This window comes from Streptomyces sp. NPDC037410, assembly GCF_055602235.1.
In genome coordinates this window covers 1-54270 of the sequence record NZ_JBVJWR010000009.1, presented here as the reverse complement: position 1 = coordinate 54270, position 54270 = coordinate 1, and the positions used below count along the sequence as shown (strand labels likewise).

Genomic DNA, 54270 nt, shown 5'->3' with positions numbered 1-54270 from the left:
GATCCGGTCGGCGTCCGCGACCGAGGGCACCTCGACGGTGCCGTCCCCGTTCAGGCCGAGGTCCAGGATCGGCCCGGTGTCGACCCCGGCGGCGGGCACCCGGACCCGGACGGGCAGGGAGCGCGCCATCGGCTTCACGGGGGCCGCGCTCGCCGTCGGCGCGGGGGCGGGGGCCGTGGCCCGCGAGATGTGGGCGGGCGGGGTGGCGGGCGCGGACTCGCCGGCGGTGGAGCAGCCGGTGAGCGCGGCGAGCGAGGCGAGGAGGAGGACGGCGGCGGTACGGGACCGGGGGCTGCGGCGGTTCACGGGAAGGCTCCGGACGGGGTGCGGCCGGCCGCCGCACGAAGGGCGACGACCGGCCTGAGATCGGGGTGTGGCCGGCCCGCCGCACAGCGCGCGGCGGGCCGGCCCGGGGTGGGGTGTCGTCTGCTCGGGTCAGGGGCAGGGAGGGTGGTGCGGGGTCAGCCGCGGGCGCCGGACCGGCGGCGCAGGACGACGAAGCCGAGGCCCGCGGCGGCGAGCGAGGCCGCACCGGCGCCGGCGGCGATCAGCGCGGTCGAGTCGCCCTCGGCGGAGAGCTCGGCGCCGGCCGCGACGCCGCCCTTCGGGATGACGGAGGTCTGCCCGTTGTTCGTGGTGGTGCCGGTGTTGCCCGCGGGGGCCGGGGTGGTGACGGACGGCGCCGGGGTGGGCGTGGCCGTGTTCTTCTCGCAGCCCTTGGGGAGCTTCGGGAACGCGGTCCAGGCGTACGGCGTGTCGCCGCCCTGGGTGCGCTGGCCGAGCTTCGGGGTGGTGGTGTCGGCGCCCTTGATGGTGAGGCCCGCGCCCAGGTCGGCCGCGTGGTCGCGGTCGAGGACCTCGATGGGCTTGCCGGCCTCGTCGTTGAGGACGGCCTTCGGGCCCTTCTCGAGGTCGTTGGTGAGCGTCACGGTCAGCTGCGCGAACACGGAGGGGATGACCTGCTGGACGGTGCACTCGCCGAGGGTGACGGCCGGGCCCGGGGTGGGCGCGGAGCCCTTCTGGACGAGCTTCGGGGCGGCCTGCTTCGCCGAGCCGGGGATGTAGGCGGCGAAGCCCCCGTCCTGCTCCAGGACGACGACGGCCTTGCCGTACGTCCAGACCTGGCGGAAGCCGTTCAGGTAGGTGAAGCCTCGGCCCTTGCCGTTCTCGATCAGCTGGAGGCCGTAGCGGCCGTCCTTCCGGGCGAGCTCGAGGCGCGTGCCGTCGGCGAGCTCGTAGATGCCGGGCTTGGCGCCGGGGACGTAGTTGCGGTCCCAGTTGTAGGTGGTGCCGTCCGGGTTGAGGACGAAGAACTCGCCGTTGTCGTTGCCAGCGACGGAGCGGGTGGTCGCCTCCAGGACGCCGACCGGGTTGCCCTGGTAGAAGAGCTCGGCGCGGTAATTCCGCCCCTTGACCTTGTAGATCTTGGCGATCGTGCCGTTGATGAGGGTCTCGGTCCGGACGAAGACGCCGTCCTCCTGAGCACTCGCACCCTTCGCGTCCGCCGGCTTCGCGGTCTCGGTGCCCGCGGCCGGCGTGCCCGCGGCCCGCGTGGCGGCGGCCACCGGCGCGTCGGCGGCGAAGGCGGCGCCGGCGGTGAGGGCCGGGGCGGTGATCGCGACGCCCGCGACGAGGGCGGTGGCGATGGCGGTGCGAAGGGCGGTGCGCATAACGACTCCTGTGAAATCAGGCAGGTGGATGGGAGAGCCGCATGCCGCTTTTTCTCGGTCCGTCTGTGTGTCGGTGAGGTCTGGCTGGCTGCTGAAAGAAAATCTATTGATCTTGTATTCGGGAGCTGTCCGTTCCATGTCACGGGCCTGTGACAGCGGTCACCACGCCGTCGGACCCCCTGTGACCTCGGGCTCGTCGAAGGAGCTCCCCTGTACAGGTCGCTACGCGCGTAGATATGCTCGACTGGTGACCATGCCCACCACTGCACCCGCAGCATTCGCTTTCGCCGACGTGACCACGTCCGACAGTGCGCTGCGCCGCTTCCTCCACGGGCTGCCCGGCGTCGACGCCGTCGGCCTGGAGGCGCGCGCCGCGTCGCTCGGCACCCGCTCGATCAAGACCTCGGCCAAGGCCTACGCCATCGACCTGGCTATTTCCATGATCGACCTGACGACGCTCGAAGGCGCGGACACCCCGGGCAAGGTCCGGGCGCTCGCCGCCAAGGCCGTCAACCCCGATCCGACCGACCGCACGACCCCGAAGACCGCCGCCGTCTGCGTCTACCCCGACATGGTGGCCACCGCCAAGGCCGCCGTCGCGGGCTCGGGCGTCAAGGTCGCCTCGGTCGCCACCGCCTTCCCGGCCGGGCGCGCCGCGCTCCCCGTGAAGCTGGCCGACACCGCCGACGCCATCGCCGCCGGGGCCGACGAGATCGACATGGTCATCGACCGTGGCGCCTTCCTCGCCGGCCGGTACATGGAGGTCTTCGAGCAGATCGCCGCCGTCAAGGCGGAGTGCGGCGACCGCGCCCGCCTCAAGGTGATCTTCGAGACCGGTGAGCTCTCCACGTACGACAACATCCGCCGCGCCTCCTGGCTCGGCATGATGGCCGGCGCGGACTTCATCAAGACCTCGACCGGCAAGGTCGCGGTCAACGCCACCCCGGCGAACACCCTCCTCATGCTGGAGGCCGTGCGCGACTTCCGCGCGCAGACCGGCGTGCAGATCGGCGTGAAGCCGGCCGGCGGCATCCGCAACACCAAGGAAGCGATCAAGTTCCTGGTGCTCGTCAACGAGACCGTGGGCGAGGACTGGCTGGACAACCACTGGTTCCGCTTCGGCGCTTCCAGCCTGCTCAACGACCTGCTGATGCAGCGCCAGAAGCTGGCGACCGGCCGTTACTCCGGCCCCGATTACGTGACGGTGGACTGATCAACATGGCATCTGCATTCGAGTACGCACCGGCACCGGAGTCGCGCTCCGTCGTCGACATCGCACCGAGCTACGGCCTGTTCATCGACGGCGAGTTCGTGGACGCCGCCGACGGCAAGGTCTTCAAGACCGTCTCCCCCGCCACCGAGGAGGTCCTCGCCGAGGTCGCCCAGGCGGGCGCCGAGGACGTCGACCGCGCGGTGAGGGCGGCCCGCAAGGCCTTCGAGAAGTGGTCGGCGCTGCCCGGTTCCGAGCGCGCCAAGTACCTCTTCCGGATCGCCCGGATCATCCAGGAGCGCAGCCGCGAGCTGGCCGTCCTGGAGACTCTGGACAACGGCAAGCCGATCAAGGAGACCCGCGACGCGGACCTCCCCCTGGTCGCCGCGCACTTCTTCTACTACGCGGGCTGGGCCGACAAGCTCGACCACGCGGGCTTCGGCGCGAACCCGAAGCCGCTGGGCGTGGCCGGCCAGGTCATCCCGTGGAACTTCCCGCTGCTCATGCTGGCGTGGAAGATCGCCCCGGCGCTCGCGACCGGCAACACGGTCGTCCTGAAGCCGGCCGAGACGACCCCGCTCTCCGCCCTGTTCTTCGCGGACATCTGCCGCCAGGCCGGGCTGCCGAAGGGCGTCGTCAACATCCTTCCGGGGTACGGCGCCACGGGCGCGGCCCTCGTCGAGCACCCGGACGTGAACAAGGTCGCCTTCACCGGTTCGACCGCCGTCGGCAAGGCCATCGCGCGCTCGATCGCCGGCACGGACAAGAAGGTGACCCTGGAGCTGGGCGGCAAGGGCGCCAACATCGTCTTCGACGACGCCCCCATCGACCAGGCCGTCGAGGGCATCGTCAACGGCATCTTCTTCAACCAGGGCCAGGTCTGCTGCGCGGGCTCCCGCCTCCTGGTCCAGGAGTCGATCCAGGACGAGCTGCTCGACTCGCTCAAGCGCCGCCTGTCGACGCTCCGCCTCGGCGACCCGCTCGACAAGAACACCGACATCGGCGCCATCAACTCCTCCGAGCAGCTGGCCCGCATCACCTCCCTGGTGGACGAGGGCGAGGCGGAGGGCGCCGAGCGCTGGACCGCCGCGTGCGAGATCCCGTCGGCCGGTTACTGGTTCGCCCCGACGCTCTTCACGAACGTCACGCAGGCGCACCGGATCGCCCGCGACGAGATCTTCGGCCCCGTCCTGTCGGTGCTGTCCTTCCGTACGCCCGACGAGGCCGTCGCGAAGGCCAACAACAGTCAGTACGGCCTGTCGGCCGGCATCTGGACGGAGAAGGGCTCCCGCATCCTCGCGGTCGCCGGCAAGCTCCGGGCCGGTGTCGTCTGGGCCAACACGTTCAACAAGTTCGACCCGACCTCGCCCTTCGGCGGCTACAAGGAGTCGGGCTTCGGCCGCGAGGGCGGCCGCCACGGTCTGGAGGCCTACCTCGATGTCTGATGTGACGCGCCTCAGTGTCTTCAAGACCTACAAGCTGTACGTCGGGGGCAAGTTCCCCCGCTCCGAGAGCGGCCGGGTGTACGAGGTGAGCGACTCGAAGGGCAAGTGGCTGGCGAACGCGCCGCTCTCCTCCCGCAAGGACGCCCGTGACGCGGTCGTCGCCGCCCGCAAGGCCTTCGGCGGCTGGGCGGGCGCGACCGCGTACAACCGCGGCCAGATCCTCTACCGCGTCGCCGAGATGCTGGAGGGCCGCCGGGACCAGTTCGTCCGCGAGGTCGCGGACGCGGAGGGCCTGTCGAAGTCGAAGGCGGCCGTGGTCGTCGACGCGGCGATCGACCGCTGGGTCTGGTACGCGGGCTGGACCGACAAGATCGCCCAGGTCGTGGGCGGCGCGAACCCGGTCGCGGGCCCGTACTTCAACCTGTCGACCCCCGAGCCGACCGGCGTCGTGACGGTCGTGGCCCCGCAGGACTCGTCCTTCCTCGGCCTGGTCTCGGTGATCGCCCCGGTGATCGCGACGGGCAACACGGCCGTCGTCATCGCCAGCGAGAAGTCCCCGCTCCCCGCCCTCTCCCTGGGCGAGGTCCTGGCCACCTCCGACCTGCCCGGCGGCGTGGTCAACATCCTCTCCGGCAAGGCCTCCGAGATGGGCCCGCACCTCGCGGCCCACCAGGACGTCAACGCGATCGACCTGACGGGCGCGACCGACGGCGACCTCGCCCGCGACCTGGAGATCGCGGCGGCGGACAACCTGAAGCGCGTCCTGCGCCCCCGTACCGAGGACTTCGCGGAGTCCCCGGGCACGGACCGCATGACCGCGTTCCTGGAGACGAAGACGGTCTGGCACCCGACGGGTTCGCTGGGCGCGAGCGGCTCCTCGTACTAGCCGCCGCACGGAACGGCCCCCGGGCAGCAGCACTGCCCGGGGGCCGTTCCGTCATGCCCTAGGGGAGGAGTCCCTGCGTGACGCCGCCGACCACCGGCAGATCGGACACCGCCCCGCCCCTGGTGACGTGGTCGGTCACCAGGTTCGTGCCGACCGGCTTGAAGTCGGCGACCTGGGTGCCGAGGCCGTTGTCCAGGGGGTCGACGCCGGTGTTGGCCAGCGGGTCGAGCTGGAGCCGGGTCAGCGGGCCCACGCCGTGCGTGACGCCGTCGAGGGCGCCCGCTCCGGCCGCGCCGGCGTCCGTCCTGGTCAGCGAGTCGACGGGCAGCGGCACGGGGGCGGCGGCCTGGGCCGCGGCGCCGGCGCCGAGCACCGCCGCGCCCGCCGCCGTGACGCCGAGACCGGCCCTCAGCAGAGCGCCGCGGCGGGAGGTCCGGGGTTGTGCGTGACGCGCCATGGAGATCCTTCCAGGGGGTGAGCGGGCGGGCACCGACAGTAGTCGAGGTGTGATGCTCGATACCAACGGCCTTCCTCGGTGGTCCCCTGGACGGGGGAATGCCTCACACTGGTGTTCCGTGAGTTCCCTACCGATCCCGACCCGGGTCGTCCTGCTCGCGGGCCCCTCAGGCTCCGGCAAGTCGTCCCTCGCCGCCGTCACCGGCCTTCCGGTCCTGCGCCTCGACGATTTCTACAAGGAGGGCGACGACCCGTCGCTCCCGCTCGTCGACGGCAGCACGGACATCGACTGGGACTCCCCACGGTCCTGGGACGCGGACGCCGCCGTCGCCGCGATCGTCGAGCTGTGCCGTACGGGACGGACCGACGTCCCCGTGTACGACATCTCCACCAGCTCGCGCGTGGACCACGAGCGGCTCGACATCGCGCGGACCCCGCTCTTCGTCGCGGAGGGCATCTTCGCGGCCGAGATCGTGAACCGCTGCCGTGACCTCGACGTCCTCGCCGACGCGCTGTGCCTGCGCGGCCGGCCCGCGACGACCTTCCGCCGCCGGCTCGTCCGCGACCTGCGCGAGGGCCGCAAGTCCGTCCCGTTCCTGCTGCGCCGCGGCTGGCGCCTGATGCGCGCGGAACGCGCGATCGTCGCCCGCCAGGCGGCCCTGGGCGCCCACCCCTGCGCCAAACCGGAGGCCCTTGGTCGCCTGGCCGCCGCGGCGGCGGGCCGGCACCGCACGCCGGTCTAGGCCGCTCTGACGGGCCGGCCTGCACCGCACGCCGGTCCGCGTACGCCCGTACCGCGTACGCCCGTACCGCGCACGCCCGTACCGCGCACGCCCGTACCGCGCACGCCCGTACCGCGTACGCCCGTACCGCGTACGCACGAAGCGGGTCGTACGAGACCCCCCGGACTCGTACGACCCGCTTCGTGTTCCCCGTACCCCCGTACGGTTCCCCCGTGCTTTCCCCCGTTCCCCCGAGCGCCCCGTTTCCCCCGTGAGCGCCCGTGGGGCCGTTCCCCCCGGCCTTCAGGCCACCAGCTCGCCGAAGGACTCCTCCTCGTCACGGCCGAAGCTCAGCACCTCGTCCTCGCGCATGCGCCGCAGCGAACGCCAGATGCTCGACTTCACCGTGCCGACACTGATGTCCAGGATCTCCGCGATCTCCGGATCGGTCCGGCCCTCGTAGTAGCGCAGCACCAGCATCGTCCGCTGGAGCTCGGGCAGGCGGGCCAGGGCCTGCCACAGGACCGCGCGCAGCTCCGTACCCCGCATCGCGTCCGTCTCGCCGACCGTCTCCGGCAGCTCCTCGGTCGGGTACTCGTTGAGCTTGCGCCGGCGCCAGGCGCTGATGTGCAGGTTCGTCATGGTGCGACGCAGGTAACCGCCGACGGCGGCCTTGTCGCTGATCCGGTCCCAGGCGCGGTACGTGGAGAACAGCGCGCTCTGGAGCAGGTCCTCGGCCTCGAAACGGTCACCGGTCAGGTGGTAGGCGGTGGCGTACAGGGAGGCACGACGCTCCTGGACGTAAGCCGTGAACTCGGCTTCCGAACAGCCCGTGCGCTCCCCCGTGACCTCCCCGTACGCCGCTCCCCCGTCAGCAACAGCCGCCATGTGAGGCGCCTTGCGCTGACGCCCGACGGTACGAACGCACCCCCGTCCGTTCGTGTTACCGCCGGACTTCTCGTTGCTCCACACGACGTCGTGGAGACGCGTGACAACTGCGCTTGAGGTGGTGCTGTGCAGTGCGTTCATCTCGCGCCCCCCGTCGGTTGGAGTGTGTTTCGGTCCGTGTGCCAAGAAGCTTGCCCGCCGGACTTCATGGCGTTGTCCGCCGACTGTCACAGCCGTGTCACAGGGGACGGAACAGAAGCGAGTCCACGAGCGGTCGATCTCGGACGGCCCATGCGACAGAATGTCGGCGTGCCTTTTCTGCTGCTGATCGAGGACGACGACGCCATCCGGACGGCCCTCGAACTCTCCCTGTCCCGGCAGGGTCACCGGGTGGCCACCGCCGCGACGGGTGAGGACGGTCTCCAGCTGCTGCGTGAGCAGCGGCCGGATCTGGTCGTGCTCGACGTCATGCTGCCCGGCATCGACGGTTTCGAGGTCTGCCGGCGCATCCGCCGGACCGACCAGTTGCCGATCATCCTGCTGACCGCGCGCAGCGACGACATCGACGTGGTCGTCGGGCTCGAGTCCGGCGCCGACGACTACGTCGTGAAGCCGGTGCAGGGGCGGGTGCTCGACGCCCGCATCCGGGCCGTGCTGCGGCGCGGGGAGCGCGAGTCGACGGACTCGGCGACGTACGGCTCGCTGGTGATCGACCGTTCGGCGATGACGGTCACCAAGAACGGCGAGGACCTCCAGCTCACGCCGACCGAGCTGCGGCTGCTCCTGGAGCTGAGCCGGCGGCCCGGACAGGCGCTGTCCCGGCAGCAGTTGCTGCGGCTCGTGTGGGAGCACGACTACCTGGGCGACTCGCGGCTCGTCGACGCCTGTGTGCAGCGGCTGCGCGCCAAGGTGGAGGACGTGCCGTCCTCGCCGACGCTGATCCGTACGGTGCGTGGCGTCGGTTACCGGCTGGACGTTCCTGCGTGAGCAAGGGGATATACGCGCGGCTGCGCTTCTCCAGCCTGCGGCTGCGGCTCGTCGTCGTCTTCGCCCTCGTCGCGCTCACCGCGGCCGTCGCCGCCTCCGGCATCGCGTACTGGCTCAACCGCGAGGCGGTGCTGACCCGTACCCAGGACGGGGCGCTGAACGACTTCCGGCAGGAGATGCAGAACCGTACGGCGACGCTGCCGCTCCGGCCCACCCAGGACGACCTGCGGCGGACCGCCGAGCAGATGGCGACGAACAGCGCCGCGAACTACCAGGTGCTGCTGCTCGGCGAGCGGGACGCGGGCAAGCCGATCGTGGGCGCCTCGAACCCGGACGACTTCACGCTGGCCGACGTGCCGCGCCCGCTGCGGGAGGCCGTGGACACGAAGCGGCCGGTGACGGAGGCCAATCCGTATCCGTACCACCTGTTCTGGCAGCGTACGGAGCGGAACGGCACGCCGTACCTGGTCGGCGGGACGCGGATCGAGGGCGGCGGGCCCGCCGGGTACATGTTCAAGTCGCTGGCCGCGGAGAAGGCCGACCTGAACTCGCTCGCCTGGTCGTTGGGCATCGCCACCGCGCTCGCCGTCGCCGGCTCGGTGCTGCTCGCGCAGGTCGCCGCGACGACCGTGCTCCGCCCGGTGCACCGGCTCGGCGAGGCGGCCCGGCAGCTCGGCGAGGGCAAGCTGGACACCCGGCTGCGGGTCTCCGGCGCCGACGAACTCTCCGACCTCTCCCGTACGTTCAACAGCGCGGCCGAGTCGCTGCAGAAGCAGGTCGCGGACATGAGCGCGCGGGAGGAGTCCTCGCGGCGCTTCGTGGCCGACATGTCGCACGAGCTGCGGACCCCGCTGACCGCGCTGACGGCCGTGACGGAGGTCCTGGAGGACGAGCAGGACTCCCTGGACCCGATGATCGCCCCCGCGGTGGCCCTCGTGGTCAGCGAGACCCGGCGCCTCAACGACCTGGTGGAGAACCTGATGGAGGTGACCCGCTTCGACGCGGGCACCGCGCGGCTCGTCCTCGACGAGGTGGACATCGCGGACCAGATCACCGCGTGCATCGACGCGCGGGCCTGGCTGGACGCGGTGGAGCTCGACGCGGAGCGCGGGATCGTGGCGCCGCTCGACCCGCGGCGCCTGGACGTGATCCTGGCGAACCTGATCGGGAACGCGCTCAAGCACGGCGGCTCGCCGGTACGGGTCTCGGTCCGCACCGACGACGACGAGCTGGTCATCGCGGTCCGCGACCACGGGCCCGGCATCCCCGAGGAAGTGCTGCCGCACGTCTTCGACCGCTTCTACAAGGCGAGCGCGTCCCGGCCGCGGTCCGACGGCAGCGGGCTCGGCCTGTCGATCGCCATGGAGAACGCGCTGATCCACGGCGGCTCGATCACGGCGTCGAACTCGGTCGGCGAGGACGGTCGGGTCGACGGCGCGGTGTTCGTGCTGCGCCTGCCGCTCGACGCGTCGGGCATCACCCGCGAGGTGCAGACCCGCAGCAGCCAGGGCGAGGTGGAGGAAGCGTGAGGCGCCGCACTCTGATTCTGGTGGCCGGGCTGACCGCGCTGGTCACCGGCTGCGGAATCCGGACGACATCGGTGCCGGTGGACGCGGGCGCGGCCCCGTCCCGGGTCCCGTGCAGCGTGACCGACGACGGTACGACGGAGACGGCGGCCCAGGGCGTGCCGGTCCGGGTGTTGCTGGTCTGCGGCTCCCAGCTGGAGGCGGTGGACCGACGGTCGCCGCAGCCGGAGGAGAAGGCGGGCGGTGATCCGGTGCGGACGGCGAGGAGGCTGCTCGCGCAGCTGCTCGCCGTGCCGTCGGAGAGCGAGCGGCAGGCCGGCTTCACGACCGAGGTACGCGGGCCGCTGACGGTCGGCGGCGGCCACGCGGGCGACCCTTCGGGCACGCTGCGGCTGAGCCGGCAGCCGGAGGACCTGGCCCCGACGGCCCTCTCGCAGCTGGTCTGCACGTTCGCGGAGAGCTCGGCGGGGGCGGGCGGTCACACGGTCCTCCTTGCCGGCCCGGGCGCGTACGCCGCGAAGCGCTACCGCTGCACGACAGAACTCCGCGAACGCCCGTCCTCTGCCCCACCGACGGCCCCGGCCCCGAGCCCGTCGGCGAGCTGAGCCCGGCGGGGCACAGGCCCGCAGCGCCTGGGGAACCGATTCCGCTGCCAGGCGCGTCTTGGGGGGCGTGCAGCGTCAAGGTTCGGGCGGGAGTGCCGCCGTGGTCGTCCGCGTGGCGGGGTTCGTCCTCCTCCTCGCGCATCTGCTGCTCGTCGCCTGGGTCAGCCTGCGCCCACGGGACGTCGCCTGGGTGACCGCGCCGAACACGATCCCGCTGCACGGCCTGCGGGCCGACCTCGCGCTCGGCGGCGTCGCGGCGGCCCGGCTGATCGGCGAGGGCCTGCTGCTCCTGGCCCCGCTCGGGGTGCTGCTCCCGATGGCCGACGGCCGGCTCCATGTCTCCGGGTGGGCCTCCCTGGCCCGTACGACCGCCGCGGGCGCGCTGGTGTCGCTGGCCATCGAACTGCTGCAGACCGCGGTGCCGGGCCAGGTCGTGGACGTGGACTCGGTCCTCCTGAACACGGCGGGCGTCGCGCTCGCGCATCTCCTGGTGGTGCCGGCCGCCCGTTCCCGGCTGCGCCGCACCGGCGCTCCTCAGGGTGCGACCCCGAGGATTTCCAGGGTCCCGATCGCCCCGTAGACGGACGCTTCGTCCCCGTTCGCGGCGGCAGGATGGAGTCATCGGGAGCCCGGAGGAGCGGCTCCCGGAACGACTCCGAAGGAGCCCACCATGGCCGCACTGACCCGCCCCCGTGACGGACGCGTGCTCGGCGGAGTGTGCGCGGCGCTGGCCCGGCGCTTCGGCACCTCCGCGTGGACGATGCGTCTGATCTTCCTGGCCTCGTGCCTGCTGCCGGGGCCGCAGTTCCTGATCTACCTGGGCCTGTGGATATTCCTGCCGTCGGAGAAGGCCGCGACCTCGGCCTGGTAGCCACCGGGCACGTACGCCGAAAGGGGCGCGGACCCGGGATACGGGTGCGCGCCCCTTTCGGCGGTACGGCGGGTGTCAGCCGATCGGCAGGCCGCCGGCGCCCAGCGGGAGCCCGCCGAGCAGGCCGCCGATCGGGGTGGCGCCGAGGCCGCCGGCGGCGGCGTCGAGCGGGAGGTTCTGGGTGGCCTGGCCGGCGGCGGCCGGGAGGGTCTTCACGCCCTGGTCGACGCCCTGACCGAGGGCGCCCTGGCCGGCTCCGAGGGACTCGGCGGCGCCGTCGGGGAGCGTGGTGAGGCCGTCACCGAGCGGGACGGCCTGGGTCACCGTGCCCAGGGCGTCGGCGTCGAGCGGCAGGGACGGCGCTGCGGAGGCCGTGCCGGCGGCGGCGGCGAAAGCGGCACCGAGAGCGGCGACACCGAGCTTCTTGGCGGCAGACTGCTTCATCTGAAAATCTTCCTTGGGGAATCCGGGGGCTTCGGGTGAAAAGCCGGGAGGGGAAATCCTGGGAATCGAGAGCGGCTCTGCAACCTAACCAGCGAACGTCGCCTCCGCAAACACCGGAAAGCGGCCGGGTGTCGCGCCACCCCGGCCGCCTCCGTTGTCTTCGCGTGGGGCTTCTCAGCCCGTCATGGGGGAAGACTCGCTGGTCGTGGCCGTTTGCTTGAACAGCCATTCGGACTTGAGCTCGGCGTATCCGGGCTTGATCACCTCGTTGATCATGGCGAGTCGTTCATCGAAAGGAATGAACGCTGATTTCATCGCATTGACCGTGAACCACTGCATGTCGTCGAGCGTGTAGTCGAATGCCTCGATCAGCAGCTCGAATTCCCGGCTCATGCTCGTCCCGCTCATCAGCCGGTTGTCGGTGTTGACCGTGGCCCGGAAGTGGAGCGTGCGGAGCAGGCCGATGGGGTGCTCGGCGAAGGAGGCGGCGGCGCCGGTCTGGAGGTTGGAGGAGGGGCACATCTCCAGCGGGATGCGCTTGTCGCGGACGTAGGACGCGAGGCGGCCGAGGCGGACGGTGCCGTCGTCGGAGACCTCGATGTCGTCGATGATCCGGACGCCGTGGCCGAGCCGGTCGGCGCCGCACCACTGGAGCGCCTGCCAGATGGAGGGCAGTCCGAAGGCCTCGCCGGCGTGGATGGTGAAGTGGTTGTTCTCCCGCTTGAGGTACTCGAAGGCGTCGAGGTGGCGGGTGGGCGGGTAGCCGGCCTCGGCGCCCGCGATGTCGAAGCCGACGACGCCGGAGTCGCGGTAGCGGTTGGCGAGTTCGGCGATCTCCAGGGCTCGGGCGGCGTGCCGCATGGCGGTGAGCAGGGCGCCGACGCGGATGCGGTGACCGTTGGCCCTGGCCCGCCGCTCGCCCTCGCGGAAGCCCTCGTTGACGGCCTCGACGACCTCTTCGAGGGTGAGTCCGCCCTCCAGGTGCTGCTCGGGGGCGTAGCGCACCTCGGCGTACACGACGCCGTCCTCGGCGAGGTCGACCGCGCATTCGGCGGCGACGCGGAAGAGCGCGTCCCGGCTCTGCATGACGGCACAGGTGTGCGCGAAGGTCTCCAGGTACCGCTCAAGGGAGCCGGAGTCGGCGGCTTCGCGGAACCAGATGCCGAGCTTGTCGGGCTCCGTCTCGGGGAGTTGTTCGTAGCCCTGCTCCCGGGCGAGTTCGATGATCGTGCCGGGGCGCAGTCCGCCGTCGAGGTGGTCGTGGAGCAGCACCTTCGGGGCACGGCGGATCTGGTCCGCGGTGGGGACGTTGGGGGTCTGGCTCGTCATTTCCGCACTCTAGCCCCTACGCGCGTAGAACACCTGTCGTGGCGCCGGATTTTCTCGTGGCGGCCTGGCGCCGGTCCGCCTAGCCTGCGCGTATGACCTCCACCACGCCCGCGTCCGAACTGCCGCGGATCCTCGGCTTCCTGACCGACTTCGACCGCCGCCAGGCGGCCCGTACCGTCGAGTTCCCCGGGGCCGTCGCGGTGCTCGACGACGCCTACCGGCACTCCCGCGGGAACAACCACGTGCTCGTCTACGGGGACGTGGACCCGGAGGCGCTGGCCGGGTACACGGACGCGGCGCAGAGCCATCTCCCGTACCGCTTCTCGTACGTCCTCGACGAGTCGGTCGCCGCCGCCTGCGTGGCGCCCATGGAGCGGGCCGGGTTCCGGCACGGCACGACGCTGATCATGGCGCACGCCGGACCGGTGCCGGAGCACGGCGGGGCGCGGGAGGTCGACTTCGAGGAGCTGCGCGGGCCGGTCGCCGCGTCCTGGCCGCGGTTCGCCCCGCAGGCGACGCCGGAGCAGATCGACCACCTCGTGGAGCGGCGGCTCGCGCGGCGGCGCGGCGCCGACGTCGTGCGCTTCTTCGCGGCGCACACCCCGGAGGGCGAGGTGGCCGCGTGGGTCGACCTGTACATGGACCCGGAGACCGGGATCGCGCAGATCGAGGACCTGGTCACCGCGGAGGCCCACCTGAAGCAGGGCTACGCGGGGAAGGTCCTGGACACGGCGTTGCGCGAGGCCGCCGACGCGGGCTGCGAGACCCGTTTCCTGACCGCGTTCCCGGGCGACTGGCCGCACACCTGGTACGGCCGGAAGGGCTTCGAGGTCATCGGCTCGATGGCCCGCTTCGAACGGACGGTCTGAGCACGGCCGTTCGAGCCGAGGGCCTGCGATATGTAACAGAGACCGCGCGTACGACTGGCGTACACCTCGGCTTCTGAGACTGTTCTGTCATGGCGCACTTCGCACTCGTGGCGCCGCCCGAAGCCCGGAGACCCCGGCTCGGGCGGCCTGTTGGAGGTTCCCGCACGTCGGCGGCGGTGGGTGGCGTGGTGCTGCTCCTGCCGGACGGTGAGCCGGTGTCGGCCCGGCGGGCCTCCGCCCGGGCGCACGCGGCGATGCTTCCGCTGGGCCGGGGTCTGGTCAGGGCGGGCCGGTCCGAGGGGCTCGTCGCGCACGTGGTGCGCTACCGGGCGCGCGGCTGGAACGGCGCGGACGCCGACCTCGTGGCGGACGCGTCCTGGGCGGTCGCGGAGGCGGTACGGCGCTACGGCGACGTCCCGGTCTGCCTCGTCGGCCACGGCATGGGGGCGCGGGCGGCGTTGCGGGCGGCCGGGCATCCGGCGGTCTGCGCGGTGCTCGCGCTCGCGCCGTGGATGCCGGAGGACGACGTGGCGGCGGAGCCGGAGCCGGTGCGGCAGCTGGTGGGGCGCAGGGTGCTGCTCGCGCACGGCACGAACGACGCGCGGACGGACCCGGAGCTGTCGTTCCGGTTCGCCGAGCGGGCCAAGAAGGCGAACCGGGACACCTGCCGCTTCGAGGTCCACTCGGACGGCCACGCGCTGCGCCAGTACGCGGCCGAGGTCCGGGCCCTCGCCGCGGACTTCGCGCTCGGCGCCCTCTTCTCCCGGCCGGTCGCCCGCCCGGTGACCGACGCGATGGCGGCTCCCCCGCCCCTGGGCCTGCGCATGCCGCTGGCAGCGGGCTTCGGAAGCTCACGCGGGGGCTCACGCCGGGGGTGACGGCTCCTTCGGGAGCAGGTGGCCGCGCCTGCCGAGCAGGAACTTCTTGAAGGCGGCCACCGGGGCCGTGTCCGGGTGGCCGTCGAGCCAGGCGACGCCGATCTCGCGGACCGCGCGCGGCGCGGTGACGGTGAGTTCGACGACGCCGGGCCGGGGGACGGCGGGCGGGGGCAGCAGGGCGACCCCGAGACCGGCGGCGACGAGACCGCGCAGGGTCTCGGCCTCCTCGCCCTCGAAGGCGACCCGGGGCTTGAACCCGGCCTCCGCGCACAGGTCGTCGGTGATGCGGCGGAGCCCGTACCCCGGCTCCAGGGTCACGAAGGTCTCGTCCGCGGCCTCGGCGAGCCGGACCCGCTTGCGGCCGGCGAGCCGGTGGTCGTCGGGGACGACGAGCCGCAGCCGCTGCTCGTCGAGGCGCCGGGCCACCAGGTCGGGGGCGTCCGGCACCGGCGAGGTCAGGCAGAGGTCGAGGTCGCCGGCCCGCAGCCGCTCGATCATGGCCTCGCCGTAGTTCTGGACGAGGGTGAAGCGGATCCGCGGGTGGTCGACGCGGAAGGCGCGGATGAGACCCGGGACGGTCTCGGAGCCCATCGTGTGGAGGAAACCGAAGGCGACCCGGCCCGCCGTCGGGTCGGCGTCGGCCCGTACGGTGTCGGCGGCGCGTTCCACCTCGGTGAGGGCCCGGTCGGCGGCGGTGAGGAAGCGGCGGCCCGCCGGGGTGAGGGAGACCGTGCGGCCGCGCCGGGCGAAGAGGGTGACGCCGAGGTCCTCTTCGAGGCGGACCATGGCCCGCGAGAGCGTCGACTGCGGCACGCCCATCTCGGCCGCGGCGCGGGTCACGTGCTCGTGCCGGGCGACGGCGGCGAAGTACGCGAGCCGCGGCGCGAGCAGCAGTCCCATGTCTTCTTCGTTACTGTTCGGTGACAGGCGAGGCTGTGACCTGTACTCATGCACCATGGGAACGATTACAGCAGTTCCGTGCATTGGACGCATGAAGCGGACCGTCCTACGTTCGTGACATGCCTTCCGCCAGTACCAAGGCGGCCGCCACCACCGCGTCCGCCGACACCCGCCTCTCCCCCGGTGCCCCCGGCTACCGCCGGATGAGCCTCGCGCTCTTCGCCGCCGGCCTGGCCACCTTCGCCCTCCTCTACTCCACGCAGGCCCTCCTCCCGGCCATCTCGGCCGAGTTCGGCGCCACGGCCGCCGCCGCCTCGTGGACGGTCTCCGCCGCGACCGGCGCCCTCGCCCTCTGCGTCCTGCCGCTCAGCGCCCTCTCGGAGCGCTTCGGGCGGCGCGCGATGATGACGGCCTCCCTCGCGGTCGCGGTCGCCGTGGCGCTCCTGGTGCCGCTCGCCCCGAACCTGGAGTCCCTGATCGTGCTCCGCGCCGTCCAGGGCGCGGCGCTCGCCGGCCTCCCGGCCTCCGCGATGGCGTACCTCGCCGAGGAGGTGCGGCCGCGGGCCCTTGTCGCCGCGATCGGCCTGTTCGTGGCGGGCAACTCGATCGGCGGCATGAGCGGGCGGCTCGTGACCGGCTGGGTCTCGCAGCTGTGGGGCTGGCGCGCGGGTCTGGCCGCCGTCGGCGTGACCTCCCTGGTGTGCGCGCTGGCCTTCCGGGCGCTGCTCCCGAAGGCCCGGCACTTCACCCCCGGCACGCTGAACCCGAAGGCCCTGGCCCGGACGGTCCGCGGCCACCTCGCCGATCCGCTCCTGATGCGCCTGTACGTGATCGGCGCGCTGTTCATGACGGTCTTCGGCGCCGTGTACACGGTGATCGGCTACCGCCTGGTGGAGGCGCCGTTCTCGCTGCCGCAGGGCGTGATCGGCTCGATCTTCCTGATCTACCTGGTCGGTACGGTCTCCTCGGCGGCGGCCGGCAAGCTGGTCGGCCGGATGGGCCGGCGGGGCGCGCTCTACCTCGCGGTCTCGACGACGGCGGCGGGCCTGCTGTTCTCGCTGTCGGACTCCCTCGCCCTGGTCCTCGTGGGCCTGGTCCTGATCACGGCCGGTTTCTTCGCGGGCCACGCGGTCGCCTCCTCCTCGGTGAGCCGCACGGCGAAGACGGGCCGCGCGCAGGCCTCGGCGCTGTACCAGTCGGCGTACTACCTGGGCAGCAGCGCGGGCGGCACGCTCGGCGCGGTCGCCTTCCACGCGGGCGGCTGGGCGGGCACGGTCCTGATCGGCCTGGTCGCGGTCCTCGGGGTCGTCTCGGTCACCCTGTACGGCTCGCACAGCGCCCGCGTCGAGGCGCGGCGGCTGCACCCGGCGACGGCCTGACCGGTTCGCCCTCTCCCGTGCGGGTTCTGCAACCGCCACACTCCCCCCGTACGTCCTCAAACACAGGGACTCAAGGGGGAGTTGACGATCATGAAGCGAATCGCGCAACGCATAGGCAGAAGGGCGGGCATCGCCGCCGGGATCACGTCGCTCGTGGTGCCGGTGACGATCGCGCTCGGTACGGCCCCGGCGCAGGCGGCGTCCTGCAACGTGACGACGGGGCCGTACCAGAAGCAGGTGGAGAAGTTCCTCGGCCGGACGGTGGACGGGCGCCAGTCGCTCGGCGACTGCCTGGCCATCAAGGCCTTCCAGGCCAAGCACGGCATCACCCCGACCATGGGGTACGCCGGGCCGGTCACCTGGCGCACGATGAACACGATGCTCCAGCAGAGGGCCGCGGGCACCAACCCCAACCGCTCGGGCGCCTGCCCGACCAACCGGGGCCGGATCGCCTGCGTCGACCTGACCCGCCAGCTCAGCTGGATCCAGGACGGCGCGCGCCTCAAGTACGGGCCGGTGCCGGTCCGCACGGGCAAGGACGGCACGGAGACCCGTACCGGCTCCAAGAAGATCTACTGGCGCAACATCAACCACTGGTCGACGCTCTACCACGTCTCCATGCCGTACGCGCAGTTCTTCGACGGCGGCCAGGCGTTCCACTCGACCACCAAGTCCATGTGGAACCCGCCGGGTTCCGGCGGCTGCGTCAACATGCGGCCGGCGGACGCGAAGGCGTACTGGAACCTGCTCAGGAACGGCGACGACGTCTTCGTCTACGGGCGCAAGCCGGGAACGTGACCCCGGCTGTCAGTGCACTGCGGTAGCTTCGCTCCCACCGGCACCGAACGGGTGCCGGTGAGGGGTGAGTGGGGTGTGGACCCGATGAGCGACGCCGTGACCGCGACGACCGACGATCTCGACAAGTACCGCAGGGAGCTGACCGGTTACTGCTACCGGATGCTCGGATCCTCCTTCGAGGCGGAGGACGCGGTGCAGGACACGATGGTGCGTGCCTGGAAGGCCATCGACTCCTTCGAGGGCCGCGCCTCGCTGCGGTCCTGGCTGTACCGGATCGCCACCAACGTCTGCCTGGACGCGCTGAACGCGGGCAACAGGCGGGCGCGGCCGATGGACCTGACCGGGCCGACGCCGGTCGCCCAGGCGCAGCTCGTCAAGCAGCCGGAGATCACCTGGCTTGAGCCGATCCCGGACGGGCGGGTGATGCCGAGCGCCGGTGACCCGGCGGAGACCGCGCTCTCCCGTGAATCGGTCCGGCTCGCGTTCGTGGCCGCGCTCCAGCACCTGCCGCCGAAGCAGCGGGCCGTGCTGATCCTGCGGGAGGTGCTGGCCTGGAAGGCGAGCGAGGTCGCCGAGCTGCTCGACACCTCCGTCGCCTCCGTCAACAGCGCCCTCCAGCGGGCCCGCGCGACCCTCGCCGAGCAGTCCCCCACGGCCTCCGACCCGGCGAACCCGCTGGACGAGGAGCAGCAGGCGCTCCTGGAGCGGTACGTCGCCGCCTTCGAGGGCTACGACATGAAGGCGCTGACCGCGCTCCTCCACGAGGACGCGACGATGTCCATGCCGCCGTTCGACCTGTGGCTCCAGGGCCACGACGACATCGTCGGCTGGATGCTGGGCGTCGGCGACGTGTGCCGGGGCTCGAAGCTGGTCGCGACCGTGGCGAACGGTGCGCCGGCGTTCGCCCACTACCACCCGGACCCGGAGGGCGGCTTCAGCCCGTGGGCGCTGATCGTCCTGGAGCTGCGGGACGGCAAGGTCGGCGGGATGGACTTCTTCCTGGACACCGACCGCTGGTTCCCGCTGTTCGACCTGCCGGCGCGGCTGGAGGCCTAGACACCCCCTAGAACCCCAGGGTCCCGTCCAGGCCGGTCAGGAGGAGCAGGGCGCGCAGCTCGGGCCCTGCTCCGTGGAAGCGGATGCGGTGGCCTCTGCGGCCCGCGGCGAGTTTCAGCCGGGCGAGGGTGTCGACGGCGGCGAGGTCGGCGTGCGCGAGCGCGGCGACCTCGCAGACGACCTCACCCGGCGGGGCGGCGGCGAGCTCGGCGCAGAACCGGGCGAGCTCCTCCCGGGTGGGGCGGGCGGGCAGGGTCACGACAAGGGGCTGGCTGGTGTCCACGTCCCGTACGACCGTCCCGGGACTCGGAACTCATCGGACGGCGGGGAACTCGGCGGTGCCGAGGGTGAGGCCGAAGGGGGCGGGGAGGCGGATCTCCCTTGGCAGACGGACGGGACCGGTGGGGGTCCACCGGTCCCGTTCGCCCGAAGGTGTCAGAGGAATATGCCCGCGCTCAGGCGATGCGGTCCAGGACGATCGGGTTCGGGGTGAACTCCGCGCCCGGCTCCGCGATGTCCCACGCGTCCGACAGGGACTTCAGGGCGTAGTCGAACTTCTCCGGGGTGTCCGTGTGGAGGGTGAGGAGCGGCTGGCCCGCCGTCACCGTGTCGCCCGGCTTCGCGTGGAGCTCGACGCCCGCGCCCGCCTGCACCGGGTCCTCCTTGCGGGCGCGGCCCGCGCCCAGGCGCCAGGCGGCGATGCCGATGTCGTACGCGTCGAGGCGGGTCAGGACGCCCGTGGACGGGGCCATGACGACGTGCTGCTCGCGGGCCACCGGCAGCGTCGCGTCCGGGTCGCCGCCCTGGGCCGCGATCATCCGGCGCCAGTGGTCCATCGCCGAACCGTCCCGGAGGGCCTTGGCCGGGTCCGCGTCCTTGATGCCGGCCGCCTCCAGCATCTCCTTCGCCAGGGCGATGGTCAGCTCGACGACGTCGGCCGGGCCGCCGCCCGCGAGGACCTCGACCGACTCGCGGACCTCCAGGGCGTTGCCCGCGGTGAGGCCGAGCGGGGTCGACATGTCGGTGAGGAGCGCGACCGTCTTGACGCCGCTGTCCGTGCCGAGGCCCACCATCGTCCGCGCCAGCTCGCGCGCGTCCTCGATGTTCTTCATGAAGGCGCCGGTGCCGACCTTGACGTCCAGGACCAGGGAGCCGGTGCCCTCGGCGATCTTCTTCGACATGATCGACGAGGCGATCAGCGGGATCGCCTCGACCGTGCCCGTCACGTCGCGGAGCGCGTACAGCTTCTTGTCCGCAGGGGCGAGGCCGTCGCCCGCCGCGCAGATGACCGCGCCGGTGGTGTCGAGGACGTGCAGCATCTCCTCGTTCGACAGGAGCGCGCGCCAGCCGGGGATCGACTCCAGCTTGTCCAGCGTGCCGCCCGTGTGGCCGAGGCCGCGGCCGGAGAGCTGCGGCACGGCCGCGCCGCAGGCGGCGACGAGCGGGGCGAGCGGGAGGGTGATCTTGTCGCCGACGCCGCCGGTGGAGTGCTTGTCGGCGGTCGGGCGGGACAGGGAGTCGAAGTTCATGCGCTCGCCGCTCGCGATCATCGCGGCCGTCCAGCGGGCGATCTCCTCGCGGTCCATGCCGTTCAGCAGGATGGCCATGGCCAGGGCGGACATCTGCTCGTCGGCGACCTCACCGCGGGTGTACGCGTCGATGACCCAGTCGATCTGCTCGGGGCTCAGCTCGCCCTTGTCCCGCTTGGTGCGGATGACGGAGATGACGTCCATGGTGATGCCTCTTTCTACGCGCATAGAGGGGAGGAAAGGGGAGCGACCCTCCCATCGTGCCGGAAGGGTCGCTCAGAGGTGTTACTTGGCGAGGTGGTCGGGGCCGAAGGCCTGCGGGAGCATCTCCGCGAGGGTGACGAACCCGGCCGGGGTCTCCAGGACGAGCTCGGGGCCCCCGAACTCGTACAGCAGCTGTCGGCAGCGCCCGCACGGGACCAGGGACTCGCCCCGGCCGTCCACGCACACGAAGTGCGTGAGCCGGCCGCCGCCGGTCGCCTGGAGCTGCGAGACGAGCCCGCACTCGGCGCACAGGCCGAGGCCGAAGGAGGCGTTCTCCACGTTGCAGCCGGAGACCGTCCGCCCGTCGTCCACGAGGGCCGCCGCGCCGACCGGGAAGTGGGAGTACGGGGCGTACGCGTGCGACATGGCCTCGCGCGCCGCGACCCGCAGGGCCTCCCAGTCGGGCGCCGTCGTCACTTGCCCTCGCCCTTGCGGTACGGCAGGCCGTCCGCCTTCGGCATCCGCAGGCGCTGCGCCGAGAGGGCGAGCACGAGCAGGGTGGTGATGTACGGGGCGGCGTCGACGAACTGGCTCGGGACCTCGTCGGTCAGGAAGTACCAGAGGAAGAACGCGGCGGAGAAGGCGGCAGAGATGGCCGCGACCCCGTACTTCTTCCTGTACAGCTGCCACAGCGCGGCGATCACCAGGAGCAGCGCGACGAGCAGCAGCAGCGCGTGGACGTTCTCGGCGCCGCCGCGGATCTTGAGGCTGTCGGTGAAGCCGAAGAGGCTCGCGCCGAGCGCCATGCCGCCGGGCATCCAGTTGCCGAAGATCATCGCGGCGAGACCGATGTAGCCGCGGCCGCCGGTCTGGCCCTCCTGGTAGATGCCGGTGGAGACGATCGCCAGGAAGGCGCCGCCGAGGCCGGCGAGGCCGCCGGAGACGACGACGGCGATGTACTTGTACTTGTAGACGTTGACGCCCAGGGACTCGGCCGCGACCGGGTTCTCACCGCAGGAGCGCAGCCGCAGGCCGAAGGAGGTGCGCCAGAGCACCCACCAGGTGGCCGGGATCAGCAGGGCGGCCACGATGGTCAGCAGCGACAGGTGGGTGACCAGGCCGCCGAGGATGCCGGCGATGTCCGAGATCAGGAACCAGTGCTTCTGCTGGAGGTCGATCAGCCCGTCCGAGAGTCCCGGGATGGTGATGTCGGTGATCGGGTCGATGCGCGGGGACTGCTTGGAGGAGCCGCCCTCGGCCTCGGCGAAGGTGAAGTTCGACAGGTACTGGGTGAAGCCGACCGCGAGGATGTTGATCGCCACACCGGAGACGATGTGGTTCACGTTGAACGTGACGGTGATGATCGCGTGCAGCAGACCGCCGAGCGCGCCGCCGAGGATGCCGACGACGACACCCGTCCACGGGCCCCACTGGTAGCCGGCCCAGGCGCCGAACCAGGTGCCGAGGATCATCATGCCTTCGAGGCCGATGTTCACGACGCCCGCGCGCTCGGCCCACAGACCGCCGAGACCGGCCATGGCGATCGGCACGGCGAGCTGGAGCGCGCCGGAGATCTGGCCGACGGAGGTGAGGTCGTCGGCGCCGGAGACGACGCGGACGAGCGAGAAGAGGACGAGGCCGGCCGCGACGATCAGCAGGATCCAGGGCCAGGTCAGCTTGCGGCGTCCGGCCTTCTTCGGCGCGGCGCTCGGCTTGGCGACGGTGCCGGTGCTCATGCCGAGACCTCCTTGTCGGTCTTGATGGCGCCGCCGGCGGCGAGCTCCTCGCCGACCTTCTGCTGCTGGCGGCGGGTGCCGTAACGGCGGACGAGCTCGTAGGAGACGACCACGGCGATCACGATGATGCCCTGCATGATCTGCGTGATCTCCTTCGGGTACCCCGCGATGTCCAGGCTGGAGGACGCCTTTTCGAGGAACGCGAAGAGGAGGGCGGCGAAGAGGATGCCGACCGGGTGGTTGCGGCCGAGCAGCGCGACGGTGATGGCGGTGAAGCCGACGCCGACCGGGAAGGCGAGGCTGTACGTGTGCGACTCGCCGAGCAGGATCGGCATGCCGGCCAGACCGGCGAGGCCACCCGAGATCAGCATCGCGGTGAGGATCATCTTCTTGGCGTCGACGCCGCTGGCCTGGGCCGCGGACTCGCTCTCACCGGTGGCGCGCAGGTCGAAGCCGAAGCGCGTGCGGTTGATGACGAACCAGTAGACGACGCCGAGCGCGAGCGCGACGAAGGTGAAGCCGTAGATCTGGCCGCCCTCGCCCATGTCGATGCCGGGGAACCAGCCGGACTCGGGGATCTGACCGGTGGTGAGGTCGTTGGAGCCCGCGGGCTGGACGCCGAAGTTCTTCGGCAGGATCAGCCATGCCACCAGGGAGGTGGTGATGGCGTTGAGCATGATCGTGGAGACGACCTCGGAGACGCCGCGGGTGGTCTTCAGGATGCCCGCGATGCCGGCCCAGAGGGCACCGGTCGCGATGGCGACGAGCACGATGACCAGGATGTGCAGCGGACCGGGCAGGTCGACGGCCGCGCCGACCAGCGCCGAGACCATCGCGGCGAGGCGGTACTGGCCCTCGACGCCGATGTTGAAGAGGTTCATCCGGAAGCCGATGGCCACGCCCAGGGCCGCCAGATAGAGGATTCCGGTGTAGTTGACGATCAGGACCTGGACGTCGGAGTACCCGGCGTTGTCGATCATCAGCCGGATCGGCTCGATCGGGTCCAGGCCCGTCGCGAGCAGCACCAGGACGGTGAGCACGAAGGACGAGACCAGCGCGAGCACGGGGCCGGCGGCCCCGATGATCAGCTTGTCCTTGTCGATTTTCATCATCGGGCGTCACCGTCTTCGGACTGCTCGGTGCCTTCGAGGTGGCCGGTGGCCGCGCCGGTCATGGCGGATCCCAGCTGCTCGGGCGTGATGGTGGCGGGGTCGGCCTCGGCGACGAGCTTGCCGCGGTACATGACCCGGAGGGTGTCGGAGAGGCCGATCAGCTCGTCGAGGTCGGCGGAGATCAGCAGCACCGCGAGGCCCGCGCGGCGGGCGTCCCGGATCGCGTCCCAGATCTGCGCCTGCGCGCCGACGTCCACACCGCGGGTGGGGTGGGCGGCGATCAGGAACTTGGGGTTGTGGCTCATCTCGCGGCCGACGATCAGCTTCTGCTGGTTGCCGCCGGAGAGGGAGGCCGCGGTGACGTCGATGCCGGGGGTGCGGACGTCGTACTCGCGCACGATCCGCTCGGTGTCCTTGCGGGCGGCCTTGGGGTCGAGGATGCCGCGCTTGGAGTTGGGGGCCTCGGTGACGTGGCCGAGGATGCGGTTCTCCCAGAGGGGGGCCTCCAGGAGCAGGCCGTGGCGGTGGCGGTCCTCGGGGATGTAGCCGATGCCGCCCTCGCGGCGCTTGCGCACGGAGACCGTGGAGATGTCCTCGCCGTCGAGGCTGATGACCCCCGCGTCGGGCGAGTTCATGCCCATGAGGGCCTCGATGAGCTCGGTCTGGCCGTTGCCCTCGACACCGGCGATGCCGAGGATCTCGCCCTTGTGGATGGTGAGCGAGATGTCGTCGAGGAGGCGGCGCCCGGCGACGGGCTCCTCGTGCACCGTGATCGCGGCGGCCGGGTCGGCCGGGGCGGCGGTGGTGAGGGGGGCGGCCGCGGCGGCGCCGGCCTCGGTCAGGGTCAGGCCCTGGACCTGGATCATCGGGACGTCGGTGACCGTCGACTCGCGGGTCTCCGGCGAGGGCAGCTCGCTGCCGACCATCAGCTCGGCGAGCTGCTTGGTGGTGGCGGTCTTCGGGTCGGCGGTGCCGACCGTGGTGCCCCGGCGGATGACGGTGATGTCGTCGGCGACCTTCAGGACCTCGCCCAGCTTGTGCGAGATGAAGATGACCGTGAGGCCCTCGGACTTGAGCTCGCGCAGGTTGTCGAAGAGCGCGTCGACCTCCTGCGGGACGAGGACGGCGGTCGGCTCGTCGAGGATGAGGATCTTCGCGCCGCGGTAGAGGACCTTGAGGATCTCCACACGCTGGCGGTCGGCCACGCCGAGGTCCTCGACGAGGGCGTCGGGGCGGACCCCGAGGCCGTACGCGTCGGAGATCTCCTTGATCTTCTTCCGCGCCTTGGCGCCGATGCCGTAGAGCTTCTCGCCGCCGAGGACGACGTTCTCCAGGACGGTGAGGTTGTCGGCGAGCATGAAGTGCTGGTGCACCATGCCGATGCCGCGGGCGATGGCGTCACCGGGGCTGGAGAAGGTGACCTGCTCGCCGTCGACCGTGATGGTGCCCTCGTCCGGCTTCTGCATGCCGTAGAGGATCTTCATGAGGGTCGACTTGCCGGCACCGTTCTCGCCGATGAGGGCGTGCACGGTGCCCTTGCGGACGGTGATGGCGATGTCCTTGTTGGCGACGACGCCGGGGAATCGCTTGGTGATGCCGTGCAGTTCTACGGCAGGGGGGCTGGACGCGTTGATGACGCACTCTCCTTGGCCGGAAGGAGTGGGAGCGGGAGGGCAGGGCGGGGCGAAGTTATCGTGCCAGGGAGACATCTACGCGCGTAGCGCTGCCGAAAAACTAAAACCTGTACGGGAATGGGGCCGAGGCCCGGGTCCGGTGGGGGTGCCACCGGACGCCGGGCCCGGGCTCAGGTCGTGACCTGGGGGTCCTTACGGAGCGGTCTTGACCGTGATCTTGCCGTCGATGATGTCCTTCTTCGCCTTGTCCACCGCGGCGGTGAGGTCCGTCATCTTCGTGAAGGCCGGGTTCGAGGTGGCCAGGCCGACGCCGTTGGTGGCGAGGCCGTAGCGGATCTCACCGGTCTGCGGCTTGCCGTCCTTGACCGACTTGATCAGGTTGAAGACGGAGCCCGAGACGTCCTTCGTGACCGAGGTCAGGATCTGGTTCTTGTACGAGGCCAGACCCGCCTGCTTGTACTGGTCGGAGTCGACGCCGATGGCCCACTTGCCCGCGGCCGAGGCGGCCTCGATGGCGCCCGAGCCGGCCAGACCGGCGGCGGCGTAGATCACGTCGGCGCCCTTGTCGAGCTGGCCCTCCGCGGCGGCCTTGCCGAGGTCGGGCTTCGAGAAGCCGTCGAAGTTCGGCGGCTGGGTCAGGTACTGGGTGAGCACCTTCGCCTTGGGGTTGGTGTCCTTGACGCCCTGCGTGTAGCCCGCCTCGAACTTCTTGATCAGCGGAACCTCGACACCGCCGATGAAGCCGACCGTGCCGGTCTTGGACGCCTTGGCGGCGGCGACGCCGGCCAGGTAGGAGCCCTGCTCCTCGTTGAAGACCAGGTTGGCGATGTTCGGCGCGGTCACCGAGGTGTCGTCGATGAGGCCGAAGGTGGTCTTCGGGAACTGCTTGGCGACCTTCGCGATGGCCGGGGCGTAGGAGAAACCGACGCCGATGACCGGGTTGTTGCCGGCCCGGGCCAGCGAGGTGAGGCGCGCGACCTTGTCGGCGTCGCTCTCGCCCTGCGACGGCTCGGCCTCGGCGCCCTTGACGCCGAGCTCGGCCTCGGCCTTCTGCAGGCCGGCGAAGGCGGCGTCGTTGAACGACTGGTCGCCACGGCCGCCGATGTCGTACGCGATGGCGACCTTGACGGCGCCCGCGGTCGCGCTGGAGCTGGAGCTCGAGCTGGAGCCGGTGGACGACTTGCCGCACGCGGTGACGGACAGGGCGAGCGCCGCGGCGGTGATGCCCACGGTCGTGATCCTGGTGATCCGGCGCAAGAGGAGGGTCCCTTCAAGACTGACCGAAAGCGCCTCTTCCGGCGCTGGTTTCGCGGCGATCGTAACGCGCGTAGATGTCAGTTAAAGACCCGTTCATGAGTCGTTATCGGATCGTCGCGAACCGGCCAGCCGAGGCGACCGGGGGCGTTCGGCCCGGTACCGCCGGTTATACAGGCCGGTACGCGCCTTGGGGAGGCCCCGGAACGGCGACACGCCGTTCTTCGGCCGGACGGCCGAGTGTGCCGTCCGGCCGGATTTCAACCGTTTCGGCGTGGCGTAGGTCACCGCCGGCGCGTGGCGATGATCACCGGGGACCGGGGCTCGGGCGGGGCGTCCGTCAGAGCCCGGGCGTGGCGGCCGCTCGGGGCTTGGGTGCGCCGTCGAGCAGGGCCGCGGCCGTGAAGAGCTCCACGCCGGCCTCGATGCACCGCTCGTCCACGTCGAAGTCGCCGGCGTGCAGGTCCCGGACCCGGGTGTCGCCGGGGGTGCGGACGCCGAGGCGGGCCATGGCGCCGGGGACGTGCTCCAGGTACCAGGAGAAGTCCTCGCCGCCGAGGCTCTGCTCGGTGTCCTCGACCGCGTACGGTCCGCGGCGGGCCGTCATGGCGTCGCGGAGCAGTTCGGCGATCAGCGGGTCGTTGACGACCGGGGGGACGCCCCGGACGTAGTCCACGGTCACCTTGGCCCGGTGCAGGGTCGCGACCTCGTCGATCGCCGCGTGGACCAGGTCGGGCGCCTCGCGCCAGGCGGGCAGGTCGAGGCAGCGGACGGTGCCCGAGAGCTCGGCGTGCTGCGGGATGACGTTGGGGGCGTGGCCGGCCTCGATGCGGCCCCAGGTGACCGAGAGGCCCGAGCGGGCGTCGACGCGGCGGGCGAGGACGGCGGGGACGTCGGTGGCGACCCGGGCGGCGGCGGTGACCAGGTCGGTGGTGAGGTGCGGGCGGGCGGTGTGGCCGCCGGGGCCGTCGAGGGTGACCTCCAGGCGGTCGCAGGCGGAGGTGATGGCGCCCGCGCGGAGCCCGATCTTCCCGGCGTCGACCCGGGGGTCGCAGTGGACGGCGATGATCCGGCCGACGCCGTCCAGGACCCCGGCCTCGACGGCGTCGGCGGCGCCGCCGGGCAGGACCTCCTCGGCGGGCTGGAAGATCAGCCGCACGGCGTTCGGCAGGAGGCCCTCGCGGTCGAGCTCGGCGAGGACGAGTCCGGCGCCGAGGACGGTGGTGGTGTGGACGTCGTGTCCGCAGGCGTGGGCGCGGTTGGCCACGGTGGAGCGGTAGGCGACGGTCTTGACGTCGGGGATGGGCAGGGCGTCGATGTCGGCGCGGATCGCGAGCACGGACCGGCCGGCGACCCGGGTGCCGATGTCACAGATGAGCCCGGTGCCGCCCGGCAGGACCTTCGGCGCGAGGCCGGCCGCCTCCAGGCGGGCCTTGAGCGCGGCGGTCGTACGGAACTCCTGGTTCCCGAGCTCGGGGTGCATGTGCAAGTCCCTGCGGAAGGCGACGAGTTCGGCGCGCAGGGGTTCGGACAGCGTTCCGGGCAGGGTGACGGAGCCGGGCTCACGGGACTTCAACTGGTTCACCCTTTGAAGGGTAGGCCCGTGGAGAGGTCAACTGCCCGTTGATCACGAGAATTTCAGCCCCTTAGGGGAAAGAATCTCGGTTTCGCAGGCATGAACCTCACTCCTGGTGGGTACCCTCAGCCGAATTCGAGCCGGTCGGCCGGATGTGCCCCCCGGGCGGTGAGCCGGTCGACCTCGTGGGCCGCGGTGCCCGTGATCCCCGACAGGAAGCCCTGGGCGCGCGGCGAGGCGGTCGCCCGCAGCCACTCGGGCGCTATGTCGATGACGGCCACCTTCACCCCCGTGCCGGCCAGGGCCAGCGGCAGGGTGTGCACGACCGTCGACGGGAAGCTGACGACCGTACGGCCGATGGGGCCGCGCCGGGCGATCAGCTCCAGGGGCAGCTCCGGCCGGACCACCTGGAGGCCCGTCTCGACCGCGATCCGGTGCAGCTTCTCGGCGCTCTCCCTGCGGTGCGCGAAGTAGCGGGTGGCTCCGTGGGCGCGGGCCAGCTCGCTCACCACGCGCGCGTAGTGGTCGGCGTCGACGACGCCGGTCTCGACGAGCGAGGTGCCGACGAGGTCCGCGCCGCCGGTGAGCAGCGGCGGGCCGAAGGTGTCGCGGGTCCAGGCGTACGCGTTCTCCGTGACCGTGACGCCCTCCGGGGCCTCCACGGGCAGCGAGGTGAAGATCTCGACCGTACGGCCCCGGGCGGGGGCGAGGCGGCGCCTCGCGAGGGTCGTCACCGGGGCGAGGACCAGCTCGCGGGGGCCGAGGCTGCCCTTGCGGTGCCAGCGCACCAGGCGCTCGCCGCGGCCGAGCTGGGCGGCGAACTCCATGGTCGCGGTGCCGTCGTCGACCACCGTCAGGTGCCGGGGGGCGAAGAGGGTCAGGAGCAGCTGGACGTACCGGGAGAACGGGTCCCCGATGATGACCCGCTCGGCCGAGCGCAGCGGCCGGGCGAGCTGCCGCAGGGTGCGGACCAGCGCGCCCCGGCCGCCGCGGGCCTCCTGCCAGCGGACAGTGAGGCCCTGGTCGCGGGCCAGCTGGGCCATCCGGCGCAGCTGGCCCCGCGACATGGGGTCGGTCGGCGAGAGGACGACGACGGTCAGGGCGTCCGTCGGGTCGCTGGAGGAGGGCGCCGCGGCGCCCATGGGGTTCTGCGTGTGCGCCCACTCCAGGACGTTCAGGAGCTGGACCGGGCTCTCGACGAACGCCAGCCGGCTGGTCATGCGGCGACGGTGCCCTGGACCCGGCGGAGCTTCTTCATCGGGCCGAGCTCCGACTCGTAGACCTTCTTGACGCCGTCGCCGAGCGCGGTCTCGATGGTGCGGATGTCGCGGACGAGGCGCTGGAGGCCCTGCGGCTCGACGGAGGCGGCCTGGTCGGAGCCCCACATGGCGCGGTCGAGGGTGATGTGGCGCTCGACGAAGGTGGCGCCGAGGGCGACGGCGGCCAGCGTGGTCTGGAGGCCGGTCTCGTGGCCGGAGTAGCCGATCGGGACGTTCGGGTACTCCTCCTGGAGCGTCTGGATGACGCGGAGGTTGAGCTCCTCGGCCTTGGCCGGGTACGTCGAGGTGGCGTGGCAGAGCAGGATGTTGGCCGAGCCGAGGACCTCGACCGCGTGGCGGATCTGCTGCGGCGTCGACATGCCGGTGGAGAGGATCACCGTGCGGCCGGTGGCGCGCAGCTCGCGGAGGAGCTCGTCGTCGGTGAGGGAGGCGGAGGCCACCTTGTGGGCGGGGACGTCGAACTTCTCCAGGAAGGCGACGGCCTCGGTGTCCCACGGGGAGGCGAACCAGTCGATGCCGCGCTCCTTGCAGTGCTCGTCGATGGCGCGGTACTCGTCCTCGCCGAACTCCACGCGGTGGCGGTAGTCGATGTACGTCATCCGGCCCCAGGGGGTGTCGCGCTCGATGTCCCACTGGTCGCGCGGGGTGCAGATCTCCGGGGTGCGCTTCTGGAACTTGACGGCGTCACAGCCGGCCTCGGCGGCCACGTCGATCAGCTTGAAGGCGTTCTCGAGGTCGCCGTTGTGGTTGATGCCGATCTCGCCGCAGACGTAGACGGACTGGCCCGGACCGGCGGTCTTGTTGCCGAGGGTGCGCAGACGGGAGTTCATGATCGTTCCTTACGGGTTGGGCGAGTTGGGGGTGTCGAGCTCGGGTCCGAGGAGCCAGGCGGCGATCTCGCGGATCGCTCCGGCGCCGCCCGGGGTGACGGTGACCGCGCGGGCGGCGGCCCGTACGGAGTCGTGGGCGCTGCTCACCGCGACGGGCCAGCCGACGAGGTGGAAGCAGGGCAGGTCGTTGACGTCGTTGCCGGCGTAGAGGACGCGCTGGGGGTCGATGCCCTCGGCCTCGCACCACTCCTTGAGGGCGCGGTCCTTGCGGTCGATGCCGTGCAGGACGGGGATCTTGAGCTTGCGGGCGCGGGCGGCGACCACGGCGTTCTGCTCGGTGGAGAGGATGAGGACGGGCAGTCCGGCGCGGCGCAGGGCCGCGATGCCGAGGCCGTCGCCGCGGTGCGCGGAGACGAACTCGCGGCCCTCGGCGTCGAGATGGACCCGGTCGTCGGTCTGGGTGCCGTCGAAGTCGAGGACGACGGCGTCGACGTCGGCGAAGCCGGGCGTGACGGGCTCGTCGAGGAGCGGCGCGAGGGCCTTGGCGCGGGCGAGGTCGTGCGGGTCGTCGATCTCCAGGACCCGGGCGGGGTCGGTGACGACGAGCGCGGTGCGGCCGAAGAAGCGGTGCCCGTGGGTACGGAACCCGGCCGCGTCCATCGCGTAGACGGCGCCGGTCTCCAGGTACTCGGGCTCACGGTCCTGGCGGCGCGGGCGGTGCGCCTTGTCGTGGTTGACGCCGGTGGCCCCCGTCGCGCTGTCCTTGGGATCGCGCCACAGGAAGCCGTGGGTGGGGGCGGCCGTGAAGGCGGTGTCGGCGGCGCCCGAGGTGATCCGCTCGGCGGTCTCGGCGACCTCGGCGGAGGTGAGGAAGGGGCTGGTGCACTGGACGAGGAGGACCACGTCGGCCGGGCGGCCGTGGGTGGCCTCGAAGGCGTCCATCGCGTGCAGGACGGCGGCCTCGCTGGTGGCCGTGTCGCCCGCGATGGCGGCGGGCCGCTGGACGGCCTCGGCTCCGGCGGTGCGGGCCGCGGCGGCGATGGCGGCGTCGTCGGTGGAGACCACGACGTGCGTGACGGCACGGGCGCCGAGGCAGGCGTGGACGGCGCGGGCCACCAGGGGGACCCCGGCGACCGGTGCGAGGTTCTTGGCGGGCACGCCCTTGGAGCCGCCCCGGGCGGGGATGACGGCGAGCACGGTGGGGGCGGCACCCCCGGCCGGGTTCGCGGCGGGCCCGGCGGGCGTGGCGGTGGCGCTCATCAGAGTTCTCCCAGGCGGCGGATGACGGGGGCGACGCGCTGCACGCCGTGGCGGTACGCGCCCCGCGCGGCCTCCCGGACGACCCGGCGGAGTCCGCTCTCGCGGGGCTCGGGCGCGGTGACGTCCAGGCGGTGGCGGGCGAGGATCCCGGGCAGGTAGCCGGGGGCCGTCTCCGCGGTGTAGTAGGGGGTGATCGGGGGCAGCGCGGGAAGCGCCAGGAGTGCGGCGACGCGGTCGCGGGCGGCGTCGAAGGCCTCCCCGTACGAGCCGTCGCAGGCCACGCCCTGCCGGGCGAGCCAGGTCTCGTCGGGTATCGGCACGTCCCCCTTGTCGAGCCGGTCGAAGGAGGTCAGCAGGCCGGAGCCGACGAAGTGGTGGTTGCCGAGCGCCTCGCGGACCCCGAGGTCGGTGAGGATCGCGGTGGGGATCCGGCGGTGGAGCGCTTCGAGGGCGGCCGTGGAGGAGACGGTGACGAGCAGGTCGGTGCGGTCGAGGACTTCGCCCATGTGCCCGTACACGAGGCGGAAGTTGTCCGGCGGGTCGAGCTCGCGCACCAGCTTCTGGAACGGGAACTCCTCCAGGTGCGTGGTGTGTTCGCCCGGCTTGGAGCGGAGCTTGAGGAGCACCTCGCGGCCCGGGTGGAGGCGGGCGTGGGCGATCAACCGGCGCAGTACGTAGGCCCGTTCGGCCTTCGTGACGGGTACGGAGGGCTGGGCGGCGAAGACCAGGGTGTCGCGGTCGGCCTCGGGGGCGTGCGGGGCGCCGCCCAGGAAGGGCAGCGCGGCCTCGACGACCGAGTCGGCGCCGGCGCCCACGCCCTCGTACACGGCGCGGAAACGTTCCGCGTCGTGGCGGGAGTTGGCGAGGACGACGTCGGCTCCGTGGCGCAGCAGCAGGCCGTCGGTCAGCTTCTCGTAGACGACGCCGACATAGCCGGTGACGATCACCGGGCGGCGGTCGAGGGAGAGGTCGGCCAGGCCCTGGAGGACGGCGCGGACGGTGCCGCCGACCAGGGAGAGCACGAGGACGTCGAATCCCTCGCCGCGCGTCTCCGCGTCCCGTACGGCGCGCAGGAACTCCGCGCCCGTCACCTCGCGCGGGGTGTCCTGGGACACTCCGGTCTCGGCGAGCTGGCGGGCGGTGGGCGTGGCCCGTCCGCGCAGGACGAATCCGGTGGGTTCGGCGGTCGCCGTGGTGATGCGGCGCGCGGTGAGGGCGCCCCATTTCCACCGGGTGTCGGAGTCGGCGAGTACGGCGACCCGTACCGCTTCTCTGGTACTTGCTGGCACGTCGAGGACGCTAGAAGGGCATTCCGCTTTTCGGCCCAACTGAGTCACAACAAACGGTGAACAGAGGCTCTCCGCCGGGAGAAGCGGGTCGGCATCCGGACGCGGTGCGGCTGATTTCCGTTGCGGGTAAAGGCGGTTAATCGGCCCGCCGCTTGGTGTTCACCGGAAGGCTGCCCGGCGGTCGGTGGGAATGCCGTGGCGGCACCTAGCGTCGGCCGCGTGGTCAAGCTCTCCGTCGTCGTGCCGTTCTTCAACGTGCAGACATACGCCCCCGACACCCTCACGAGCCTGCGGGCCAACGCCCGCGAGGACTTCGAGTTCCTCCTTGTCGACGACTGCTCGTCGGACGGGACTCCGGAGATCCTGGAGCGGGCCGCACGCGGGATCCCGGGTGCCGTCCTGATCAGGCACGAGCACAACGAGGGCCTCGCCACGGCCCGGAACACCGGCCTGGACGCCGCCCGCGGCGAGTACATCGCCTTCCTCGACGGGGACGACTGGCTCGCCCCCGGCTACTACGCGCGCCTGGTCGACGCCGCCGAATCGCTGGGCGTCGACTTCCTGCGCACCGACCACGTCACGGTCACCGGCCGCAACCGCGCGGTGCGCCGGGCGCCGGTCCCCCGGCGCGGCGAGGTGCTGAACCCGCGGGACGCTATCCTGCCGGCGCACCGGACGACCTCGGTCGACTACCCGTACGCCTGGGCCGGGATCTACCACCGCCGGCTCCTCGACCGGGGGCTGCTGCATTTCCCGCACGGGCTGCGGACGGCCGAGGACCGGCCGTGGATCTGGAAACTCCACCGCGAGGCGGAATCGTTCGCCGCGGTCGGTGAACTCGGCGTGTTCTACCGGCGCGGGGTGGCGACCTCGCTCACCCAGATCGGCGACGTCCGGCAATTGGATTTCATCCGCGCATTCGACCAGGTGATCGAGGAAACGGCGAAGGACGCGGATGCGGACCTCCTTCTTCCCAAGGCCGTCCGCACCTATTGCGCGGTGATTTTCCATCACAACAGCTCGATCGAACGGTTCGAGCCCGAGGTGGCGCGTCAGCTGAAGGCGATGAGCGCGGGCGCGCTGCGGCGGATGCCGCAGGACGTCCTCGACGAGGCCCTCGACGCGATGGGCGGGGACCGTGCGACGCTCCTTCGCCGGCTGCGCAGGCGGAGGCCCGCGCCCCCGCCGACGGGACCCGTCCATGAGGCCGGTACGGACGCGAAGACGGAGGTGGCCGCGTGACCACCCAGATCTTCTGCGCCTCCACCCTCTACGGCGCCGTGACGATCGCCGCCGCGCTCGACAGCGGCTGCTTCGGCCCCGCCGACCGCCGGATCCTCCTCGTCTGCAACAACGCGGCCGTGCCGGAGACGACCCCCGCCCTGGACGAGGCCGAGGGCTTCGAGCGGCTGCGCGGCCGCTTCGACGACGTCCTGTCCTGGAACGAGACGATCTCCCCGCTCCACCCGGCCGGCTGGACCCCCCGCGCGAGCGACCTCCCGCTGCTCCAGCGGCATCTGCGCACGCTGTGGGGCCTCGGCGACGACCGCGTCGAGCTCGTCCTGGAATCGATCCAGGTCACGCCCGCGCTCGCGATCGCCCAGCTGCTCCCCGACGCGCCGATCACGGTGTACGCGGACGGTCTGATGAGCTACGGGCCGACCCGTAACAAGATCGACCCGCTGATCGGCGGGCGCGTGGGCCGGCTGCTCCACCTGGACCTCGTCCCCGGGCTCGCGCCGCTGCTGCTCGCCGAGTTCGGGGCGGTGGCGGAGGCGGTGCCGACGGAGGCCTTCACGAAGGTCGTCGAGGAGCTGGCGGGAACCCCCGCCGCCCAGGAGGGCCCCGCGCTGCTCCTCGGCCAGTACCTGGCCGCACTGAACCTGCTGACCGCCGCCGAGGAGGAGGAGCTGCACCTGCGGATGGTGCGGGGCGCGGTCGCCCGCGGCCACCGGCGGCTCGTCTTCAAGCCGCACCCGACGGCCCCGGACGCCTGGTCGCGGAAGCTGGTGGAGGCGGCGGAGGAGCTCGGCGCCGAGCTGACCGTCGAGGACCGGCCGGTGCTCGCCGAGGTGCTCTACCGCGAGCTGCGGCCCGCGCTCGTCGTCGGCTGCTTCTCGACGGCGCTGCTCACGGCGGCGACGTTCTACGGTCTGCCGGCCGCCCGGGTCGGCACGCGCGCCCTCCTGGAACGGCTCACCCCGTTCCAGAACAGCAACCGGATCCCGCTCACCGTCGTCGACGCGGTCGTCCCGCCCCTGGAGAAGGAGGGCGATGACGCCGGTATCGGTACGGAGGAGCTGAACGACCTGGTCGCGGCGGTCGGCTTCGCGATGCAGCCGAAGATACGTCCGGAGCTGCGGGAGCCGGCGGTACGGCACCTCTCGGGCCCGCTCGCCGAGCGCACCCGGCACCACTTCACCCGGCGCCGCCTCACCGTCCTGAACCTGCCGGGCGGCCTGCCGATCCCCCGCCACCCGAAGGTCCGCCGCCTCGCCCGCCGGGCGCTGCGGCTGCGCAAGGCCCTGAAGAAGTAGGGCCCGGAGCAAGGCCCTGCAGAAGTAAGGAACCACCACCCGAAGGGAAGGGCCCGGGACCCGTGCGGGGGTCCCGGGCCCTTCGGCGGCACGCGGTCAGGGGCGGACGACCGGCTCCTGGAGTTCGGTCACCCACCCGGCCCGGTCCTCCGGGCACTCCAGGTAGAGCTCGCGGGCGTACCCGGCGGAGGTGTAGCCGTTGGTGCCGATCCAGGTGGCGAGGGTCTGCGCGGTCGGCAGGATCTCGTCCATCGAGCCCCGGTGGACGACGGTCGCCGCTTCCTCGATGCCGGGCAGGACGAGCACCTCGACGCCCTCCACGGCCGTACCCTCGGGGACGGTCATGGCGGCGTGCACGACGACCGAGCCGTCGCCCGCGCCGCCTCCAGCTCGGCCTGGCGCAGGCGCAGCATCCGGACCGACACCCGCCCGTGCGGGGCGAAGTCTCCGATGGTGAACATGACGACCCCTACGGAACGGCCTCACACGGTGTGAGGGTCAAGGGGAGCCGGTCAGACGCTGCTGAGCGAGAGCTTCGCGGCGAAGCCGAGGAAGAGGGCGCCGGCCGCGGAGGTGGCTCCGGCCGAGAGCCGCCTGCGGCGGCGGAAGGCGGCGGCGAGCCTCGTACCGCCGAATATCAGGGTCGTCAGGTAGAGGATGCTGCCGAGCTGGAGCAGGGTGCCGAGGAACAGGAAGGTGAGCGCCGGGTAGGCGTAGGACGGGTCCACGAACTGCACGAAGAAGGAGATCAGGAAGAGGATCGCCTTCGGGTTGAAGACGCTGATGATCAGCGCGCGGCGGTACGGGTGCTCGGACGGCCCGGCCTCCGGCTCGGCGGCGGACTCCTCGACGGCCTCGTGCCGGGTGCGCCACATGGCCAGGGCGCCCCGCAGCATGCCGATCGCCATCCAGGTCAGATAGCCGGCGCCCGCGTACTTCACGATCATGAAGAGGAGCGGGGTGGTCTGGAGCAGCGAGGCGGCGCCGAGGCCGGCGAGCGTCATCAGGACCGTGTCGCCGGTGAACACCCCGGCGACGGCCGTGAATCCGGTCCGGGTGCCCTTGCGGGCGGCGACGGACAGCACGTACAGCGAGTTCGGCCCCGGGAGGAGGACGAGGACGACGAGCCCGGCGAGATAGGTCGGTAGATCGGTGACACCCAGCATGAAGCGGAGTGTCGCACACCGGTACGACACTCCGCTTTAAGTTTCAACAGGTGGCATCGGTCAGCAGGTGAAGACGGTCAGAACGCGTCGGTCGGGACGTACGTGCCCCAGACGCCGCGCAGCGCGCCGCAGACCTCGCCGACCGTGGCCCGGGCCTTGAGGGCCTCCTTCATCGGGTAGAGGACGTTGTCCGTGCCCTCGGCGGCCTTCCTCAGCCCGGCGAGCGCCGCGTACACCGCCGCCTGGTCGCGCTCGGACCGCAGCCGGGCGAGGCGCTCGGCCTGCTGGGCCTCGATCGCCGGGTCGACGCGGAGCGGCTCGTAGGGCTCCTCGACGTCGATCGTGTAGCGGTTGACGCCGACGACGACCCGCTCGCCGCTGTCGGTCTCCTGCGCGATCCGGTACGCCGAGCGCTCGATCTCGTTCTTCTGGAAGCCGCGCTCGATCGCGCTGACCGCGCCGCCCATCTCCTCGACCCGGCCCATCAGCTCCACGGCCGCGGCCTCGACGTCGTCCGTCATCTTCTCGACGACGTACGACCCGGCGAACGGGTCGACGGTCGCGGTGACGTCCGTCTCGTACGCCAGGACCTGCTGGGTGCGCAGGGCGAGGCGGGCCGACTTGTCCGTCGGCAGGGCGATGGCCTCGTCGAAGGAGTTGGTGTGCAGCGACTGCGTGCCGCCGAGGACGGCCGCGAGGCCCTGGACGGCGACGCGCACCAGGTTGACCTCGGGCTGCTGGGCGGTGAGCTGCACACCGGCGGTCTGGGTGTGGAAGCGGAGCATCAGCGACTTGGGGTTCTTCGCGCCGAACTCCTCCTTCATCACCCGCGCCCAGATCCGGCGGGCCGCGCGGAACTTGGCGACCTCCTCCAGGATCGTCGTGCGGGCCACGAAGAAGAAGGAGAGCCGGGGCGCGAAGTCGTCGACGTCCATGCCTGCGGCGACGGCCGTGCGGACGTACTCGATGCCGTCGGCGAGGGTGAACGCGATCTCCTGCGCGGGCGAGGCACCGGCCTCGGCCATGTGGTAGCCGGAGATCGAGATGGTGTTCCACTTCGGGATCTCGGTCCTGCAGTACTTGAAGATGTCCGCGATCAGCCGCAGCGAGGGCTTCGGCGGGAAGATGTACGTGCCCCGCGCGATGTACTCCTTGAGCACGTCGTTCTGGATCGTGCCGGTCAGCTTGTCCGCCGGGACGCCCTGCTCCTCGCCGACGAGCTGATAGAGCAGCAGCAGGAGCGCGCCGGGCGCGTTGATCGTCATCGACGTGGAGACCTTGTCGAGGGGGATCCCGTCGAACAGGACGCGCATGTCGTCGATCGAGTCGATGGCGACGCCGACCTTGCCGACCTCGCCGTGCGCGATCGGGGCGTCGGAGTCGTGGCCCATCTGGGTCGGCAGGTCGAAGGCGACCGACAGGCCCATGGTGCCGTTGGCGATGAGCTGCTTGTAGCGGGCGTTGGACTCGACGGCGGTGCCGAAGCCGGCGTACTGCCGCATGGTCCAGGGCCGCCCGGTGTACATCGAGGGGTACACACCGCGGGTGAAGGGGTACGAGCCCGGCTCGCCCAGCTTCTCGGCGGGATCCCATCCGTCCAGGGCGCCCGGTCCGTAGACCGGCTCGATGGGCAGCCCCGACTCCGACTCGCGCGCCATGCGTTGTGCCTCCCGATAGACCTGTGACTCGAGCGGTAGCGACCCCTCGCGACGGACTGTAGTGGCGGGTGCGCGGGCGACGGAGGGCAGCGCGCTGGGACCTTCCCCACAAGACACCTCTCAGGTGCGCAACCGCACGCGCGCGGGAAGCATCCCTACGTACACACGACACACCTCGGGGGGCAAACGATGAACCGGTCTTCTTCCGTCATACGCAGAGTGGTCCTGGCGGCCGCGGCGGTGGCACTCGCCGCCGGATGCTCTCCCGACGCATCCGGTACGGGTACGGGTACGGGTACGGCTCCCGCGCCGAGTTCGGCCGCGCCCAGCACCAGCCCCACCACCGACGACAAGCCGCCGTCCCCCTCCGCCACGCCTCCCACCGGCACGCCCTCCACGGGGGCGCCCACCACCGGGACGCCCGCAGCGAAGCCCCTCATGCGTGAAGGCGTGGAGACCGAGCAGGTGCGCGAGCTCCAGGCGCGGCTGCGGCAGCTCGACCTCTTCGACCGGGCGCCCACCGGTTTCTACGGGACGATGACGGCGACCTCGGTCCGGAAGTTCCAGGCGCGCCGGGGTCTGCCGGAGACGGGCTCGGTCGACGAGAAGACCTGGCAGACGCTGCTGTCCGTCACCAAGAAGCCGACCGCCGACGAGCTGAAGCCGTCGACGACGAACAAGCTGGACACCCCGGACCAGCGCTGCATGACCGGCCGGGTGATGTGCATCAGCAAGGAGAGCCGGACGCTCGCCTGGATGATCGACGGCAGGGTCGTCTCGTCGATGGACGTCCGCTTCGGCTCGGAGAACACGCCGACCCGCGAGGGCCTCTTCAAGGTCGAGTGGAAGGCGAAGGACTGGACGTCGACGATCTACCACACGCCCATGCCGTACGCGATGTTCTTCAGCCGCGGCCAGGCCGTGCACTACTCGGCGGACTTCGCGGCCCGCGGCTACGCGGGGGCCTCGCACGGCTGCGTGAACGTCAGGGACCGGGTCAAGCTCTCGGCGCTCTTCGACCAGGTGAAGGTCGGTGACAAGGTCGTCGTCTACTGGTGAGAACCAGGAAGGGAAGGGGCGCGGGTGGGACCGGGGGAACGTGCCCCACCCGCGCCAGGTGCGCGGAGCCGTAGGTACGGGGGGAACCCCGGCTCTCTGCGCGGCCGATGACCAGTCGGCATTTCTTACTGCGTCGGCGGGTCCAGAAGTGTTACACCGCGAGCGGAAGACGTGCCTCGGCGGTGATTCCCACGGGCAGCACGACGGTCACCGAGGCCCGGAGCCGGGCGCCGGAAAGGGTGCCGGAGGCCTTGATCCCGGAGGTCTGGTTCCCGGAGGAATGGTTCCCCGAGGTCTGGTTCCCGGAGCCGCTGCCCTGGCCGCCGCCCTGGCCGCCCTCGGAGGCGCCGCCGGCCCCGCCGTTCGATCCGCCCTTGCGGCTGCCGTCGGCGTTGTCGTCGGGGTCTTCCTTGGCGTCGCCCTGGCCGTCGCCGTCCTTGGAGCCGTTCTGGCCCGTGCTCTCAGGGGTGCCGTTGCCGTTGCCGCCGCTGTTCGCGGAGTCGCCGGAGAGGATCCGGTCGCAGTAGACGCGCAGGGTGTCGCCGCCGCGCAGGGTGTTCTGGAGCTTCTGCCGGCCGGCGGCGTCGAGCTTGCCCGTCCGGTACTCCCGGCAGGCCTGGAGGGCCTTCTCGCGGGTGGTCGTCGAGCCGGTGCCACCGCTGTCGCCGCTTCCGCTCGTCCTGCCCGGCGTCGGAGTGCCCGGACCGGCGGTGGCGGTGCCGCGGCCGTCCGGGACGCGGGGGGTCGGGGTGGTGGACCCGGAGTCGGCCGAGGGGGACGAGCCGGGCGTGGGATCGCCGTCGCCCGGCCGCGTCGGGGGCGCCTCGGGGTCCTGGCGTATGCCGGGCTCCTTCGAGACGAGCGGGTCCGTCGTCTCCCCCGCCGTGACGGAGCTGGCGGGTGCCGGGCCGACCAGCGGCAGCACGCCCGTACCGGCGGCGACGGCGACGCCGCCGACCGTGACGGCGGCGACCGCGGCGGCGAGCCCGTACCGCACCGAACGTCCCCAGCGGCGCGCCGGGGCGGTGACGGGCGCGAGCCGTATCCGGCCCAGTTCGGCGCCGGCGGTACGGCCGGCGGACGCGGTGGCGGAGACCGGCGCGCAGGCGGCGGAGGCGGCGCGCTCGGCGGTGGCCTTGCGGAAGGCGGCGAGTGCCGCGGCCTCGCCCGGGAGTTCGGTGCGCGCGGCAGGCGGGAGGGCCGGGACGCGGGCCGTGCCGAGGGCCTCGGCGAGGCGCTCGGCCTCGGCGCGCGCACGGTCGTCGACGGCCTCGACCGGCTCACCGCGGAGCAGCCTCTCCGCGGTCTCCTGATCGAGCCACTGGTACCGCTCGTCGGCCATCACATGTCCTTCTGCGTACGCGGACGTGATTGCGTCACACCGCTCGGGGTCACGGACCCCGGTGTGCGGCCGCGTTGCGGAGGGACGCCGTCCAGGGGGAAGACGGTTCCCGCGCCGTCGTCCTTTCCGTCGGCTCCGAGGAGTTCGGCGAGCTTCTTGAGCCCCCGGTGCGCGGCGGTGCGCACGGCGCCGGGGCGTTTGCCCAGGGTGTCGGCGGCGCTCTTGGCGTCGAGGCCGACGACGACGCGCAGGACGACGGCCTCGGCCTGGTCCTGCGGGAGCTGGGCGATCAGCTGCATGGTGTCGCCGGTGGCGAGGGCCTCCATGGCCTCGCCGGCCGTGTCGGAGTCGGCGGGCTTGTCGGCGAGCTCGGTCTCGTCTCCGCCGACGGCGGGGCGGCGGCCGCGCATCCGGACGTGGTCGAGTGCGCGGTTGCGGGCGATGCGGGCCGCCCAGCCGCGGAAGCGGTCCGCGTCGCCGTCGAAGCGGTCGAGGTCGCGGGCTATCTGGAGCCAGGCCTCGGAGGCGACGTCCTCGGCGTCCGTGTCGCCCACCAGTGTGCGTATGTAGCCGAGCAGCCGGGGATGCACGGCGCGGTACACAGTACGGAAGGCGTCCTCGTCCCCGTTCTGCGCAGCGAGCACCGCGGCCGTCAGCTCCGCGTCGTCCCCCAGCACTCCCCAAACCCTGTTCGTCGGTGACGTGGCCGCGCCCCTGCGTCATCGCGGCTGGTCACCGCCGCCACGCCGGCTCGCGCACCTTGCACGCTACGTCGTGTCGCGGCATCACGTCCACGCGGTCCGGGGTCTTTGTACAACTTGCAACCTCCGGGCGGCCCCGGCGGGTGCGTCGCGGGCGCGTCCAAGGGTGTGACAGAAACCGCACCCCTGGCGCAGATAGGAGTACGGAGCCGTGCTGCGGCTCCGTGGACGACGACCGGGGCCTCTCCTGTGGGGGGTGGCGGCCCCGGTCGTCTCCCATTTCCCCCCTTTCTCCGCACTTCTTCTCACCCTTTCGGGCGACCTTGCGCATCCCGGGGCCTCGTACGCCCTACGAGTGTCAACCGGTCATTGACAGTGGCGGGGGTGTCAACCTAGGGTTGCCTCATGACGAATCCAGTCGGCCCGACCATCCCCGTCCGTCTCGACGACCTCATCGAAGCCATCAAGAAGGTCCACCCGGACTCTCTGGAGCAGCTCTCCTCCGCCGTCATGGCGGCGGACCACCTCGGCGACATCGCCGACCACCTCATCGGCCACTTCGTGGACCAGGCCCGGCGCTCCGGCGCCTCCTGGACCGACATCGGCCGCAGCATGGGCGTCACCCGCCAGGCGGCCCAGAAGCGCTTCGTGCCGAAGGAGCCGGACGCCGCCACGATGGACCCGAACGCCGGGTTCAGCCGCTTCACCCCGCGCGCCCGCAAGGTGGTCGTGGCCTCGCAGGAGGAGGCCAGGACGGCCGTCAACGATCAGGTCACGACCGGTCACCTGGCCCTCGGCCTGCTCGTCGATCCCGAGTCGCTCGCCATGAAGTGGCTGACCGGGCACGGCGTGACGGAGGAGGCGGTGCGCAACGCGGTGACCCCGACGCTGCCGGCGCAGGCCGAGAAGGTCCCGGCGCTGATCCCGTTCGACGCGGACACGAAGAAGGTCCTGGAGCTGACGTTCCGCGAGGCCCTGCGCCTCGGCCACAACTACGTCGGTACCGAGCACATCCTGCTGGCCCTCCTGGAACACGAGGACGGGCGGGGCGTGCTGAGCGGCCTCGGCCTGAGCAAGGCCACGGCGGAGCGCGAGATCGCCGAGGCGATCGCCTCGGTCGCGATCGAGACCCCGGAGGCCTGAGCGCCGGGCGCCGAGCGGGCGGGCGCCGGGCGAGCGGGCGCCGGGCGAGCGACCGACCCGGCCCCGTGGTGGGCCCGGCCCGGCGATCGGCCGGGCCCGCCGGTCAGACCAGCCGGGCGGTCAGCCTGGCCCGGCGGTCAGCCCGGCCCGGTCATCGGTCCGGCCCCGCGGTCGGCCCGGCGGCGTCTGCCGTTCAGGTGGTGCGGGCCCGGCGGGAGACGACGGCGCGCAGCACCCGGCCGCCCTCGACGGAGAGTTCACGGGCCCGGCGCAGTCCGGTCGGGCCGTGGGCGGCCGTTTCGAGGACGGCCTGCTGACGGCGGAGCTCTCCGGCGAGCAGCGGGCCCGCGCCGTCCGCGTCCCCGGCCCGGCAGCGCTCGACGAGCCCGTCGGGCACCTCGGCCGCGTCGTACCGCCCGTGCAGGGCGAGCGCCGCGACGGAGCAGTCACCGGCCCAGGTGCGCAGGGCCTCGGCGGTCCAGACCGCCGGGGCCTGCGCGAGCATCCCGCGTACGGCCTCGGCGTCCTCCGTACCGTCAGCGCTGTCGGGTTCCACCTCGACGCGGGCCTTGGCGACGGCCTCGCCCCAGGCGTCCCCGTCGCCCCGCGCGACGGCGGCCCAGACGGGGCGCAGGGCGTCGGCCCCGTCGGGGGCGAGCAGCGGCAGACAGCGGTCGAGACAGGCGAGCCCGGCCGCGGCCAGTCCTCGCTCGTCGGCCCTGTCGATCAGTTCCAGCAGGCTCCGGCCGTTCCCCGACGTCATGGACGCCTCCTCGCCACCCGATGCGGACGCAGTACTTCCACTACTGCGCCGGGGGGCGCTTTTTCGTCACTGCGCGGCCGGAATCATGCCAGTGGCCTGGGGGCGTTGACTAGGGTCCTACCGGAGCCCGAGGGCCTTGTCGTCGAACACCTCCACCGGGCACTTGGCCCGCGTGGCCCGCGCGCCGTCCCGGATCCGCCCGTCACTGGTCACCAGCGGAACGTCGTACCCCTCCGCGAGCGCCACGTACATGGCGTCGTAGGCGCTGAGGTCGGCGTACAGCTCACGCACCCGAGGCAGGAGCGGGAGGTGCTCCGCCCTGCGCAGCGGCAGCTCGGCGAACGCCGCGGAGGCGTCGCCCAGCTCACGATCGGTCAGCTTGCGGCCCCGGTGCCGTCCCAGGAGCGCCGAGGTCACCTCGATGTCGACGAGGTACGGGGCGAGCAGGCGCTCCCCCTTCACCCGCTCCCGCAGCGCCGCGCCGACCGGGCCCGCGTCGGCCAGCAGCATGACCAGCGCGCCGGCGTCCACGACGATCACTCGCGCCGCCTTCCCCGGTCGATCTCGTCGAGCACGTCGTCCGTCGACAGGTGGGCGGTCGCCCGCTCCTGAATGCGGGCGATCACGTCCTCCAGCGAGGGTGTCGCCGCTTCCTGCTCCAGCAGAGTCCGGGCATACGCCTGGAGGGACTGCCGATTGCGGGCAGCTCTTATCTTCAGCTCGGTCAGCGCTTCCTCGGACAGGTCCCGCACATAGAGAGTGGCCATGCGACAAGTTTAGTCGCAGCGCAAGCAGAATGCTTGCAGTTTTCCCGCTCAGTGCACCTTCGCCGCAAGCACCCGGAAATCGGCCCACGTCAGCGTCGGCGGCGTCGGGTCCCAGACCTTCTGGGCGAGGGCCGCGAGGGGGAGGCGGATGCCGGCTGCCACCTGGTCCTGGGTCTGGGCCCGGGAGAGGTCGCACCAGACCGCGAGCCGGCCGCCGAGGATCTGGGGGTCGTACCGCGCCGGCACGGGGGTGGAGCCGCGCAGGACGCGGGGGGTCCACTGCTCGTAGATGCGGCGGCCCGTGGGGTACGGGAAGCGGTTCGGTTCGCCCAGGATGTAGTAGAGGTAGTCGTCGTTGAGGTTGACCACCTTGCGGCCCGCGCTCAGGTACGAGACGGGCAGCCGCGCGCCGATCTCGCGGCCCGTCCAGTACTCGACCTCGATGTCCCTGTCCGGGGCCACCACCCCGCCGGTGAAGAAGCCGTCGTTCCAGGCCCTGAGGGTCTTGCCGGTGGGGCGGACGACGGCCGCGCGGTCGTTGAGCCAGCCGGTGGCGAGGTCCTGGACGCGGCCCGAGGGCCCGTACTCCGCGACCGCGGCCCGCGCCAGCTTCGGGTAGCTCGCCTCGGGGTTCTTCGACATCAGGGCGACGTATTCGTCCCCGCCGAGGTGCCAGTACGCCCCGGGGAAGAGCTGTGTGTACTCGCGCAGCAGCTCGTCGACGATCTTCGCCGACTCCGGGTTCGAGATGTCGACGGTCCCGCGCGGGGTCCGGCCGCTCGCGCTGACGAGCTGGAGTCCGGGGTGGGCGGCGATGACGGCGCCGAGGTGTCCCGGGGAGTCGATCTCGGGGATCACCGTGACGTGGCGGCTCGCCGCGAGGGCGAGGATCCGGCGGACCTCGGCCTTGGTGAGGTGCTGGGCGGAGACGACCTCGGGGTGGCTGTCGGACTGGATCCGGAAGCCCTGGTCGTCGGAGAAGTGCAGCCCGAGCTGGTTGAGCTTCAGGTCGCTCATCTCCCGGATGCGGTCCTCCAGCCAGGCGGCGGTGAAGTACTTGCGGGCGATGTCGACCATCAGGCCGCGCTGCGGTTTCGCCGGCCGGTCGGTGACCGTGCCCTCGGGCATCGCGCCGGTGGCCTTCACCGACTGCTTGAGGGTGCGGGTGCCGTAGAAGACCCCGGCCTCGTCGGGCCCGGCGATCCGGACGCGGCCGCCGGAGACCGTCAGGGTGTACGACTCGGGGGCGCCGGTCCCGCCGAGGGCCAGTTCGACGTCCCCGGGGCCGGCCGCGGCGGCCCCGCGGTACGGGACGCCGAGCTCCCCGGCGAGCAGCCGCCCCTCGTCGGCGAGGGCCTCGCTGCCGGCGGCGAGGACGACCCCGCCCGTGGGCGCGGGCTTCCAGCCGGGGCCTCGGGCGGCCTCGTGGCCGCGGACGGCCGGAACCGTGCGCGGCGCCGTGGAGAGGGCGTAGCTCTTGGAGGGCGTGGGGGTGGGCGTCGGGCGCGGCGGCGGGGTGCTCGTGGGCACGGCCGTGGTCGTCGGGCCGGCCGGACCTGACGGAGAATCGTTCGAGCAGGCCGCCACGGCGGCCAGCGCCACCGCGGTCGCCAGAAGTGCGGAGGCCCGGCGAGGCCCCCGGAGGGAGTACCGCATCATTCGGAATCCTCCCGTACGGATGACGGTCGGACCAGTCGGCGGAGCCGGAAGCCGATCGTCCATCATGTGTTCCGAAACTCTCCCTTCCGGGTGAAAATCGCGCATCCGTCGGACACTTCCCTCTTCCCGTCGATAACGTTGCGTCACACCCACCCCACCCCGTCCGTCCCGGAGCACCGGAGCCCACGCTGACCAGCGACACCCATGCCCCCTGCCGGAAGCCGGGCTCCACGGACACGCCTGCCATACCCGCCCAGCAGACCCACACGCGGCACGCCGGCGGTCTGATCGCCTTCAACGCGGCCTCGCCCGCCGAGGCGGTGGCACTGCTGCTCACCTGCTGCCACAGCGAGCGCTGGGCCGAACGGGTCGCGGCGCACCGCCCGTACCCGACGGTGGACGCCCTGCTCGCCGCCGCCGACGAGGCCGGATACGACCTCTCCCGCGCCGATCTGGACGAGGCGCTGGCCGCCGAGTCCTCCGCGCTGCCGCATCCGGACGCCCCGCCGGCCGCCCGGACCGCGCTGCGGGCCGCCCACGCCGCGTACGAGAGCAGCTTCGGACACGCGTTCGTGATCAGCCTCGACGGGGTGCGTCCCGGGGAGCGCCTCGACCAGGTACTGGCCGGTATCCGGTCACGTCTCGGCAACGAAGCGGAGGAGGAGCGGGTGATCGCCGCCGACGAACTCCGCCGTCTCGCCCGCGCCCGGCTGGCCTTCCGGCTGTCCGAGGGACTCACACCGCGCACATCACGACACTCCGGGCCGTGATTCCGTCCCGAATACGGCGATTTCGGTCTGTGCGATAGTCCGTCCGTGCCTGTTTGATCACACCGATGGACCCCGGGCGAGCGAACCGACAACTCGTCGCTACGATGACCGGGGCCGGTGGACCGTACCCGGCCGGGTCAGACCGACAGAGAAGCCGGCCGACCCCGATCCCCGCTCCCGGAGGGTTTTTCCGTGCCGGCTGGAACGCTGTACCGCGGCCGGGAAGGAATGTGGTCCTGGGTGGCTCATCGAGTCACCGGCGTCCTCATCTTCTTCTTCCTGTTCGTACACGTGCTGGACACCGCTCTCGTCCGCGTCTCCCCCGAGGCGTACGACGAGGTCGTCGCGACCTACAAGACGCCGATCGTCGCTCTTCTGGAGTACGGCCTGGTCGCCGCCATCCTCTTCCACGCGCTGAACGGCCTCCGGGTCATCGCCGTGGACTTCTGGTCCAAGGGCCCGCGCTACCAGAAGCAGATGCTCTGGACCGTCGTGGGCATCTGGGTCGTGCTGATGGCGGGCTCGCTGTACCCCGTCCTCGGCCACGCCGCACGTGAACTGTTCGGGAGCTGACGCCACTCATGTCTGCTGACACGACCTCCACCGCGATCGGCCCCGTCGAGGGCGGCGCGCACTACGACGTGGACAACCCCGCGCCGTACATCGAGGCCCCCCGCAAGCGCACGGGCAAGACCCCGCGCGCGACCCGCGGCAACTTCGAGATGGCCGCGTGGCTCTTCATGCGCCTCTCCGGCGTGGTCCTCGTCGTCCTGGTCCTCGGCCACCTGCTGATCCAGCTCTTCCTGGACGGCGGCGTCACCAAGGTCGGCTTCGCCTTCGTGGCCGGCCGCTGGGCGTCCCCGTTCTGGCAGGTCTGGGACCTGCTGATGCTCTGGCTCGCCATGCTGCACGGCGCCAACGGCCTCCGTACGGTCATCAACGACTACGCGGAGCGGGCCAACACGCGCCTGTGGCTCAAGGGCCTGCTGTACACCGCCACGGTGTTCACCATCCTTCTGGGCACGCTGGTGATCTTCACCTTCGACCCGAACATCCGCTAGGCACGGGGCTGAGGTAATCCACGTCATGAAGATCCACAAGTACGACACCGTCATCGTCGGCGCCGGTGGCGCCGGCATGCGCGCGGCCATCGAGTCGACGAAGCGCAGCCGCACCGCCGTGCTGACGAAGCTCTACCCCACCCGCTCCCACACGGGCGCCGCGCAGGGCGGCATGGCCGCCGCGCTGGCGAACGTGGAGGAGGACAACTGGGAGTGGCACACCTTCGACACGGTCAAGGGCGGTGACTACCTGGTCGACCAGGACGCCGCCGAGATCCTGGCGAAGGAGGCCATCGACGCCGTCCTCGACCTGGAGAAGATGGGCCTGCCGTTCAACCGGACGCCCAACGGGACGATCGACCAGCGCCGCTTCGGCGGTCACTCCCGCAACCACGGCGAGGCCCCGGTCCGTCGGTCCTGCTACGCCGCGGACCGCACCGGCCACATGATCCTCCAGACGCTGTACCAGAACTGCGTCAAGGAGGGCGTGGAGTTCTTCAACGAGTTCTACGTCCTGGACCAGCTGATCACCGAGGTCGACGGGGTCAAGCACTCCGCGGGCGTCGTCGCCTACGAGCTGGCCACCGGCGAGCTCCACATCTTCCAGGCGAAGGCCGTCATCTACGCCTCCGGCGGCACCGGCAAGTTCTTCAAGGTGACCTCCAACGCCCACACCCTGACCGGTGACGGCCAGGCCGCCTGCTACCGCCGCGGTCTGCCCCTGGAGGACATGGAGTTCTTCCAGTTCCACCCGACGGGCATCTGGCGCATGGGCATCCTGCTGACGGAGGGCGCCCGTGGTGAGGGCGGCATCCTCCGCAACAAGGACGGCGAGCGCTTCATGGAGAAGTACGCGCCGGTCATGAAGGACCTCGCGTCCCGTGACGTCGTCTCCCGCTCCATCTACACGGAGATCCGCGAGGGCCGCGGCTGCGGCCCCGAGGGCGACCACGTCTACCTGGACCTGACGCACCTTCCGCCGGAGCAGCTCGACGCCAAGCTCCCGGACATCACCGAGTTCGCCCGTACGTACCTCGGCATCGAGCCGTACACGGACCCGATCCCGATCCAGCCCACCGCGCACTACGCCATGGGCGGCATCCCGACGAACGTCGAGGGTGAGGTCCTGTCGGACAACACCACCGTCGTCCCGGGTCTGTACGCCGCCGGCGAGGTCGCCTGTGTCTCCGTGCACGGCGCCAACCGCCTCGGCACCAACTCGCTGCTCGACATCAACGTCTTCGGCAAGCGCTCCGGCATCGCCGCCGCCGAGTACTCCGCCAAGCACGACTTCGTCGAGCTGCCGGAGGACCCGGAGTCCATGGTCGTCGCGCAGATCGAGAAGCTGCGCAACTCCACGGGCAGCGAGCGGGTCGCCGACCTGCGCCGCGAGCTCCAGGAGACGATGGACGCCAACGTGATGGTGTTCCGCACGGAGCAGACCATCAAGACGGCCGTCGAGAAGATCGCCGAGCTGCGCGAGCGCTACGAGAACGTGTCCATCCAGGACAAGGGCAAGCGCTTCAACACCGACCTCCTGGAGGCCATCGAGCTGGGCAACCTGCTCGAACTGGCCGAGGTCATGGCCGTCTCGGCCCTGGCGCGCAAGGAGTCCCGCGGCGGTCACTACCGCGAGGACTACCCGAACCGCGACGACGTCAACTTCATGCGCCACACCATGGCGTACCGCGAGGTCGGCGAGGACGGCTCCGAGACCGTCCGTCTCGACTACAAGCCGGTCGTCCAGACCCGCTACCAGCCGATGGAGCGTAAGTACTGATGGCTACCCCCGTACTGGACAAGGTCGAGGCGGACTCCGCCGCCTCCCCCTACATCACGGTCACGATGCGGATCCGCCGCTTCAACCCCGAGGTGTCGGACGCCGCGGTCTGGGAGGACTTCCAGATCGAGATCGACCCGAAGGAGCGTGTGCTCGACGCCCTTCACAAGATCAAGTGGGACATGGACGGAACGCTGACGTTCCGCCGTTCCTGCGCGCACGGCATCTGCGGCTCGGACGCGATGCGGATCAACGGCAAGAACAGGCTCGCCTGCAAGACGCTGATCAAGGACATCAACCCCGAGAAGCCGATCACGGTCGAGGCCATCAAGGGCCTGACGGTGCTCAAGGACCTCGTGGTCGACATGGAGCCGTTCTTCCAGGCGTACCGGGACGTCATGCCGTTCCTGGTCACCAAGGGGAACGAGCCGACCCGCGAGCGTCTGCAGTCCGCCGAGGACCGCGAGCGCTTCGACGACACCACCAAGTGCATCCTGTGCGCCGCGTGCACGTCGTCCTGCCCGGTCTTCTGGAACGACGGCCAGTACTTCGGTCCGGCCGCGATCGTCAACGCGCACCGCTTCATCTTCGACTCGCGTGACGAGGCGGGCGAGCAGCGCCTGGAGATCCTGAACGACAAGGACGGCGTGTGGCGCTGCCGCACGACGTTCAACTGCACCGACGCGTGCCCGCGTGGCATCGAGGTCACGAAGGCCATCCAGGAAGTGAAGCGCGCGCTGATCACGCGTCGTTTCTGACAGCCTGTCCGGCCGGGGAGCCCGCTTCTGTACGCTGCGGCGTGCGGGAGCGGGCTTTCCCCTTTCCGCGGGCGTTTCCCTCGCACCGGGTTTTTCCATTGCACAGAGAGTCGGGGACTGATGAGCGAGCCGAACCCTTACGCGGACGGTGAGTACAAGTGGGGGCCGGGGCAGCAGGGCGCGACGCCCGCGTACGGGTACCCGCAGACTCCGCCGCCCTACCAGCCGACCCTGCCGGGCGGCGTGCCGGTGCCGCCGCAGTACGGGCCGGCGGGCGCGGGGATGGCTCCGTACGGGCCGGGCGGCGCGGGGATGCCGCAGTACGGGCCGGGCGCCGCGGGAATGCCGGTGCTGAGCCTCGGTGACATCGTCGTGGTCGGCGACCAGATCATCACGCCGGCCGGGAACATGCCCCTCAAGGGCGCCGTGTGGAACGCGATGGACATGTCGCGGGTCGAGGAGAAGATGCCGACGGTCGCGATCGTCCTCGCCGTCGTCTTCTTCCTCTTCTGCTTCCTCGGCCTGCTGTTCCTGCTGATGAAGGAGAAGCAGACCACCGGCTTCGTCCAGATCACGGTGACCAGCGGCGGCCGCCACCACGTGACGATGATCCCGGCGACGACCCCGGACACCTTCCACTGGGTGATGGGCCAGCTGAACTACGCGCGGACGCTGAGCATCTGACGCCTGCGACGGCCCCGGGGCTCAGGCGTGCCAGGGCTGGGCGGGGCCGCCCGCCTCCGCCTCGACCATGATCCGGCGCAGCAGGCCGTTGAGCAGGTCGCGCTCCTCGGGGGCGAGCACGCCGAGGAGCCGCTCCTCCTCGTGGCCGAGGACGTCCATCGCGCCGAGCCAGGTCTCGTGGCCGGAGTCGGTGAGTTCGACGATCACGCGGCGGCGGTCGGTCGTGGACTGGGTGCGGCGGACGAAGCCGCGCTTCTCCAGGGCGTCGAGGCGGCCGGAGACGGAGGCCGGGGCCAGGTCGAGGTCCTGGGCGAGTTCGGAGGGTGCGGCGCTGCCGCCGCGCCCCGCGAGCTTGTGGAGGGTGTCGAACTCGTGGCGTTCCAGGTCGAAGTCGACGAGGGACTGCTCCCTGACCCGGCGCAGATGGACCGAGAGCTTCTTCATCCGGGTGACCGCGCCTTCGACGACGGGGTCGAGGCCGGGCAGGACGGGCTGCCAGCGGTCGACGTGGTCGTCGGTCCAGTCGCGCGGGGTGCGCGGTTCGCGCGGTCCGCGCGGTTCCTCGGGGGGCGCCATGGGGTGATCGTACGTCGGCACGGGCGGCTTTCCCTCCGGAAGTATTTCGTTGACGAAAGATTCGGTACCGAAATACTCTGCGACCCATGCCCGCAGCCCCGACGCGCGCCCTCGCGCCCTCACCCGTCCCCCACCCCCTGCGCACCCGCTCCTTCCGCCTCCTCTTCACCGGCCGCACCCTCTCCCTCCTCGGCGACGCCGCCATCCCCGCGGCCCTCGCCCTCGCCGTCCTGAAGGCCACCGGCTCCACCTCGGCGCTCGCCCTCGTCCTCGCCTGCGCGATGGTCCCCAAGCTGCTCCTGCTCCCGGTGGGAGGCGTCGTCGGCGACCGCTTCGACGCCCGTACGGTCGCGCTCACCACGGACGTCGTACGCTGCGCCACCCAGCTCCTCGTCGGCACCCAGCTGCTCGGCGGCACCCCCAGCCTCGCCGTCCTCGCGGTCGCCGAGGCCCTGGGCGGCGCCGCCGGGGCCTTCGCGATGCCGACCGGCTCGCCGCTGATCAAGGGCACGGTGACCGAGGAGTCCCTCCACCGGGCCAACGCGGCGATGGGCGTCGCCCAGAGCGCCACCCGCCTCGCCGGACCCGCCCTCGCCGGCACCCTGGTCCTGACCGTGGGCCCCGGCTGGGCGTTCGTCCTGGACGCGGCCACCTTCGCCGTCAGCGCCCTGCTCCTGACCGCCGTACGGGTGAAGCGCGTCCGGATCCCGCGCCGTTCGCTCCGCGCCGACCTCGCCGAGGGCTGGCAGGAGGTCCGCTCCCGGGACTGGTACTGGACCAGCCTCATCGGCCACAGCGCCTGGAACGGCGCCGCCGCCGTCCTGATGACCCTCGGGCCCGCCATCGCCGTGGAGCGGCTCGGCGGCGGCACCACCTGGGTCGTCCTCCTCCAGGTCGGCGCCGTCGGCTTCCTCCTCGGCGCACTGCTCGCCGACCGGTTCCGCCCCCGGCGCCCGGTCCTCGTCGCGAACCTCGGCCTCGCCACGTACGCGCTGCCGCTCGCCCTGCTCGCCCTCGCCGCGCCCGCGCCGGTGACGATCGCGGCGTACGGGCTCGCGCAGGCGGGGCTCGGCTTCCTCTCCCCCGTCTGGGAGACCGCGGTCCAGCGGGCGGTGCCCGCCCACGCGCTCGCCCGCGTCTCCTCGTACGACTGGCTGCTCTCGCTGGCCTCGACGCCCCTGGGCTACGCCCTCGCCCCGCTCGCCGCCTCGGCCTGGGGCCCCCGCGTGCCGCTGCTCACGGCCGCGGTGGTGGTGGGCGGGTGCTGCGCGGGGACGGCGCTGGTTCCGGGGGTGCGGCGGTTCACCTCGACGGGCTCAGGCGCCTGAAACGACTTGAACACGTTCAAGAAGAGGTCTACAGTCATGACCGCCAGCTTTTGAACGCGTTCAAGGGAGGGTGGGGCATGGACCTCACTGTCATCGCGTACATCGCCTACCTGCTGATCAGCGTGGGCCTCACCATCTGGGTCGCCCGCACACTCAGCCGCAACGGAAGGATCTTCCTCTCCGACGTCCTGCACGGGAACGAGAAGCTCGCGGAAGCCGTCAACCACCTCCTCGTGGTCGGCTTCTACCTCGTCAACTTCGGCTTCGTCGCCCTCTACCTCAGCCAGGACGCCGCCGTCATCGACGCCCGGGCCCTCTTCGAGGCCCTCTCCGTCAAGCTCGGAGTGGTCCTGCTCGTCCTCGGCGCGATGCACCTCGGGAACGTGTACGTGCTCAACAAGATCCGCCGCCGCGGAGTGATGGAGCGCGAACAGGTCCCGCCGGTCGGCCCCCAGGGCTGGACCACCACACCCAAGGCCGGCCCCTGGGCCCCGCCCGCGCCGCAGGCCTGACCACGTGTCGGCCCCGACGCGCCCCACGACCCCCGTGGGAGGCCTGACCGTGCTGTACGACGCCGACTGCCCGCTCTGCGTGCACCTGAGGCACTGGCTGCTCCGGCAGCGGCACCTCGTCCCGCTCGACCTCGTACCGGCCGGCTCGCAGCAGGCACGGCGCCTCTTCCCGGCCCTCGACCACGCCGCGACCCTGCGGGAGATCACCGTGATCGGGGACCGGGGGCAGGTCTACCGCGAGGCCTCCGCCTGGATCGTCTGCCTCTGGGCCCTGGCCGAGCACCGGCCCAAGGCCCACTGGCTGGCCACCCCCGCCGGACAGCCCTTCGCCCGCGTGACCGTCCTCGCCGCCGCGAAGTGGCGCGAGGCCCTCAAGGGACCGGGAGCGGACGACCGGTCCTGCGCGGACGGGCACTGCGCGGTGCCCGGTCCGCCCGGCGAGACCCGGCCGAGTGCCGGTTAGGCTCGCCCCTGTGACGGAAGAGAAGAAGGCCGAAGAGAAGAAGGCCCCCAAGAGCGAGCAGACCCGCACGCTCATCCTCGAAACCGCGCTCCGGCTGTTCAAGGAGCGCGGTTACGACAAGACGACGATGCGGGCCATCGCCCAGGAGGCCGGGGTCTCCGTCGGCAACGCGTACTACTACTTCTCCTCCAAGGAGCACCTCGTCCAGGGCTTCTACGACCGGATCGCCGAGGAGCACCAGGCGGCCGTGGAGCCCATCCTGACCGGCCCCGAGAAGGACCTGACGGCCCGTATCCGCGGGGTCTACCTCGGCTGGCTCGACATCGCGGAGCCGTACCACGAGTTCGCGGCCCAGTTCTTCAAGAACGCCGCCGACCCGGACAGCCCGCTCAGCCCCTTCTCCCCCGAGTCGGAGGGCCCGCGCGAGGCCGCGATCGAGGTGCACCGGCGGGTCATCTCCGGCGCCTCGGTCAAGATCGACCCGGAACTGAAGGAAGCCCTCCCGCAGTTGCTGTGGCTCCAGCAGATGGGCCTCGTGCTGTTCTGGGTGTACGACCGCTCGGAGGGTGCGGCGAACAGCCGTCGCCTGGTGGAGCGCCTCTCCCCGGTCACCGCCCGCGCGATCTCACTCTCCCGCTTCCGGATCCTGCGCCCGCTGGTCAAGGAGACGCACGAGCTGCTCGCCGACTTCATGCCGACGGCGGCCGGAATGGCGGCTTCGGGCAAGCCCAAGAGGACGAACCCGAAACCGTAGGGCACCGCCTGGGGGGGGTGGGCGGCGGATCAGGGCCGGCCCCGGCCGTGATCCGCCGGACAGGCCCTAGATGTATTGATCACGAGCGTTGTTGACACTGGTCTGGTCTTGAACATGGCGAAGACCTCCGGTGTGGTGGGAGCTGTCTAGGAACTCACCTCACGGA

General features: G+C 71.7%; 57 protein-coding genes (1 of these 57 only partly in view). 28 read left to right on the top strand and 29 right to left on the bottom strand.

Annotated elements, in window-relative coordinates; translation table 11 throughout:
- Together ACZ7HT_RS16865 and ACZ7HT_RS16860 are read right to left on the bottom strand one after the other, a co-directional pair.
- A protein-coding gene (locus ACZ7HT_RS16865; RefSeq protein ID WP_471165877.1) for a class F sortase crosses the window boundary here: on the bottom strand, positions 1–306 show its start. It extends 336 nt beyond the left edge of the window; 306 of the gene's 642 nt are visible here — the first part of the coding sequence; it begins with the start codon at positions 304–306; its stop codon lies beyond the left edge, outside the window.
- A gap of 155 nt (positions 307–461) precedes the next feature.
- Positions 462–1670 carry a hypothetical protein gene (locus ACZ7HT_RS16860; RefSeq protein ID WP_471165874.1) on the bottom strand — a complete coding sequence of 403 codons (1209 nt, stop codon included), beginning with the start codon at positions 1668–1670 and terminating at the stop codon, positions 462–464.
- 253 nt (positions 1671–1923) lie between these two features.
- Here ACZ7HT_RS16860 and deoC point away from each other — a divergent pair, with 253 nt between their 5' ends.
- The 3 genes from deoC to ACZ7HT_RS16845 are packed head-to-tail and all read left to right on the top strand — an operon-like array spanning position 1924 to position 5211.
- A complete protein-coding gene (gene deoC, locus ACZ7HT_RS16855; protein ID WP_471165872.1) occupies positions 1924–2883 on the top strand; it encodes a deoxyribose-phosphate aldolase in 960 nt (319 codons plus the stop codon).
- 5 nt (positions 2884–2888) lie between these two features.
- Complete coding sequence (locus ACZ7HT_RS16850) at positions 2889–4325, top strand: aldehyde dehydrogenase family protein (protein ID WP_471165870.1); 1437 nt, start codon at positions 2889–2891, stop codon at positions 4323–4325.
- Positions 4318–5211 (top strand): aldehyde dehydrogenase family protein, encoded by an 894-nt coding sequence (locus ACZ7HT_RS16845; protein WP_471165868.1) that lies wholly within the window; start codon positions 4318–4320, stop codon positions 5209–5211. Before ACZ7HT_RS16850 ends, ACZ7HT_RS16845 begins: the two co-directional genes overlap by 8 nt.
- Positions 5212–5269: 58 nt before the next feature.
- Here ACZ7HT_RS16845 and ACZ7HT_RS16840 read toward each other — a convergent pair whose 3' ends face one another.
- A complete protein-coding gene (locus tag ACZ7HT_RS16840; RefSeq protein WP_471165866.1) occupies positions 5270–5668 on the bottom strand; it encodes a hypothetical protein in 399 nt (132 codons plus the stop codon).
- Positions 5669–5720: 52 nt separating this feature from the next.
- Here ACZ7HT_RS16840 and ACZ7HT_RS16835 point away from each other — a divergent pair, with 52 nt between their 5' ends.
- Positions 5721–6410 carry a uridine kinase family protein gene (locus ACZ7HT_RS16835; protein ID WP_471165864.1) on the top strand — a complete coding sequence of 230 codons (690 nt, stop codon included), beginning with the start codon at positions 5721–5723 and terminating at the stop codon, positions 6408–6410.
- 282 nt (positions 6411–6692) lie between these two features.
- Here the strand turns inward: ACZ7HT_RS16835 and ACZ7HT_RS16830 are convergent, their stop codons facing one another.
- The gene (locus ACZ7HT_RS16830) at positions 6693–7418 is read right to left on the bottom strand and encodes a SigE family RNA polymerase sigma factor (protein ID WP_471165861.1); all 726 of its coding nucleotides are present in this window, start codon (positions 7416–7418) and stop codon (positions 6693–6695) included.
- 168 nt (positions 7419–7586) lie between these two features.
- Here ACZ7HT_RS16830 and afsQ1 point away from each other — a divergent pair, with 168 nt between their 5' ends.
- The 5 genes from afsQ1 to ACZ7HT_RS16805 all read left to right on the top strand — a co-directional run bounded on the left by afsQ1 (position 7587) and on the right by ACZ7HT_RS16805 (position 11266).
- Positions 7587–8264, top strand: a complete 678-nt coding sequence (gene afsQ1 / locus ACZ7HT_RS16825) for a two-component system response regulator AfsQ1 (RefSeq protein ID WP_017239746.1) — start codon at positions 7587–7589, stop codon at positions 8262–8264.
- Positions 8261–9793, top strand: coding sequence for an ATP-binding protein (locus tag ACZ7HT_RS16820; protein ID WP_471165858.1), 1533 nt, complete (start codon positions 8261–8263; stop codon positions 9791–9793). The genes afsQ1 and ACZ7HT_RS16820 overlap by 4 nt, the downstream gene beginning before the upstream one ends.
- Positions 9790–10395, top strand: a complete 606-nt coding sequence (locus ACZ7HT_RS16815) for a hypothetical protein (protein WP_471165856.1) — start codon at positions 9790–9792, stop codon at positions 10393–10395. The genes ACZ7HT_RS16820 and ACZ7HT_RS16815 overlap by 4 nt, the downstream gene beginning before the upstream one ends.
- 100 nt (positions 10396–10495) lie before the next feature.
- On the top strand, positions 10496–10975 hold the full coding sequence (locus ACZ7HT_RS16810; protein ID WP_471165854.1) for a VanZ family protein: 480 nt from the start codon (positions 10496–10498) through the stop codon (positions 10973–10975).
- 90 nt (positions 10976–11065) lie between these two features.
- The gene (locus ACZ7HT_RS16805; RefSeq protein ID WP_471165852.1) at positions 11066–11266 is read left to right on the top strand and encodes a PspC domain-containing protein; all 201 of its coding nucleotides are present in this window, start codon (positions 11066–11068) and stop codon (positions 11264–11266) included.
- 75 nt (positions 11267–11341) lie between these two features.
- Here the strand turns inward: ACZ7HT_RS16805 and ACZ7HT_RS16800 are convergent, their stop codons facing one another.
- Positions 11342–11710 (bottom strand): hypothetical protein, encoded by a 369-nt coding sequence (locus ACZ7HT_RS16800; RefSeq protein ID WP_471165849.1) that lies wholly within the window; start codon positions 11708–11710, stop codon positions 11342–11344.
- Positions 11711–11884: 174 nt separating this feature from the next.
- Entirely contained in the window at positions 11885–13039 is a 1155-nt protein-coding gene (locus ACZ7HT_RS16795) for an adenosine deaminase (RefSeq protein ID WP_471165846.1), read from the bottom strand.
- Positions 13040–13131: 92 nt separating this feature from the next.
- Between ACZ7HT_RS16795 and ACZ7HT_RS16790 the strand changes: the two genes are divergently transcribed.
- Together ACZ7HT_RS16790 and ACZ7HT_RS16785 are read left to right on the top strand one after the other, a co-directional pair.
- A complete protein-coding gene (locus ACZ7HT_RS16790; protein WP_471165844.1) occupies positions 13132–13908 on the top strand; it encodes a GNAT family N-acetyltransferase in 777 nt (258 codons plus the stop codon).
- Between the two features lie 89 nt (positions 13909–13997).
- On the top strand, positions 13998–14786 hold the full coding sequence (locus ACZ7HT_RS16785; RefSeq protein WP_471165841.1) for an alpha/beta hydrolase: 789 nt from the start codon (positions 13998–14000) through the stop codon (positions 14784–14786).
- On the opposite strand, the gene ACZ7HT_RS16780 is transcribed toward ACZ7HT_RS16785, so the two are convergent.
- Positions 14772–15743 carry a LysR family transcriptional regulator gene (locus ACZ7HT_RS16780; protein ID WP_471165839.1) on the bottom strand — a complete coding sequence of 324 codons (972 nt, stop codon included), beginning with the start codon at positions 15741–15743 and terminating at the stop codon, positions 14772–14774. The two genes, ACZ7HT_RS16785 and ACZ7HT_RS16780, sit on opposite strands and share 15 nt — an antisense overlap.
- Before the next feature lie 62 nt (positions 15744–15805).
- Between ACZ7HT_RS16780 and ACZ7HT_RS16775 the strand changes: the two genes are divergently transcribed.
- From ACZ7HT_RS16775 to ACZ7HT_RS16765, 3 genes are all read left to right on the top strand, one after another.
- Positions 15806–17065, top strand: coding sequence for an MFS transporter (locus tag ACZ7HT_RS16775; protein ID WP_471165836.1), 1260 nt, complete (start codon positions 15806–15808; stop codon positions 17063–17065).
- Between the two features lie 90 nt (positions 17066–17155).
- Entirely contained in the window at positions 17156–17863 is a 708-nt protein-coding gene (locus tag ACZ7HT_RS16770) for a L,D-transpeptidase family protein (RefSeq protein ID WP_471165833.1), read from the top strand.
- An 84-nt stretch (positions 17864–17947) separates the two neighbouring features.
- A complete protein-coding gene (locus ACZ7HT_RS16765; protein ID WP_471165830.1) occupies positions 17948–18919 on the top strand; it encodes a sigma-70 family RNA polymerase sigma factor in 972 nt (323 codons plus the stop codon).
- A 7-nt stretch (positions 18920–18926) separates the two neighbouring features.
- On the opposite strand, the gene ACZ7HT_RS16760 is transcribed toward ACZ7HT_RS16765, so the two are convergent.
- The 12 genes from ACZ7HT_RS16760 to ACZ7HT_RS16705 form a co-directional block, all read right to left on the bottom strand.
- The gene (locus ACZ7HT_RS16760) at positions 18927–19202 is read right to left on the bottom strand and encodes an STAS domain-containing protein (RefSeq protein ID WP_471165827.1); all 276 of its coding nucleotides are present in this window, start codon (positions 19200–19202) and stop codon (positions 18927–18929) included.
- Between the two features lie 172 nt (positions 19203–19374).
- Positions 19375–20652, bottom strand: a complete 1278-nt coding sequence (locus ACZ7HT_RS16755) for a thymidine phosphorylase (protein ID WP_471166474.1) — start codon at positions 20650–20652, stop codon at positions 19375–19377.
- A gap of 81 nt (positions 20653–20733) precedes the next feature.
- The gene (locus ACZ7HT_RS16750) at positions 20734–21129 is read right to left on the bottom strand and encodes a cytidine deaminase (protein WP_471165824.1); all 396 of its coding nucleotides are present in this window, start codon (positions 21127–21129) and stop codon (positions 20734–20736) included.
- A complete protein-coding gene (locus ACZ7HT_RS16745) occupies positions 21126–22388 on the bottom strand; it encodes an ABC transporter permease (RefSeq protein ID WP_471165823.1) in 1263 nt (420 codons plus the stop codon). The genes ACZ7HT_RS16750 and ACZ7HT_RS16745 overlap by 4 nt, the downstream gene beginning before the upstream one ends.
- Positions 22385–23500: an ABC transporter permease gene (locus tag ACZ7HT_RS16740; RefSeq protein WP_471165820.1), complete on the bottom strand. Its 1116-nt coding sequence runs from the start codon at positions 23498–23500 to the stop codon at positions 22385–22387. Before ACZ7HT_RS16740 ends, ACZ7HT_RS16745 begins: the two co-directional genes overlap by 4 nt.
- On the bottom strand, positions 23497–25209 hold the full coding sequence (locus ACZ7HT_RS16735; protein WP_471165817.1) for an ABC transporter ATP-binding protein: 1713 nt from the start codon (positions 25207–25209) through the stop codon (positions 23497–23499). The genes ACZ7HT_RS16740 and ACZ7HT_RS16735 overlap by 4 nt, the downstream gene beginning before the upstream one ends.
- A gap of 117 nt (positions 25210–25326) precedes the next feature.
- The gene (locus ACZ7HT_RS16730) at positions 25327–26391 is read right to left on the bottom strand and encodes a BMP family lipoprotein (protein ID WP_471165814.1); all 1065 of its coding nucleotides are present in this window, start codon (positions 26389–26391) and stop codon (positions 25327–25329) included.
- 337 nt (positions 26392–26728) lie between these two features.
- Entirely contained in the window at positions 26729–27973 is a 1245-nt protein-coding gene (locus tag ACZ7HT_RS16725) for an amidohydrolase (RefSeq protein WP_471165811.1), read from the bottom strand.
- Between the two features lie 116 nt (positions 27974–28089).
- Positions 28090–29184, bottom strand: coding sequence for a hypothetical protein (locus ACZ7HT_RS16720; protein ID WP_471165809.1), 1095 nt, complete (start codon positions 29182–29184; stop codon positions 28090–28092).
- On the bottom strand, positions 29181–30074 hold the full coding sequence (locus ACZ7HT_RS16715; RefSeq protein WP_471165806.1) for an N-acetylneuraminate synthase family protein: 894 nt from the start codon (positions 30072–30074) through the stop codon (positions 29181–29183). Before ACZ7HT_RS16715 ends, ACZ7HT_RS16720 begins: the two co-directional genes overlap by 4 nt.
- A gap of 9 nt (positions 30075–30083) precedes the next feature.
- Positions 30084–31334 (bottom strand): cytidylyltransferase domain-containing protein, encoded by a 1251-nt coding sequence (locus ACZ7HT_RS16710; protein ID WP_471165804.1) that lies wholly within the window; start codon positions 31332–31334, stop codon positions 30084–30086.
- Entirely contained in the window at positions 31334–32623 is a 1290-nt protein-coding gene (locus ACZ7HT_RS16705) for a DUF6716 putative glycosyltransferase (protein ID WP_471165801.1), read from the bottom strand. The genes ACZ7HT_RS16710 and ACZ7HT_RS16705 overlap by 1 nt, the downstream gene beginning before the upstream one ends.
- 219 nt (positions 32624–32842) lie before the next feature.
- Between ACZ7HT_RS16705 and ACZ7HT_RS16700 the strand changes: the two genes are divergently transcribed.
- Positions 32843–33865, top strand: coding sequence for a glycosyltransferase family 2 protein (locus ACZ7HT_RS16700; RefSeq protein WP_471165798.1), 1023 nt, complete (start codon positions 32843–32845; stop codon positions 33863–33865).
- Positions 33862–35160, top strand: a complete 1299-nt coding sequence (locus ACZ7HT_RS16695; RefSeq protein WP_471165796.1) for a polysialyltransferase family glycosyltransferase — start codon at positions 33862–33864, stop codon at positions 35158–35160. The genes ACZ7HT_RS16700 and ACZ7HT_RS16695 overlap by 4 nt, the downstream gene beginning before the upstream one ends.
- Before the next feature lie 96 nt (positions 35161–35256).
- On the opposite strand, the gene ACZ7HT_RS16690 is transcribed toward ACZ7HT_RS16695, so the two are convergent.
- The 3 genes from ACZ7HT_RS16690 to ACZ7HT_RS16680 form a co-directional block, all read right to left on the bottom strand.
- Positions 35257–35505 carry a GyrI-like domain-containing protein gene (locus ACZ7HT_RS16690; RefSeq protein WP_471165793.1) on the bottom strand — a complete coding sequence of 83 codons (249 nt, stop codon included), beginning with the start codon at positions 35503–35505 and terminating at the stop codon, positions 35257–35259.
- 167 nt (positions 35506–35672) lie between these two features.
- Positions 35673–36326 (bottom strand): leucine efflux protein LeuE, encoded by a 654-nt coding sequence (gene leuE / locus ACZ7HT_RS16685; RefSeq protein ID WP_471165791.1) that lies wholly within the window; start codon positions 36324–36326, stop codon positions 35673–35675.
- 77 nt (positions 36327–36403) lie between these two features.
- A complete protein-coding gene (locus tag ACZ7HT_RS16680; RefSeq protein ID WP_471165788.1) occupies positions 36404–37984 on the bottom strand; it encodes an acyl-CoA mutase large subunit family protein in 1581 nt (526 codons plus the stop codon).
- 189 nt (positions 37985–38173) lie between these two features.
- Between ACZ7HT_RS16680 and ACZ7HT_RS16675 the strand changes: the two genes are divergently transcribed.
- A complete protein-coding gene (locus ACZ7HT_RS16675) occupies positions 38174–39043 on the top strand; it encodes a L,D-transpeptidase family protein (RefSeq protein WP_471165786.1) in 870 nt (289 codons plus the stop codon).
- Between the two features lie 151 nt (positions 39044–39194).
- Here ACZ7HT_RS16675 and ACZ7HT_RS16670 read toward each other — a convergent pair whose 3' ends face one another.
- Both ACZ7HT_RS16670 and ACZ7HT_RS16665 read right to left on the bottom strand, forming a co-directional pair.
- Positions 39195–40385: a hypothetical protein gene (locus ACZ7HT_RS16670; RefSeq protein ID WP_471165783.1), complete on the bottom strand. Its 1191-nt coding sequence runs from the start codon at positions 40383–40385 to the stop codon at positions 39195–39197.
- Complete coding sequence (locus ACZ7HT_RS16665; protein ID WP_471165780.1) at positions 40385–41062, bottom strand: RNA polymerase sigma factor; 678 nt, start codon at positions 41060–41062, stop codon at positions 40385–40387. The genes ACZ7HT_RS16670 and ACZ7HT_RS16665 overlap by 1 nt, the downstream gene beginning before the upstream one ends.
- Before the next feature lie 429 nt (positions 41063–41491).
- On the opposite strand from ACZ7HT_RS16665, the gene ACZ7HT_RS16660 reads away from it, so the two are divergent.
- Positions 41492–42229, top strand: coding sequence for a Clp protease N-terminal domain-containing protein (locus ACZ7HT_RS16660; protein ID WP_471165778.1), 738 nt, complete (start codon positions 41492–41494; stop codon positions 42227–42229).
- 193 nt (positions 42230–42422) lie between these two features.
- Here ACZ7HT_RS16660 and ACZ7HT_RS16655 read toward each other — a convergent pair whose 3' ends face one another.
- From ACZ7HT_RS16655 to ACZ7HT_RS16640, 4 genes are all read right to left on the bottom strand, one after another.
- Positions 42423–42992: a hypothetical protein gene (locus ACZ7HT_RS16655; protein ID WP_471165775.1), complete on the bottom strand. Its 570-nt coding sequence runs from the start codon at positions 42990–42992 to the stop codon at positions 42423–42425.
- A 117-nt stretch (positions 42993–43109) separates the two neighbouring features.
- The gene (locus ACZ7HT_RS16650; RefSeq protein ID WP_471165773.1) at positions 43110–43532 is read right to left on the bottom strand and encodes a type II toxin-antitoxin system VapC family toxin; all 423 of its coding nucleotides are present in this window, start codon (positions 43530–43532) and stop codon (positions 43110–43112) included.
- Entirely contained in the window at positions 43529–43759 is a 231-nt protein-coding gene (locus ACZ7HT_RS16645) for a FitA-like ribbon-helix-helix domain-containing protein (RefSeq protein WP_471165770.1), read from the bottom strand. The genes ACZ7HT_RS16650 and ACZ7HT_RS16645 overlap by 4 nt, the downstream gene beginning before the upstream one ends.
- A 48-nt stretch (positions 43760–43807) precedes the next feature.
- Positions 43808–45418 carry a beta-N-acetylhexosaminidase gene (locus ACZ7HT_RS16640; protein ID WP_471165767.1) on the bottom strand — a complete coding sequence of 537 codons (1611 nt, stop codon included), beginning with the start codon at positions 45416–45418 and terminating at the stop codon, positions 43808–43810.
- A 188-nt stretch (positions 45419–45606) separates the two neighbouring features.
- Here ACZ7HT_RS16640 and ACZ7HT_RS16635 point away from each other — a divergent pair, with 188 nt between their 5' ends.
- The 6 genes from ACZ7HT_RS16635 to ACZ7HT_RS16610 all read left to right on the top strand — a co-directional run bounded on the left by ACZ7HT_RS16635 (position 45607) and on the right by ACZ7HT_RS16610 (position 50471).
- The gene (locus tag ACZ7HT_RS16635; RefSeq protein ID WP_471166472.1) at positions 45607–46188 is read left to right on the top strand and encodes a 2-oxo-4-hydroxy-4-carboxy-5-ureidoimidazoline decarboxylase; all 582 of its coding nucleotides are present in this window, start codon (positions 45607–45609) and stop codon (positions 46186–46188) included.
- A 192-nt stretch (positions 46189–46380) separates the two neighbouring features.
- Positions 46381–46761, top strand: a complete 381-nt coding sequence (gene sdhC / locus ACZ7HT_RS16630; protein ID WP_015035721.1) for a succinate dehydrogenase, cytochrome b556 subunit — start codon at positions 46381–46383, stop codon at positions 46759–46761.
- Between the two features lie 8 nt (positions 46762–46769).
- Positions 46770–47249, top strand: a complete 480-nt coding sequence (locus ACZ7HT_RS16625) for a succinate dehydrogenase hydrophobic membrane anchor subunit (RefSeq protein WP_471165764.1) — start codon at positions 46770–46772, stop codon at positions 47247–47249.
- Between the two features lie 25 nt (positions 47250–47274).
- Entirely contained in the window at positions 47275–49029 is a 1755-nt protein-coding gene (gene sdhA, locus ACZ7HT_RS16620; protein ID WP_471165762.1) for a succinate dehydrogenase flavoprotein subunit, read from the top strand.
- A complete protein-coding gene (locus ACZ7HT_RS16615) occupies positions 49029–49787 on the top strand; it encodes a succinate dehydrogenase iron-sulfur subunit (RefSeq protein WP_471165759.1) in 759 nt (252 codons plus the stop codon). The genes sdhA and ACZ7HT_RS16615 overlap by 1 nt, the downstream gene beginning before the upstream one ends.
- A gap of 120 nt (positions 49788–49907) precedes the next feature.
- Positions 49908–50471, top strand: a complete 564-nt coding sequence (locus ACZ7HT_RS16610; RefSeq protein ID WP_471165756.1) for a hypothetical protein — start codon at positions 49908–49910, stop codon at positions 50469–50471.
- A 21-nt stretch (positions 50472–50492) separates the two neighbouring features.
- Here the strand turns inward: ACZ7HT_RS16610 and ACZ7HT_RS16605 are convergent, their stop codons facing one another.
- Entirely contained in the window at positions 50493–51047 is a 555-nt protein-coding gene (locus ACZ7HT_RS16605; RefSeq protein WP_471165754.1) for a MarR family winged helix-turn-helix transcriptional regulator, read from the bottom strand.
- Between the two features lie 86 nt (positions 51048–51133).
- Between ACZ7HT_RS16605 and ACZ7HT_RS16600 the strand changes: the two genes are divergently transcribed.
- The 4 genes from ACZ7HT_RS16600 to ACZ7HT_RS16585 all read left to right on the top strand — a co-directional run bounded on the left by ACZ7HT_RS16600 (position 51134) and on the right by ACZ7HT_RS16585 (position 54104).
- Positions 51134–52375 carry an MFS transporter gene (locus ACZ7HT_RS16600; RefSeq protein WP_471165752.1) on the top strand — a complete coding sequence of 414 codons (1242 nt, stop codon included), beginning with the start codon at positions 51134–51136 and terminating at the stop codon, positions 52373–52375.
- Between the two features lie 77 nt (positions 52376–52452).
- Positions 52453–52887: a hypothetical protein gene (locus ACZ7HT_RS16595; RefSeq protein ID WP_471165750.1), complete on the top strand. Its 435-nt coding sequence runs from the start codon at positions 52453–52455 to the stop codon at positions 52885–52887.
- A gap of 34 nt (positions 52888–52921) precedes the next feature.
- Positions 52922–53350, top strand: coding sequence for a thiol-disulfide oxidoreductase DCC family protein (locus tag ACZ7HT_RS16590; protein ID WP_471166470.1), 429 nt, complete (start codon positions 52922–52924; stop codon positions 53348–53350).
- A gap of 10 nt (positions 53351–53360) precedes the next feature.
- Positions 53361–54104 (top strand): TetR/AcrR family transcriptional regulator, encoded by a 744-nt coding sequence (locus ACZ7HT_RS16585; protein WP_471165748.1) that lies wholly within the window; start codon positions 53361–53363, stop codon positions 54102–54104.
- Positions 54105–54270 lie beyond the last annotated feature (166 nt).

What these genes read in the sequence shown, in the direction of transcription:
- ACZ7HT_RS16860 (WP_471165874.1), bottom strand. Translation starts at nt 1,670, where the DNA reads ATGCGCACCGCCCTTCGCACCGCCATCGCCACCGCCCTCGTCGCGGGC.
- deoC (WP_471165872.1), top strand. Translation starts at nt 1,924, where the DNA reads ATGCCCACCACTGCACCCGCAGCATTCGCTTTCGCCGACGTGACCACG.
- ACZ7HT_RS16850 (WP_471165870.1), top strand. Translation starts at nt 2,889, where the DNA reads ATGGCATCTGCATTCGAGTACGCACCGGCACCGGAGTCGCGCTCCGTC.
- ACZ7HT_RS16845 (WP_471165868.1), top strand. Translation starts at nt 4,318, where the DNA reads ATGTCTGATGTGACGCGCCTCAGTGTCTTCAAGACCTACAAGCTGTAC.
- ACZ7HT_RS16840 (WP_471165866.1), bottom strand. Translation starts at nt 5,668, where the DNA reads ATGGCGCGTCACGCACAACCCCGGACCTCCCGCCGCGGCGCTCTGCTG.
- ACZ7HT_RS16835 (WP_471165864.1), top strand. Translation starts at nt 5,721, where the DNA reads ATGCTCGATACCAACGGCCTTCCTCGGTGGTCCCCTGGACGGGGGAAT.
- ACZ7HT_RS16830 (WP_471165861.1), bottom strand. Translation starts at nt 7,418, where the DNA reads ATGAACGCACTGCACAGCACCACCTCAAGCGCAGTTGTCACGCGTCTC.
- ACZ7HT_RS16805 (WP_471165852.1), top strand. Translation starts at nt 11,066, where the DNA reads ATGGCCGCACTGACCCGCCCCCGTGACGGACGCGTGCTCGGCGGAGTG.
- ACZ7HT_RS16800 (WP_471165849.1), bottom strand. Translation starts at nt 11,710, where the DNA reads ATGAAGCAGTCTGCCGCCAAGAAGCTCGGTGTCGCCGCTCTCGGTGCC.
- ACZ7HT_RS16795 (WP_471165846.1), bottom strand. Translation starts at nt 13,039, where the DNA reads ATGACGAGCCAGACCCCCAACGTCCCCACCGCGGACCAGATCCGCCGT.
- ACZ7HT_RS16790 (WP_471165844.1), top strand. Translation starts at nt 13,132, where the DNA reads ATGACCTCCACCACGCCCGCGTCCGAACTGCCGCGGATCCTCGGCTTC.
- ACZ7HT_RS16785 (WP_471165841.1), top strand. Translation starts at nt 13,998, where the DNA reads ATGGCGCACTTCGCACTCGTGGCGCCGCCCGAAGCCCGGAGACCCCGG.
- ACZ7HT_RS16780 (WP_471165839.1), bottom strand. Translation starts at nt 15,743, where the DNA reads ATGGTGCATGAGTACAGGTCACAGCCTCGCCTGTCACCGAACAGTAAC.
- ACZ7HT_RS16775 (WP_471165836.1), top strand. Translation starts at nt 15,806, where the DNA reads ATGCCTTCCGCCAGTACCAAGGCGGCCGCCACCACCGCGTCCGCCGAC.
- ACZ7HT_RS16770 (WP_471165833.1), top strand. Translation starts at nt 17,156, where the DNA reads ATGAAGCGAATCGCGCAACGCATAGGCAGAAGGGCGGGCATCGCCGCC.
- ACZ7HT_RS16765 (WP_471165830.1), top strand. Translation starts at nt 17,948, where the DNA reads ATGAGCGACGCCGTGACCGCGACGACCGACGATCTCGACAAGTACCGC.
- ACZ7HT_RS16755 (WP_471166474.1), bottom strand. Translation starts at nt 20,652, where the DNA reads ATGGACGTCATCTCCGTCATCCGCACCAAGCGGGACAAGGGCGAGCTG.
- ACZ7HT_RS16745 (WP_471165823.1), bottom strand. Translation starts at nt 22,388, where the DNA reads ATGAGCACCGGCACCGTCGCCAAGCCGAGCGCCGCGCCGAAGAAGGCC.
- ACZ7HT_RS16740 (WP_471165820.1), bottom strand. Translation starts at nt 23,500, where the DNA reads ATGATGAAAATCGACAAGGACAAGCTGATCATCGGGGCCGCCGGCCCC.
- ACZ7HT_RS16735 (WP_471165817.1), bottom strand. Translation starts at nt 25,209, where the DNA reads ATGTCTCCCTGGCACGATAACTTCGCCCCGCCCTGCCCTCCCGCTCCC.
- ACZ7HT_RS16720 (WP_471165809.1), bottom strand. Translation starts at nt 29,184, where the DNA reads ATGACCAGCCGGCTGGCGTTCGTCGAGAGCCCGGTCCAGCTCCTGAAC.
- ACZ7HT_RS16715 (WP_471165806.1), bottom strand. Translation starts at nt 30,074, where the DNA reads ATGAACTCCCGTCTGCGCACCCTCGGCAACAAGACCGCCGGTCCGGGC.
- ACZ7HT_RS16710 (WP_471165804.1), bottom strand. Translation starts at nt 31,334, where the DNA reads ATGAGCGCCACCGCCACGCCCGCCGGGCCCGCCGCGAACCCGGCCGGG.
- ACZ7HT_RS16690 (WP_471165793.1), bottom strand. Translation starts at nt 35,505, where the DNA reads ATGACCGTCCCCGAGGGTACGGCCGTGGAGGGCGTCGAGGTGCTCGTC.
- leuE (WP_471165791.1), bottom strand. Translation starts at nt 36,326, where the DNA reads ATGCTGGGTGTCACCGATCTACCGACCTATCTCGCCGGGCTCGTCGTC.
- ACZ7HT_RS16680 (WP_471165788.1), bottom strand. Translation starts at nt 37,984, where the DNA reads ATGGCGCGCGAGTCGGAGTCGGGGCTGCCCATCGAGCCGGTCTACGGA.
- ACZ7HT_RS16675 (WP_471165786.1), top strand. Translation starts at nt 38,174, where the DNA reads ATGAACCGGTCTTCTTCCGTCATACGCAGAGTGGTCCTGGCGGCCGCG.
- ACZ7HT_RS16670 (WP_471165783.1), bottom strand. Translation starts at nt 40,385, where the DNA reads ATGGCCGACGAGCGGTACCAGTGGCTCGATCAGGAGACCGCGGAGAGG.
- ACZ7HT_RS16660 (WP_471165778.1), top strand. Translation starts at nt 41,492, where the DNA reads ATGACGAATCCAGTCGGCCCGACCATCCCCGTCCGTCTCGACGACCTC.
- ACZ7HT_RS16655 (WP_471165775.1), bottom strand. Translation starts at nt 42,992, where the DNA reads ATGACGTCGGGGAACGGCCGGAGCCTGCTGGAACTGATCGACAGGGCC.
- ACZ7HT_RS16645 (WP_471165770.1), bottom strand. Translation starts at nt 43,759, where the DNA reads ATGGCCACTCTCTATGTGCGGGACCTGTCCGAGGAAGCGCTGACCGAG.
- ACZ7HT_RS16640 (WP_471165767.1), bottom strand. Translation starts at nt 45,418, where the DNA reads ATGATGCGGTACTCCCTCCGGGGGCCTCGCCGGGCCTCCGCACTTCTG.
- ACZ7HT_RS16625 (WP_471165764.1), top strand. Translation starts at nt 46,770, where the DNA reads ATGTCTGCTGACACGACCTCCACCGCGATCGGCCCCGTCGAGGGCGGC.
- sdhA (WP_471165762.1), top strand. Translation starts at nt 47,275, where the DNA reads ATGAAGATCCACAAGTACGACACCGTCATCGTCGGCGCCGGTGGCGCC.
- ACZ7HT_RS16615 (WP_471165759.1), top strand. Translation starts at nt 49,029, where the DNA reads ATGGCTACCCCCGTACTGGACAAGGTCGAGGCGGACTCCGCCGCCTCC.
- ACZ7HT_RS16610 (WP_471165756.1), top strand. Translation starts at nt 49,908, where the DNA reads ATGAGCGAGCCGAACCCTTACGCGGACGGTGAGTACAAGTGGGGGCCG.
- ACZ7HT_RS16605 (WP_471165754.1), bottom strand. Translation starts at nt 51,047, where the DNA reads ATGGCGCCCCCCGAGGAACCGCGCGGACCGCGCGAACCGCGCACCCCG.
- ACZ7HT_RS16600 (WP_471165752.1), top strand. Translation starts at nt 51,134, where the DNA reads ATGCCCGCAGCCCCGACGCGCGCCCTCGCGCCCTCACCCGTCCCCCAC.
- ACZ7HT_RS16595 (WP_471165750.1), top strand. Translation starts at nt 52,453, where the DNA reads ATGGACCTCACTGTCATCGCGTACATCGCCTACCTGCTGATCAGCGTG.